The organism is Vibrio sp. 10N.261.46.E11 (genome assembly GCF_041472735.1).
Classification (GTDB): Bacteria; Pseudomonadota; Gammaproteobacteria; order Enterobacterales; family Vibrionaceae; genus Vibrio.
In genome coordinates this window covers 923-58,593 of the sequence record NZ_JBFRQW010000017.1, presented here as the reverse complement: position 1 = coordinate 58,593, position 57,671 = coordinate 923, and the positions used below count along the sequence as shown (strand labels likewise).

General features: G+C 45.8%; 39 protein-coding genes and 1 pseudogene (1 of these 40 cut by a window edge). 24 read left to right on the top strand and 16 right to left on the bottom strand.

From position 1 onward, the window contains the following. The 3 genes from AB4407_RS05485 to rnd form a co-directional block, all read left to right on the top strand. Positions 1-539, top strand: the 3' portion of a protein-coding gene (locus AB4407_RS05485; protein ID WP_372119415.1) for an alpha/beta fold hydrolase. 313 nt of this gene lie to the left of the window's left edge; the window shows 539 of its 852 coding nt (coding positions 314-852); its start codon lies beyond the left edge, outside the window; it ends in the stop codon at positions 537-539. Between the two features lie 106 nt (positions 540-645). Continuing rightward, positions 646-2,340, top strand: coding sequence for a long-chain-fatty-acid--CoA ligase FadD (gene fadD / locus AB4407_RS05480; protein WP_372119413.1), 1,695 nt, complete (start codon positions 646-648; stop codon positions 2,338-2,340). Between the two features lie 146 nt (positions 2,341-2,486). Continuing rightward, entirely contained in the window at positions 2,487-3,605 is a 1,119-nt protein-coding gene (rnd, locus tag AB4407_RS05475) for a ribonuclease D (RefSeq protein ID WP_069591626.1), read from the top strand. A gap of 94 nt (positions 3,606-3,699) precedes the next feature. On the opposite strand, the gene pfaD is transcribed toward rnd, so the two are convergent. From pfaD to AB4407_RS05450, 5 genes are read right to left on the bottom strand one after another with little or no spacing between them, the layout of a single operon-like run. Next, complete coding sequence (gene pfaD / locus AB4407_RS05470) at positions 3,700-5,337, bottom strand: eicosapentaenoate synthase subunit PfaD (RefSeq protein WP_048664270.1); 1,638 nt, start codon at positions 5,335-5,337, stop codon at positions 3,700-3,702. Positions 5,338-5,375: 38 nt separating this feature from the next. Beyond that, positions 5,376-11,294: a beta-ketoacyl synthase N-terminal-like domain-containing protein gene (locus AB4407_RS05465; RefSeq protein WP_372119411.1), complete on the bottom strand. Its 5,919-nt coding sequence runs from the start codon at positions 11,292-11,294 to the stop codon at positions 5,376-5,378. Next, positions 11,291-13,354, bottom strand: coding sequence for a PfaB family protein (locus AB4407_RS05460; protein ID WP_372119409.1), 2,064 nt, complete (start codon positions 13,352-13,354; stop codon positions 11,291-11,293). The genes AB4407_RS05465 and AB4407_RS05460 overlap by 4 nt, the downstream gene beginning before the upstream one ends. Then, positions 13,354-21,204: a phosphopantetheine-binding protein gene (locus tag AB4407_RS05455; protein ID WP_372119407.1), complete on the bottom strand. Its 7,851-nt coding sequence runs from the start codon at positions 21,202-21,204 to the stop codon at positions 13,354-13,356. The genes AB4407_RS05460 and AB4407_RS05455 overlap by 1 nt, the downstream gene beginning before the upstream one ends. Then, positions 21,204-21,395 (bottom strand): hypothetical protein, encoded by a 192-nt coding sequence (locus tag AB4407_RS05450; RefSeq protein ID WP_081090155.1) that lies wholly within the window; start codon positions 21,393-21,395, stop codon positions 21,204-21,206. Before AB4407_RS05450 ends, AB4407_RS05455 begins: the two co-directional genes overlap by 1 nt. A gap of 527 nt (positions 21,396-21,922) precedes the next feature. On the opposite strand from AB4407_RS05450, the gene AB4407_RS05445 reads away from it, so the two are divergent. Then, entirely contained in the window at positions 21,923-22,750 is an 828-nt protein-coding gene (locus AB4407_RS05445; protein WP_372119405.1) for a 4'-phosphopantetheinyl transferase superfamily protein, read from the top strand. A gap of 20 nt (positions 22,751-22,770) precedes the next feature. Here AB4407_RS05445 and AB4407_RS05440 read toward each other — a convergent pair whose 3' ends face one another. After that, a complete protein-coding gene (locus AB4407_RS05440; protein WP_372119403.1) occupies positions 22,771-23,178 on the bottom strand; it encodes a thioesterase family protein in 408 nt (135 codons plus the stop codon). A 356-nt stretch (positions 23,179-23,534) separates the two neighbouring features. Between AB4407_RS05440 and AB4407_RS05435 the strand changes: the two genes are divergently transcribed. The 3 genes from AB4407_RS05435 to AB4407_RS05425 all read left to right on the top strand — a co-directional run bounded on the left by AB4407_RS05435 (position 23,535) and on the right by AB4407_RS05425 (position 26,714). Then, positions 23,535-24,530, top strand: coding sequence for a TRAP transporter substrate-binding protein (locus AB4407_RS05435; protein ID WP_048661479.1), 996 nt, complete (start codon positions 23,535-23,537; stop codon positions 24,528-24,530). A 64-nt stretch (positions 24,531-24,594) separates the two neighbouring features. Next, on the top strand, positions 24,595-25,350 hold the full coding sequence (locus AB4407_RS05430; protein ID WP_372119400.1) for a TRAP transporter small permease: 756 nt from the start codon (positions 24,595-24,597) through the stop codon (positions 25,348-25,350). Between the two features lie 2 nt (positions 25,351-25,352). Next, positions 25,353-26,714, top strand: a complete 1,362-nt coding sequence (locus tag AB4407_RS05425) for a TRAP transporter large permease (RefSeq protein ID WP_017060625.1) — start codon at positions 25,353-25,355, stop codon at positions 26,712-26,714. 32 nt (positions 26,715-26,746) lie between these two features. Here AB4407_RS05425 and AB4407_RS05420 read toward each other — a convergent pair whose 3' ends face one another. From AB4407_RS05420 to AB4407_RS05410, 3 genes are all read right to left on the bottom strand, one after another. Next, positions 26,747-26,920 carry a hypothetical protein gene (locus tag AB4407_RS05420; RefSeq protein WP_372119398.1) on the bottom strand — a complete coding sequence of 58 codons (174 nt, stop codon included), beginning with the start codon at positions 26,918-26,920 and terminating at the stop codon, positions 26,747-26,749. Positions 26,921-26,995: 75 nt separating this feature from the next. Continuing rightward, entirely contained in the window at positions 26,996-28,345 is a 1,350-nt protein-coding gene (locus AB4407_RS05415) for a sigma-54-dependent transcriptional regulator (RefSeq protein ID WP_372119396.1), read from the bottom strand. A 60-nt stretch (positions 28,346-28,405) separates the two neighbouring features. After that, complete coding sequence (locus AB4407_RS05410) at positions 28,406-30,214, bottom strand: ATP-binding protein (protein ID WP_372119394.1); 1,809 nt, start codon at positions 30,212-30,214, stop codon at positions 28,406-28,408. Between the two features lie 162 nt (positions 30,215-30,376). Between AB4407_RS05410 and AB4407_RS05405 the strand changes: the two are divergent. From AB4407_RS05405 to AB4407_RS05370, 8 genes and pseudogenes are all read left to right on the top strand, one after another. Further along, a pseudogene (locus tag AB4407_RS05405) lies at positions 30,377-30,559 on the top strand (hypothetical protein); the annotation flags it as partial. 294 nt (positions 30,560-30,853) lie between these two features. Then, the gene (gene tig / locus AB4407_RS05400) at positions 30,854-32,152 is read left to right on the top strand and encodes a trigger factor (protein WP_017631415.1); all 1,299 of its coding nucleotides are present in this window, start codon (positions 30,854-30,856) and stop codon (positions 32,150-32,152) included. A gap of 105 nt (positions 32,153-32,257) precedes the next feature. Next, complete coding sequence (gene clpP, locus AB4407_RS05395) at positions 32,258-32,884, top strand: ATP-dependent Clp endopeptidase proteolytic subunit ClpP (protein WP_004736080.1); 627 nt, start codon at positions 32,258-32,260, stop codon at positions 32,882-32,884. A gap of 81 nt (positions 32,885-32,965) precedes the next feature. Beyond that, on the top strand, positions 32,966-34,246 hold the full coding sequence (gene clpX / locus AB4407_RS05390) for an ATP-dependent protease ATP-binding subunit ClpX (protein ID WP_009847283.1): 1,281 nt from the start codon (positions 32,966-32,968) through the stop codon (positions 34,244-34,246). A 132-nt stretch (positions 34,247-34,378) separates the two neighbouring features. Further along, positions 34,379-36,730 (top strand): endopeptidase La, encoded by a 2,352-nt coding sequence (gene lon / locus AB4407_RS05385; protein ID WP_372119392.1) that lies wholly within the window; start codon positions 34,379-34,381, stop codon positions 36,728-36,730. A gap of 170 nt (positions 36,731-36,900) precedes the next feature. Continuing rightward, positions 36,901-37,194 carry an HU family DNA-binding protein gene (locus tag AB4407_RS05380; protein ID WP_012604504.1) on the top strand — a complete coding sequence of 98 codons (294 nt, stop codon included), beginning with the start codon at positions 36,901-36,903 and terminating at the stop codon, positions 37,192-37,194. Between the two features lie 219 nt (positions 37,195-37,413). Further along, complete coding sequence (gene ppiD / locus AB4407_RS05375) at positions 37,414-39,279, top strand: peptidylprolyl isomerase (protein WP_372119390.1); 1,866 nt, start codon at positions 37,414-37,416, stop codon at positions 39,277-39,279. A gap of 246 nt (positions 39,280-39,525) precedes the next feature. Beyond that, on the top strand, positions 39,526-39,825 hold the full coding sequence (locus AB4407_RS05370) for a ComEA family DNA-binding protein (protein ID WP_372119388.1): 300 nt from the start codon (positions 39,526-39,528) through the stop codon (positions 39,823-39,825). Here AB4407_RS05370 and rrtA read toward each other — a convergent pair. Further along, the gene (gene rrtA / locus AB4407_RS05365; protein ID WP_372119386.1) at positions 39,816-40,364 is read right to left on the bottom strand and encodes a rhombosortase; all 549 of its coding nucleotides are present in this window, start codon (positions 40,362-40,364) and stop codon (positions 39,816-39,818) included. The genes AB4407_RS05370 and rrtA overlap by 10 nt on opposite strands. Before the next feature lie 9 nt (positions 40,365-40,373). Here rrtA and AB4407_RS05360 point away from each other — a divergent pair, with 9 nt between their 5' ends. Beyond that, positions 40,374-40,973, top strand: coding sequence for a tRNA-uridine aminocarboxypropyltransferase (locus tag AB4407_RS05360; protein ID WP_372119384.1), 600 nt, complete (start codon positions 40,374-40,376; stop codon positions 40,971-40,973). A gap of 26 nt (positions 40,974-40,999) precedes the next feature. Here AB4407_RS05360 and AB4407_RS05355 read toward each other — a convergent pair whose 3' ends face one another. The 3 genes from AB4407_RS05355 to AB4407_RS05345 form a co-directional block, all read right to left on the bottom strand. Then, positions 41,000-42,343: an anti-phage deoxyguanosine triphosphatase gene (locus tag AB4407_RS05355; RefSeq protein WP_372119382.1), complete on the bottom strand. Its 1,344-nt coding sequence runs from the start codon at positions 42,341-42,343 to the stop codon at positions 41,000-41,002. Positions 42,344-42,397: 54 nt separating this feature from the next. Continuing rightward, positions 42,398-42,982: a 5'-deoxynucleotidase gene (gene yfbR / locus AB4407_RS05350; RefSeq protein ID WP_372119380.1), complete on the bottom strand. Its 585-nt coding sequence runs from the start codon at positions 42,980-42,982 to the stop codon at positions 42,398-42,400. A 169-nt stretch (positions 42,983-43,151) separates the two neighbouring features. After that, complete coding sequence (locus AB4407_RS05345) at positions 43,152-44,384, bottom strand: pyridoxal phosphate-dependent aminotransferase (RefSeq protein ID WP_009847275.1); 1,233 nt, start codon at positions 44,382-44,384, stop codon at positions 43,152-43,154. A gap of 296 nt (positions 44,385-44,680) precedes the next feature. Between AB4407_RS05345 and AB4407_RS05340 the strand changes: the two genes are divergently transcribed. From AB4407_RS05340 to AB4407_RS05310, 7 genes are all read left to right on the top strand, one after another. Then, on the top strand, positions 44,681-45,988 hold the full coding sequence (locus AB4407_RS05340) for an isochorismate synthase MenF (protein ID WP_372119378.1): 1,308 nt from the start codon (positions 44,681-44,683) through the stop codon (positions 45,986-45,988). Continuing rightward, positions 45,985-47,709: a 2-succinyl-5-enolpyruvyl-6-hydroxy-3-cyclohexene-1-carboxylic-acid synthase gene (menD, locus tag AB4407_RS05335; RefSeq protein ID WP_372119376.1), complete on the top strand. Its 1,725-nt coding sequence runs from the start codon at positions 45,985-45,987 to the stop codon at positions 47,707-47,709. The genes AB4407_RS05340 and menD overlap by 4 nt, the downstream gene beginning before the upstream one ends. Positions 47,710-47,718: 9 nt before the next feature. Next, entirely contained in the window at positions 47,719-48,519 is an 801-nt protein-coding gene (menH, locus tag AB4407_RS05330; protein WP_372119374.1) for a 2-succinyl-6-hydroxy-2,4-cyclohexadiene-1-carboxylate synthase, read from the top strand. Positions 48,520-48,621: 102 nt separating this feature from the next. Next, positions 48,622-49,488 carry a 1,4-dihydroxy-2-naphthoyl-CoA synthase gene (menB, locus tag AB4407_RS05325; protein ID WP_010439547.1) on the top strand — a complete coding sequence of 289 codons (867 nt, stop codon included), beginning with the start codon at positions 48,622-48,624 and terminating at the stop codon, positions 49,486-49,488. 75 nt (positions 49,489-49,563) lie between these two features. Then, positions 49,564-50,571 (top strand): o-succinylbenzoate synthase, encoded by a 1,008-nt coding sequence (gene menC / locus AB4407_RS05320; RefSeq protein ID WP_372119372.1) that lies wholly within the window; start codon positions 49,564-49,566, stop codon positions 50,569-50,571. Between the two features lie 52 nt (positions 50,572-50,623). After that, entirely contained in the window at positions 50,624-52,057 is a 1,434-nt protein-coding gene (gene menE / locus AB4407_RS05315) for an o-succinylbenzoate--CoA ligase (RefSeq protein WP_372119370.1), read from the top strand. Between the two features lie 156 nt (positions 52,058-52,213). Beyond that, positions 52,214-52,381: a hypothetical protein gene (locus AB4407_RS05310; protein WP_181360008.1), complete on the top strand. Its 168-nt coding sequence runs from the start codon at positions 52,214-52,216 to the stop codon at positions 52,379-52,381. A gap of 151 nt (positions 52,382-52,532) precedes the next feature. Here the strand turns inward: AB4407_RS05310 and AB4407_RS05305 are convergent, their stop codons facing one another. The 3 genes from AB4407_RS05305 to AB4407_RS05295 all read right to left on the bottom strand — a co-directional run bounded on the left by AB4407_RS05305 (position 52,533) and on the right by AB4407_RS05295 (position 56,076). Further along, positions 52,533-53,453 carry a YeiH family protein gene (locus AB4407_RS05305; RefSeq protein WP_372119368.1) on the bottom strand — a complete coding sequence of 307 codons (921 nt, stop codon included), beginning with the start codon at positions 53,451-53,453 and terminating at the stop codon, positions 52,533-52,535. A gap of 140 nt (positions 53,454-53,593) precedes the next feature. Then, entirely contained in the window at positions 53,594-55,468 is a 1,875-nt protein-coding gene (locus AB4407_RS05300; RefSeq protein ID WP_372119366.1) for an MFS transporter, read from the bottom strand. A 17-nt stretch (positions 55,469-55,485) separates the two neighbouring features. After that, on the bottom strand, positions 55,486-56,076 hold the full coding sequence (locus AB4407_RS05295; RefSeq protein ID WP_372119364.1) for a TetR/AcrR family transcriptional regulator: 591 nt from the start codon (positions 56,074-56,076) through the stop codon (positions 55,486-55,488). Positions 56,077-56,273: 197 nt separating this feature from the next. Here AB4407_RS05295 and AB4407_RS05290 point away from each other — a divergent pair, with 197 nt between their 5' ends. Next, the gene (locus tag AB4407_RS05290) at positions 56,274-57,197 is read left to right on the top strand and encodes a Tim44 domain-containing protein (protein ID WP_372119362.1); all 924 of its coding nucleotides are present in this window, start codon (positions 56,274-56,276) and stop codon (positions 57,195-57,197) included. The last annotated feature ends 474 nt before the right edge of the window (positions 57,198-57,671 follow it).

Here is a 57,671-nt window from a genome sequence, read left to right as displayed (position 1 = left end):
GTGCATTGATAGCAAGTTGCTATAGTGCCGCCTTTCCTGAAAAGGTGTCAGGATTAATTCAAATTGAAGGTCACGGACCTCTTTCTGAAGCTCCCCACGAAACAGTCTCTCGCTTGAGGGATGGGGTACTTAGTCGTCTTCGACAGCGAAGAAAGCCTTCACGTCCTCTGGCAAGCCTTGAGGATGCTATTAAGCTGAGAGCTCACGCCAACCAAATTAATGCAGAATTAGTCGCTCCTATTGTTGAGCGAGGTATTGTCGAGTTTGAGAACTCTTGGCAATGGCGATGCGACCCTAATCTCAAATGTGACTCGTTATATCGAATGTCACAGGCGCACGCTGAAGCGATTATGGCGGCTATTGAATGCCCTCACTTAATAATCCTAGGGAATGATGGATTCCGACATTTGCAGCATAATCGCTACAAATCAGCGCATAGTTCTCTGAATATAGAGACGATTCCTGGCGGGCATCATTGCCATTTAGAGAGCCCAGAGCTAGTTTCAGAGCTAATTCTTGGTGTAGTTAACAAAATTTAAACAAGTGTTTGAGCCTTTTAGTGCTCATGCACTAAAGCTGTGCTGTAATACCGCAATGATAAAAAGCGGCGAAGCAGTCGTCAGCTGATAAACGAGGAGTAACATCGTGGATAAACCTTGGCTTTCACGTTATCCAAGTGACGTACCAGAAACGATCAACCCAGATCAGTACCAATCTCTCATTGAAATGTTTGAACAGTCGGTACAGAAGTTCGCCGACCAACCTGCATTCGAGAACATGGGATCGATTATGACATTCCGTAAGCTTGAAGAGCGCAGTCGTGCTTTTGCTGCTTACTTGCAGAATGATCTAAAACTGAAGAAAGGCGATCGTGTCGCGCTGATGATGCCAAACTTGCTGCAATACCCAATTGCACTGTTTGGTGTGCTGCGTGCAGGTATGATTGCAGTGAACGTCAACCCACTGTACACACCTCGCGAACTTGAACACCAACTGAATGACTCTGGCGCAAAGGCGATTGTTATCGTTTCTAACTTTGCGAGCACACTAGAGAAAGTCGTTGATAAAACTCCGGTTAAACACGTTGTACTCACTAGCCTTGGGCAAATGTTGCCACGAGCGAAAGGTACGATTGTCGACTTCGTAGTGAAATACGTGAAAGGGATGGTGCCTAAGTACGATCTACCGGGTGCCATTTCATTCAGAAAGGCACTTTACAAAGGCCGTCGTCTTCAATATGTGAAGCCGTTTATGGCGGGTGATGACATCGCATTCCTACAGTACACAGGTGGTACAACGGGTGTAGCGAAGGGCGCAATTCTAACGCACCGCAATATGATTGCGAACGTACTTCAAGCGAAAGGGGCATACAGCCCTGTGCTACAAGAAGGCCGTGAATTGGTGGTAACGGCATTGCCGCTTTACCATGTATTTGCACTGACAGTGAACTGCTTACTGTTTGTTGAGATGGGTGGCCGTAACCTTTTGATTACTAACCCTCGTGACATTCCTGGCTTTATTAAAGAACTACAAAAAGTTCCGTTTACCGCGATTACTGGCGTAAACACCTTGTTCAATGCGCTAGTCAATAACGAAGATTTCCACGAGTTGGATTTCAGTAACATGCGTCTGTCTGTTGGCGGTGGTATGGCGGTTCAACGCGCTGTTGCTGAGCAATGGAAGAAAGCGACAGGTGTCCACCTACTTGAAGGCTATGGTTTAACCGAATGTGCTCCTCTGGTCACAGGTAACCCATACGATCTAAAAGACTACACGGGTGCAATCGGCCTACCAGTACCATCGACGGAAGTTCGTATTGTTGATGACGAAGGGAAAATCGTTGGCAATGACCAAGTGGGTGAATTGCAGGTTCGTGGTCCTCAAGTGATGCAAGGCTACTGGCAGCGCCCAGAAGCGACCAAAGAAGTGATCGACCAAGACGGCTGGTTATCGACTGGTGATATCGTTAAGTTTGATGACGAAGGCTTGCTGTACATCGTAGACCGTAAGAAAGACATGATTCTTGTGTCGGGCTTCAACGTTTACCCGAACGAGATTGAAGATGTTGTGGCTCTGCATGGCAAAGTGTTAGAAGTTGCGGCTATCGGTCAACCTCATGAAGTGTCAGGTGAGTTGGTTAAGATTTACGTTGTGAAACGTGACCCGAGCCTAACCAAAGAAGACATTATCGCGCACTGTCGTGAACACCTAACGGGCTACAAGATCCCTAAATTGATTGAGTTCCGTGAAGAACTACCAAAAACCAATGTAGGCAAAATCTTGCGCCGAGTGCTTCGTGAAGAAAACGACGCAGAGCTTGCTAAACGCGCAAGCGAGTAACGAGCTGATATTTACGAGAAGATGATGCACCATCAGCCATAGCAGCGCTTAATCTAAGCGAGCGCTGAAAAATGGTGTTAGAATGCCGACAGTTAATGTCGGCATTTTTGTATCCGGCGATCAAAGTAAAATCAGTGAGAGTTTTTGTGGATTATCAAATCATTACCCAAGTGAAAGACCTTGAGCGAGTTTGCCAACAAGCACGTGAAGCCGATGTTGTTATGCTTGATACAGAGTTCGTTCGTACAAGAACCTATTACCCTCAATTAGGCTTAATTCAGTTATTTGATGGTGAAACGCTGTCACTGATTGATCCTATTGCTCTTGATGAAATGACCCCGTTTGTTGGGTTGTTGAAAGACACTTCAGTACTGAAAGTTTTGCACGCGTGTGGCGAAGATCTAGAAGTGTTCCAGAACGCATTTGGCTGTACGCCAACGCCAATGGTTGATACGCAGATCATGGCAGCCTTCTTAGGTCATGGTCTTTCAACTGGCTTTGCAGCTCTGGTTTCAGAGTTTGTAGGTGTTGACCTAGATAAGAGTGAATCTCGCACCGACTGGCTAGCGCGTCCGCTTTCTCAAAAACAACTCGACTACGCAGCAGCAGACGTTCACTACTTGATGCCAATGTACAACAAGCTTCTAGAAAAAGTGATGGAAGCGGGCTGGTGGGAAGCGGCACAGCAAGAGTCTGATTTACAAGTGGCTAAGCGCATCCGTAAAGCAAACCCAGATAACGCTTACCTTGATATTAAAGGCGCGTGGCAGCTAAAGCCTCAGCAGCTAGCTATTTTAAGACCGCTAGCAACTTGGCGTCTGAAAGAAGCAATCAAGCGTGATTTAGCGCTGAACTTTGTCTTCAAAGAGCAAGACTTATGGGCAGTTGCGCGTTTCGCGATGAAAGATCCTAAGCACATGGAGCAAGAAGGTTTTGATTACCGCTCTGTACGTCGCCATGGTGCTAAAATCAGTTCAATCGTTAAGTTAGCTGAGCATACGCCAGAAGAAGAATACCCAGCGCCAGTAGAACGTCTAATGGACTACCCAGGTTACAAACAACTCTTCAAAGTGTTGAAAGATGAAGTGAAAACAGCTTCGCAACACAGTGGTTTAGCGACTGAATTTTTGGCGTCGAAGAAGCAACTTAACCAAGTGTTAAGCTGGATATGGAAGCACGATCGTAATCCTGAAAAGCTGCCAGATGTTATGCAAGGTTGGCGTTTAGATGTGGTTGGCGAGAAGCTAAATAAAGCGATCAAATAACCAACGACTGCAATGACATTTCGATGATTCAAAGAAAAGCGACCTAATTAAGGTCGCTTTTTTATTTGGTAAAATTTAGCTAGCTACTCGGCACTTAAGCCATTCTTTGCGTCGGCTTCCAGCGTGCTAGTTCCGGATCAAGCTTGATACCTTGTGAGGTCAGCAGGTTAACACGAGCTAAGTAAGCTGCACCGTGCATCAGATGCTTAGCAAGATCAACGGCATTACGCTGCTGGTAATCATCTAGATAGCTGTCTTTTGCCCAGGCGTTGAATGCGCCAAGTGCCGGGCCGGCCCATACTTGGTAATCCATCTCACGACCTTGTTCACCTGTGTTTGACCAACGGCTAGAAAGCCCTAAGTACCAACGGAAGATCAGTGCCATTTTACGTTTAGGGTTGCCTTCAGCTCGTTCAATCTGTTTTGGATCGCGCTCGTTAAAGTGCGCCACAGTCCCTGCCCAAATGTCATCCAGTGTTGAACGGAAGACTTGCTTCTCAAGTTTCAGACGCTCTTCTACTGGAATCGCTTCAATTGAGTCGTAGCGAGTGTATAGCTCATAAAGTTTGTTGGCACGCATTGGGAACAAGGTGCCGCGCTTAACCACTTGCAGTTTCACGCCCATTTCGAACATGTCTGCCGCTGGAGCCATAGTCACGTCAGCCATTTCAGTTGTCGAAAGCAGCTTACGTGTGTGTTCGCTCGCGCCAGCCTCAACACACGCTTGGTTGATTGAACCGGTAACAATGTAAGCAGCACCCATGTTAAACGTCGCTAGAGCAGCATCAGGTGTGCCTACGCCACCACCACAACCGACACGTAGCGGTGTTTTGAATTGATACTGAGCTTGGATTTGCTCTTTCAGCGCTAGAATCGTTGGCAGTAGCGTAACCAGTGGACGGTTATCGGTGTGACCACCAGAATCTGCTTCTGCGGTAATGTCATCCGCCATAGGAACCAGCTGTGCCAGTTCCATCTGTTCTGCTGTGATTCGGCCTTCATCAACCAGAGCTTGCAGCATTTTTACAGGAGCAGGCTGCATGAATTTACTTGCGACTTCAGTACGGCTCACCTTAGCAATAACCTTGTTGCCAATCTGTATCTCGCCTTGTGCATCGCGGCTAAGACCTGCAGCACGGTAGTGAACGATTTGCGGTGTTAAACCTAAGAAGGCAGAAGCCTCAACGGTTTTTACCTTGTGCTTCAAAAACAGCTCAACACTGCCGCGTTCTAGCGCAGGTTCGCTTGGGCTGTGAATCAGGTTAAACGCGTAAGGGCCGTTTGGCAGTGCTGCTTGGATACGGTTGATCGCTTGCTCAACACGAGACGGGATTAAGCCCGCCGCGCCAAATGAACAAAGAATGCCAGCTTGACCAAGCGCAATCACCAACTCTTCAGATGAAATGCCGTTTGCCATTGCGCCTGCATAGTAAGCGTATTTAACGCCGTGACAGCGACGAAAATCTTCGTCGCCTAGGCTTTGCGTACCAAGAGCTGGAGCAAAGGCGCTAACAGGTTGGCTGTTTGCTGAGCTTGCTGAATCACCCGATGCAATCTCTGCTTGTTGGCTAACGCCTAAACCTTTTTCTGGGTGGTTCACGACGTAACAAGCAAGGCTTAAGTCTTTCAATATTGTCGACATTGCCGCGTTATCAAAGCGAGTTGTGCTCTCTTCGATCTGCCAAGGCCACGGAGATAGCTTTTCGTTATTAATAGTAGTTTGAGTTGTCATACTAAATTCTTTCCTAATTCTCTGTCTCTAATGGCGGCTTATGCTTTCTTGATACCAGGAGCTTTATCGGTAGCAGGGGCTTCTTCGATACAAATCGCGATGTCTTTCACTTCGTAAATACGCAGACCATCTTTGCTCAGGTTTGCGTCGCCAACGATGATGCGTTTGCCGTCTTCGTCTTTGATTGCAGTGATGTGTACATCCAGTGACATCTGTTTGTTCAGAGGGTTAATCTGACCACGGTATTTCCATTTCACTTCAGATTGGATTTGACCAAACTTAGGATTGCGGAAGCCAGCGCCAAGGTCTTTGTTTAGCGCGTAGGTTTGCATCAGTTCGATGATCGCTTCGACACCTAGAGAGCCTGGCATTACCGGATCTTGATGGAAGTGGAACTGGAAGAACCAATCGCTTGGGTCAATCGTACGCTCAGCGTATAGGTAACCTAGACCGTCTTTACCACCATCGCTTGTGATCTGCACAGTATCGATAAAGTTCAAACGACCGCCAGCCAGTTGGTAGTGTTCTTGCACTTCACCAGTAGCAGAAACAGGTGCATTGAAGTAACGAGTCGTTTTGTCTAGCAGGTTGATGTTTACATCCGGTGTGCGGTTGTTATCAACGTGCCAAGGGTGAGTCACTTTACCGTTGTCCAAACCAAGCTGATCTTTCAGTGCTGCGCCTTTGAAGTAACCAAATACCGCTGTACCTTGGTAGAAAGGCACGCCGTCAGTGCTCAGTTCGAAGCTAAAGCTCTGTACGATGTTAGTGCCCATCATTACGGTTGAAAGCAGGCGAGAATCGTTGGTGATCGTTTTGCCGCGTAAGTCGACGTTACGCAACATTTTGCCGCTGCCATCTAGGTTACGGAAAAACAGTTCTTCACCTGGGAAGCCAAGCGTGGTGCCCATGTAGCCTGAGATAAAGCCGTTTGGCTGCAGTGAAATCTCCATCAATACCGAGTAAGGCATTAGGGTCTGGTGGCTGTTTTCATCAAAGTACCATGCATTTTCTGGCACTTCGTACTCTGCGATACACGATGAAGGTTTCTTGAAGTCGCCACGCTTACCGTCGATCTCAACAACACGAGTAGTTAGCTGTAGGTCGCCACACGGAGTACGTGGTGGAATCATGCCACGGTAGATAGAGAAGTCAGGGCCGAAACATTTCTCGATATCGCCTGTTGCGAATTCGAACATGTGGTAAGGCGTGAACGGAACCGTATCTGGAGTGCGATTTGGGTAATCTGGAGTCACCGGCGCTTCAACGTGTTGAAGAGGAATCACGCCTTTATTTGGCGCTGTTTCTAGGTCTTCAATTTGCGCCATAAGTGGCGCATTTGCTGAAGCTTGTTGATTCACTGCTGGTGTATGGCCCAAGTTTTCGATAATAGGGGTTGCGACAGCTGTTTCTAAAGAAGGCAGGTAACGAGTACATTCGTCGTCTTCTTTGATCATTACACCTAAGTTTTGGAAATCAACAATCACTTTGCCGTTCAGCAAGATATCGATGTTAGCTTTTGCGTATGGGCGAGGGCTTAAACCAATCTCGGTCACTTCCATGCGGTAAGTCAGTTCTGCCGATTGTGGTAGAACTTGACCACGACAGCGTACTTGTTGAGGCGCATTTTCAAGCGGCTGGAAACGACCATTTTGAACAAGCGTGTGCATGCCAAGGTGCATCATGAAGAATTGCAGCAGTTGACCACAACCTTCTGCCATCAAAGATCCGGCCATTACTGAGTCATCTTTGAAATGACAAGGGAAGTACCAATGCTCAGGCTCTAGCTGTTTGTGACCTTCAATCAGCCCAAGTCCCCATGTGCCGCCTTGCGGTTCAACACGGCTGACCTTTTCGATCATCATGAATTTTTCTGAGCTGAAACATAAAGAAGGCTGGTGGCGATCAGATTGGTGAGTTGGGCCAAAACACTCTGCGATGTTGGCAGTCAGTAGGTGACGCAGTTCTTGGTGGTTAAACTGGGTTTTAGGGCAGTGCAACATAGGGTCGAAGCGTTGCTTAGTGGCAAGCTTACGAGCCTTGATCTCGTCTTCAGTGTGAATCACCCCTTTGCCGTCTGCTAGCTCTTCATCAGTGAAGAAGCCTGCACAACCGTTGTCCATTTTCAGGATCATCTTGTCGCCAACGAAACATTCGTACGAGAAGAAGAACAGTAGTGTGTCGCCATTGCGAGCAAAGCTGTTGATTGAGATGTCGTAACGCAGTGTGTCGCCACCACGAGGCAAGTCGCCAAGGAAGGTCAGTGTACAATCAAGCAGGCGATAAACACGCTCGCCTTTGTTTTCAAAATCAATACCTAGGTAGCTGATCAGCATTAGGTCACACTGACCAGATTCTACCGCTACAGCCCAAGGGATCTGACCATCGACAAGATACGGCGCATCAACTGGGATGTCGTATTCTGTGGTCATGGTGCTTGGCTTGTACTCGTTCACTGTCGCGTTGAGCTTAGTGACACGAGATACCAATAGGTAGTCGGTGGTTGGCAATCGAACGCGGCGCGAGTAGCTATCGATGATCGCGTAGCCAGGACCAAATACATTGGCGATATCACCTTCAGCGTATTCAACCAGATCATCGTAATCCCAGATACATGGCTTACGGATAGGTTTTACTGGTGCTGGCGTCGTAAGTGCGTTTACTGGCACTGACTGAACTTGAGCTGGTTGAGCTGATGTTTCGGCTGAGCTATCTAAACCAGACGTAATTGCGTTTAACTGTGCCTTTAATAATGCATCAGCCATCTGCATGCCTTGGGCACGAGTGTGCAGGAATGCTTTGTGTACTTGCTGCGCCGCCTGCTGGTTTTGAGCAAAGGCTTGGTTGTGTGGCGTTACAGATGGCTGTGATGCTGCATTCGTATTAGCGTTGATGTTTGATACGCCATTTTTAGCGGATAGGACATGAGTCATATTGCTGTGGTTACCTGTTAGCTGACTGTGGCGAGTTGGCGCCAGAGTTGGGGATACTGATGTAGGATCTTCGATGACTGGCTCTATCGCGTTTTGCGCTAATGCTTTCTTCTCTAACTCTTTTTGCACAAGAGCTGCTTGAATGCTTGCTGTCGTAGGAATCGACGCCACTCTTGCCGCTTGCTTGCCAGAAGCTTTCTGTTGAATGTGCGCTAGGTTAGCGATTGGTGTCTCTGCTATGTGTTGGTAAATATCGCGTCCACCGAGAGTCACTTGTTTAACCAATTGACGCTTAGCATCACTTGCCAGTTCACTTCTTAAACGAACAGAAAGTGATTGAGATTCAACACTCGATTGGCTTAGTAGCAGCTGTGAACATTGTCCTTCGCTGATGTTGGCAACAATCGCGTTCTTAGAACTGATGCTTGGATTCATAGGTGCAAGGTTCAGGTTAAGGAGACCGTGTAGCAGGCTTGCCATACCAGAGGCTGCAGAGCAGTGACCCACACGCTGACTCGCTTGAGTCGTCTTTGTGTTCCCTAAACTTAGAGATGAAGACTGATATGATGAAGATTCTGGTGCATGGTTAAGCTCAAGCAGAGATACATCGTTCGAGTTCATACCGACTTGAGTCAATAACTCATCAACAACGGCGTTGTTACGCTCGCTTGAGCCAAAGGCTAATGCGTTGATGCTGCCGTAAGCTGTCTCTTGGTTGCGCGCTACTCGACCTTCTTCCACAAGAACAATTGCACCTGCGCCTTCACCCACATTCCAACTGCCGTCTTGCGGTTGTCCGAATTTTGGAGAAAGTGACACTGGGCTCACGCTGTTCTTCAGAATCACATGTTCCGCACTGCCGCTTAGGTCGACGGCTGCAATCACAACGGCGTCCATGGATTCTTGCGACATCAGGTTTTGCGCGACATCGATACAACGAGCAACTGACTGCTCAGCGGCTGAAATCGTAAAGGCTGGGCCGTTAAAGTCCCACAATGAAGAGATGCGCGAAGCCATGATGTTACCGATGAAACTGGTGTATTGGTTCAGCTTAGCTGCGTCCATCACACTGTCCATCGCGATGGTTTCTAGCGCTTGGTATTCGTCTTGAGTTAGTTCGATACCCATGTTGGCAAAGCTGTCAGCCAATTGGCTATGCAGGTTTACGCGTCCACGGAATTGGTGCATCTCAAGCTCAGTTTCCATCGCGACCAGTACTGCAACCTTTTGGCCAGCCACAAGCTTGGCATCTTTGATCGCTTCGTCTGCCACTTTCATCAGTAGCAACTGCTGAGAGATCAAACGGTCATCTTCATTTGGCGGCACTTTGAAGCGAAGGAAATCGAGATCGAATTGATCGATGTACGCTCCGTTTGGAATACCGTGTAAACCAAACTGATTCAGCAGTTCTGGATGTTGGTCTAAGCCTTTCCAGCGTTTCTTAGGTAAAGCAATGAAAGCATCGTTGTTGGTTTCAATCGCAGTGCTTAGCGCGTTGATGCTTTGCAGAGAACCAAAGTGAGACGCTAGACCTGTAATGCTTAAATTAGACGGTTGTAGGCTTGGAGAAGCCGACTCTTGAGTCTGGTTTACATGACTGGTGTCTGAATACGCTTCAAGCAGTAAGTGAGCGTTACAGCCACCGAAACCAAAGACAGAAACACCCGCACAGCGCTCTGAGTTGCCCGCTTTACTTGGCCAAGATTGAACCTGCGTTGGCAGAGTCTGTGAGCCAAATAAACCTTCTGGCGACGATAGTGGCTTATCCAAGTTAATACTTGGCGGAAGCACACCTTCTTTCATCGCAAAGATCATTTTCATGATCCCTGGCATACCCGCCGCAGTCAGCAAGTGACCGAGGTTGGACTTAGCAGAGCCAATCAATGGCGGGTTCGAACCATTCAATTTGTCAGCAAAGAAACGCTCCATTGAGGTTAACTCAACCTTGTCACCTAATGGTGTGCCGGTTGCGTGACACTCAATCACTTCTATGCTGTCTGGTGTTAGGTTTGATGCCTCGTAAGCGCGTTCAAAGGCTTGTACTTGTCCTTTGCTGTTTGGGCTTAATACGAACTGGCCACGGCCATCGTTTGATAGACCAATGCCGCTGACGACTGCGTAGATGTTGTCGCCATCACGCTCTGCATCAGCTAAGCGTTTTAGGACTAAAACACCAGCACCTTCGCCAGCAAACAAACCTTTGCTGTTGCTATCAAACGGAACCGACACACCGTGGTCAGGGTAAGCGTGGAAGATGGAAAAACCCATGTTGATGAAGAATGGGTCTGCACCGGATACCGCGCCTGCCAACATCATGTCGGCTTTGCCTGTATTCAAGTAATCACACGCTAACTTCAATGAATACACTGAACTTGCACATGCCGCATCTAGGCTAAGTTGCACGTTGCCTAAACCTAGCGCATCAGCCACTAACTTAGAGGCGTTGTGTGCTGCTGCACCGTTGATCGGATTGAGGTCATGAGCCGTTTCATTGGTTGGTAGCAGTGAAAACTGATCATTAGCCAATTTAGCTTGTAGTGCTTTCTCGACCACTGAGTGATACATCGGCAGAAACAGGTCGTTCGAACGTGTGGTTGGGAACGAAAGGGCACCCATTATGACGCCTGTACGCTCTAAAACATTGGCATTTAAATCAATGCCGGCGTCTACTAAAGCCTTGCGACTGGTATCCAAAGCCCAAAGGAAACTCTGGTCGACACCTTTGAATGATTCGGCTGTTAAGCGGTAGCCATTGCTGTCGAAATTGAAGTTTTCGATGTAGCCGCCTTTATCACAGTAAAAGCGGTCTGATTCACCTTGCACGCCCTGATAGCTTTCAGGTTTAGCGCCTAATTTTTCAGCGCTTAATGTGGTTCGAGAATCTTTTTTGTTTAGCAGGTTTTGCCAAAAGTCTTTTGGCGTATCAGCTTCTGGGTATTGGTTGGCAATACCGACAATTGCGATCTTGTTGCACTTCACTTGCTGTTTGTTCTGAGCCTGATTCTGGTTTGATTGAGAACTCATACTAGCTCTCCTTGATGATTCACTGGGCTGCCTTGAGACACACCGCTTAATTGCTTAGCGGCGGTGATCTGTTGTTCTAGCCCTTGAATAAGTGGCTCGACAGACAATGGGATTTGATGAGTAATGAACTGACCAATGCACTTGATGAGCGTGACAACATCATCACCACCTTTGGCATTGGAAGCGATTGAGCAGTACTGGTCTGCTACGTTGTCGCTGCGGTTGATCTTGTCGATCAATGTGCTGGTTTGACGATCGGCACCCACTTCAACAAACAGGCGAGCACCTTGCTGACGTGCACTCTGGATCAACGCGGTGAAATCCAGCGTCGAACAGAAAGTATCGGCAATTGAAAGGGCGATGCTGTCGCGGTCGATATTGATTGGTGCACCAGTTGGCAAGCCAGCTGCGCTGATAAAGCGGATATGCTTTGGCAACTCGTCGAATAGTGGTTGCGTGTAAAACTCTCGCACTTGGCTATGCTGACTTAACGCTGGTGTGGTGTGCATTGCGGTAACACGGTTCGCGGCAATGCCACGTTTACCCAGTTTCTTGAGCAGAGCACGACAAGTGCTTTCACACCCGGCCAGTACGCAGGTGTCACCTTGGATGATAGCGAGATAAGCACGTGGAAATTCGGGTAATAGAGCCTCAATCGCTTGCGCATCACTGCGAACCACAAAGCTATTCCACTGGATGCTTTCGTCGCCGTTTAACTGCCAATCTTGACGCACCGCGGTGAGTTCGCCAGAAATAGCCGTCGTGAAAATTGGACTGGTTTGAGTCATCTCAATCAGCGCATGTGGGTTCTTCCAAACATTTAAGCTAGCCCACATGGAGGCTTCACCCTTGGAGTAACCTAAAGCGAAGTCTGGCTGCACTTTGAATTCATCACATAGCAGTTGTGTTAACAGATAACTACTGCCGACACCTGCAATTGCCGATTCACTAAGCGACATTTCTTGCGAGTCTTCAGCGTAGGTTTTGTCAGCCTGCAGCATTTCTTTCAGGTTACCTTCGCGCTCTAAACGAGCAAATAACTGTGGGAAATGGTGGTGAAATTCACGCAACATACCGGGATAAACCGTGCCAACACCTGGGTAAACAAATGCAACGCCACCTTTGCTTTGAGGCTTCGGTGAGAAACAACTGCCCGCTGGAGTCTTGTATTGGCTATTGTCAGCCATTACTTTTGGCAACGCATTTTCTAGCGCTGTGATCTCTTGTATTGCAGCCTCAGTTGAAGCTGCCTGAATCACGATGTTCGCACCAACGCCAGCATTGTGCTGAACGCTTTGGAAGTGACTTAGGTTTGAATGCATCATGGTGGCGATAGCAAGTTCACGGTCTGCCGATTCGTTAACGCATTTAAGCTCTTCTCTTAACGAGGCTAACAGAGAAACCAATTCGGCTTGTTCGTTGCCAGAAACCACAAACATCAAACGCTCGCTTGATAGCAAGGGTTTTGGTTCTTGCAAACCGGTCGCTTGAGTCAATATCAGGCTGGTGGCTTTTTGGCTATCGTCACTGAAAGTTAACGCAGCAACACGTGCTTTGTTCGGCTCAGTGAACCAGTAATTATTAGCTAGTGAATGGTTAGGTAATGAATGGCTCGGCAATGAGCGGCTCGATATTGCATTCACCATATTCAACAATTGACCAAACTGTTGCGAAGCCGATAAGTCAGAGTGTTGCTGTTGATGACTTAAATCTGTAGCGGGGCGGCGCGCAATATCCAGAGCAAGCTGAACGCTATCTCCAGTAGCTGTATCTACAAAACCCGCTAGATAAGCGTGTGGATGAATCTTGTTTTGAGCAGCGGTCAGTGCACTCAACATCACTAAGGATAGAGCGTGAGAATCCAAACAAAGCTTAACAACATTACCTTGACTGACTGCCTCAATAGCTTGAGCAAGTGCTTGATTAAAATTGCCATCAACCACAACAGTCATCATCTCAGGAAGCGAAGGTGATAAGTTGGCAGAAAGCTCAGCTGCGTTTGCTGGCTGAGCTAAAAGAGCGATGCGCAATGGCATCGCTTTATTAGTAGGAACAGTCACTATGACAATTGCTCCTTTTCTGGGTTCTTAGTCGCCTCTTTCTTTGATACTGCTGAGCTAGACTTCGGCAAAAATGCGTCGTTTAAGCTCTTGCTGATGGTGACTTTTGCACCTTTCATTACTGCGCTTAAACGACCATCTTGGTGGTAAAGCGAGATATCAGCTTGCAGCGAACGAGCCGTGCTTTTTATCACGCTCAGCTCTAGCCAACCTTGGTCACCATTGTGCATCGGTGCGTAACAAATAAACTCACCGATTGCAGACGGTAGGCTTGCCGCGCCGTATTTCAATCGAGCCCATACCAACATGGCTTGCAACAGATAATCTTCAGCAAATGGCTGGCTATCACCAAAACCTTGTTTAGGAATAAATGATCCGCAGTCGCTGTTTTCAATCTGAGGCAATTGGCACTGAGCCAGTAAGCCTAAGTCGTCAAAGCGTTCAACTGAGGTAATACCTTGCAGTCTTGGTCCGTGAAACAGAGTGCCGTCGCTGTATAGAGCTTGTGCCGTTGTTACAGGTGCTGAAGTGTTGGCTCCAAAGCGCTTTTCTGACGCTTGTTGAACATCTTCAGACACTTGCACAGAGGCAACTTGCAACTGAGCTTGATACTGTGGTCGCCCTTGGCAACTGATCACCGCTTTTAGCTGATCTTTTGATTTAGCGTCAGAAGAAAGAACCAGTTTCAGCTCTTGCACTTCATCAGTATCAAAAATCACACCCTTAAGCAGTTTGTAGTTGTGAACGCTAACGTTCACCCCTAACAGTTGCTCTGCGACTTCACGCATCCATTGGATGGCACACACTGTCGGTAACACTGGGTTACCGGCAATGCAGTGATCTTGAATGAAAGGCAATGCCTTAGGATCAAGACGACGTGTCACAGTGATGCTTGTATTCAGCGGACTCTTTGCAAGATGCACAGACTCCGCATTAAGCTTTTTTACAGCAGCTTCCTTGTTGTCAGAACCTTGCATGCTCGTACCAACCAGCAGTTGAATGCCAGTTTCGTTCAGTAGTTGAGAACTAAATAGCTCTGCACCCGCCTGAAGAGGAATCACGTACACACCACGCTCTGTAAACATACGTTTCAGTGCTGCGTTTACCATGCCGCCGTCCCACGGTCCCCAGTTGAAGCTCATTACTTTCGCTTGAGGGTTACGCGCAGACAGTTGTAGAGCCGCTTTGTTTAGGATCTCGTTAGACATTGAGTAATCGCTTTGGCCTGTGTTTCCATAGAAACCCGCCGCCGAAGAGAACATCGCAATCAGTTTTAACTTGCCGCTATCAAGACCACCAAGAACCGCTTCTAGTCCGCCCACTTTGGTGCCGTAAACCATGTTCAGTTCATCAAGTGTTTTATCTTGAATATGCTTGTCAGCCAGTACACCTGCACCGTGGATAAGACCACTGATACCGTCGAAGTTTGCCAGTGTTTTTGCTACTGACTCATGGTTCGATACATCTAGGCTTAGGTATTCAGCGCTCGCGCCAATCTCATTGAAAGCGGCTAGTGCTGTGTTGATTTCAAGGCTGCTCAATACCGGTTTTAGCAAGGCATCAACTTTCTTCGGCGTTGGTTTGTCACCTGTTGCTTGCAGGTGAGCGATAGCCGCTGGTTTTAGCTCTTTCTCTTGCTTGCCTTGTGCCCACTGAGGTAGCTCAGCTGAAGTAATATGCTTACTACGACCTGCAAGAATGAAATGAGACTTACATTGCTTAGCAAGCGTCAGTGCACATTCAAACGTCACGCCTTTAGCGCCACCAGTTACGAGAACTTTGTCGCTCTTGGTGAGTTGAGCGCCTGTGTTCTTCGTTTGTGCAGCACCCGGTGTTGCCGCAATCAATGTTGCACGACCAGATTCCCCGTTTTCTGCATGGCTAAGGCCGATTTCAACCGTGTTGGTATCGATGTCGAACAGTTCGCCTGTGATAGCTTCAGCTAGGTGGCTTGCATCAATCGAAGCTTCAGCATCCAATGCACGGCAGAACACGTTTGACCATTCATGGCTCAGTGTCTTCGTTAGACCAGACAACGCAGCTTGGTTAAGTTCTGCGTTCGCTAATTGCTTAGTATCTAGGTAACCAAAGCCACCATCAATACGGCTTAGTGTGAAGAACACACTGCGACCAGAAACGGCATTCAGTTGGCCATTTAAGTGCTTGGCGAATAAGAACGCTGTCGTCAGTGAAGCTCTTGAGTCTGCATTCAAGTTAACCGCTTGCTCGTTGCTTTGTTTAGCATCAACGATAGCTTGTAGGTGAATGAAGCCAGCAATCACTTTGTTCGACGTTTTCAGGTCTGCTTCGATGTCGTTAATAACTGCAGTCACACCCGCATCATCGACGCTGTTGAGTGTGTAGCTTGCGATTTCACTGTTTAAAGGTGACGCGGCAGAAAGAGCACTACGCACTACAGCAACTTGAATGCCGTTAGCGGTCAACTTTTCTGCTAGAACACCAGCGTTGTGACCATCATCTGTGATCACGACACAAGCGTCTTTTGAGAAACAATCGACGAGTTTATCTGCCGCTGGTAGCTTTTTTAGCGCTACCTCATTGTGTGGAGGAAGTTCCGCTGTCGCTGTTTCTGCGATAGGCGTTACTGATTCAGCTTTTGGAGTCGCTACGGGTGCAGCAGCGGATAGCTTGCTTTGCATGTAAGTAACGATTTCACCAAGCGTACGACACTCAGCTAGGTCTTCAGGGTTTAGTTCTGGCAGTGTTGGTAGCTGGTCTTGAACTGTACCTAGGATCTCAACGCGTTTGATAGAGTCGATACCAAGGTCTGCTTCCATGTCCATCGCTAGGTCGAGCATTTCTGCGGGGTAGCCAGTTTTATCGGCAACCACTTCCATCATTGTTGATTGTACATGAGCAGGATTTAGGTCATTGCTCGTGCTTTCTGCAGCGGTTGTAGCTGCTTCTGGAGCGACTGTCGCTGCTTCCGAACTAGGAGCTAACTTGCTGTTCATGTAGTCAACGATTTCGCCAAGAGTACGACACTCAGCCAAATCTTCAGGGTTCAGCTCTGGCAATGTTGGTAGCTGATCTTGAACTGTTCCAAGGATCTCAACACGTTTGATTGAGTCGATGCCAAGGTCTGCTTCCATGTCCATTGCTAGGTCTAGCATTTCTGTTGGGTAGCCCGTTTTATCAGCCACTACGCTCAGCATTGTGCCTTGAACTTGTTCTGCGTTTAAACCGTTTGATACTGCTTGCACTGGTGCAGATACTTGAGCCACTACTGGAGCAGAAGCTGGAAGCTTACTGTTCATGTAGTCAACAATCTCACCAAGAGTGCGACATTCAGCGAGGTCTTCAGGGTTTAGTTCTGGAAGAGTCGGTAGTTCATCTTGAACCGTACCAAGAATCTCAACACGCTTGATTGAATCGATACCAAGGTCAGCTTCCATATCCATTGCTAGATCTAGCATTTCAGTCGGGTAGCCCGTCTTCTCTGCTACCACCTCTAACATCGTCTTCTGAACAACAGCTGCATCTAGTCCATTGTTAGCTGCTGCTGGAGCAACTACTTCCGTTTGTGCTGCAACTGGTGCAGAAGTTGGGAGCTTGCTGTTCATGTAGGCAACGATTTCGCCAAGAGTGCGACACTCAGCTAAGTCTTCAGGGTTTAGCTCTGGAAGAGTAGGCAGTTCATCTTGAACCGTACCAAGAATCTCAACACGCTTGATTGAATCGATACCAAGGTCTGCTTCCATATCCATTTCTAGAACAAGCATTTCCGTTGGGTAACCGGTCTTCTCAGCAACCACTTCTAGCATGGTTTGTTGAACGACTTTTGCATCAAGACCGTTAGCAGCTTGAACAGGAGCAGTTGCGCTTGGTTGTGCTGCCACAGGCGCTGATGCTGGCATCTTGCTGTTCATGTAGGTAACGATTTCACCAAGAGTACGACATTCAGCTAAATCTTCAGGGTTCAGCTCTGGTAGGTTCGGCATTTCGTCTTGAACGGTACCAAGGATCTCTACGCGCTTGATTGAGTCGATACCAAGGTCTGCTTCCATGTCCATTTCTAGATCAAGCATTTCCGTTGGGTAACCCGTTTTCTCAGCGACCACTTCTAGCATCACTTTTTCAGCATCGGCTGATTGTACTGCCACTGGTGCAGCCACAGGATCCGGTTGCGCTTTAACTGGCACAGGTTGAGCTGCAACAGGCGCTGCCGCTTGAGCCGCTACTTGTGGTGTAGGAACGGCTTTCTGTACTGGAGCTTGCTGAGCTGCTGTCTTTTGAAGCGGTGCAGCTTGAACTGGCACAGCCTGTACAGGAGCAGCTTGTACTTGAGCTACAGGCTGTTGGACGATAGCTGCTGGAGTAGTTGGAGCTTGAATCACTGGTTGAGCATTTACTGGCGCAACGAAGGTTGGTTGTGCCGTTTGTACTGAACCTTGCGTCAGCATATTAAGTGCTGAGTTGTTGCTGTGCGCTTGCATTTCTAGGTAATGAGCGTGAGCTTTTAGCGTTTCAGCTTGGTGCTGGTGGAACATTTCCATAGAACGCTGTAGGTTATCAGGAATTGCTACGCCTGCTGTTGCCATTTTCGCTTGCTCAGACATTAGGGTGTTGAACGTGTCACCGTATTGCTGAGGAATCGCAAGGAACTGCTGATGTACTTCTGCTGCTTGTTGTTGAGCATTGAAGAACGACTGCAATGAAGACTCATCTACCGTTACTTGAGCTGCTGGCTGAATAGTTGCTGGGGCAGTTTGAACCACTTGTGATTGTGGAGCAGCTGTTCCTACTTGTGCACTTGGTGCTGGAGCAGTTGACTGTTGTACATTTGAAGCTTGAGGAGCAGCCACAGGTACTTCAACGATTTCTGTTTTAATCACTTCTTTTTCCACGATTTTCTCGACTTCAACTTTCACTTCAACAATCTCAGTCTTTTCGGTGACGTTGCCCGAAGCCAATGATTGATCCATTTTCTTACGAGTAGCAGGGCTGATGTAGTTGGTTGCATTCAGCTTGATGTTCATTGGTGATGCCTTCGCAGGTTCAGCAATGTCAGCTTGGTAAGGGTCAATGTTGTCTAATGAAACACCTGCCACACATAGTTGAACTGCAGCTAAACGAAGCTGTTGGTCACTGTCGCCTTTAGGGCTTGGGTTGATACTGATTGCGTAAAGCTCTTCGTTCTTATCAGCCAATGTTTTCTCAACCAGCTTTTGAAGAATGTTTTTCGGACCGAACTCAACGAATACACGCGCGCCTGCTTCATACATCGCTTCAATTTGCTCGCTGAAACGAACCGATTGCAGCATGTGCTGTTTGAATGCTTTCTTAATCGCTTTAGCGTCTTTGCTGTACAGCTTGCCCGTTGCATTTGAGTAAAGCGGCAGTGTTGGAGCGCTGAATGAAGCTTTATCAATTGCAGAAGCAAATGGTTTTTGAGCGTGAGCAACAAGCGGTGTGTGGAAAGCCCCAGAAACTGGCAGAGCAATCGCTTTGAAGCCTTGTTCAGTTAGCGCTTGTGCTGCTTGTTGAACCGTCGCAGTTGGACCTGCAATAACCAGTTGAGTCGGAGCGTTGTAGTTAGCAATACTCACGCCTTCAAATTGGCTGATGCAGCTTTCAACGGCTGGAAGTTTGTCTGCATCTAGGATGACTGCAAACATAGTACCGCTGTCGCCTTGTTCAGGTGTCGCTGCCATCGCATCGCCACGAGCGAAAGCTAGCTGGTAGTAATCTTCTTGCGAGATAACACCCGATGCACATAACGCGCTTAGCTCACCAAAGCTGTGGCCTGCGACCATATCTGCTTTGAAGCCAGCTTGAGTCATGATGTCGAACTGACCCATAGACACAGTACCAATTGCACTTTGCGCATTGGCCGTGTTGGTTAACACAGCTTCTTGAGCTTTGGTTGCTTCTGGTGTGAAAGTTGGAATTGGGAACAGAATTTGCGATAAGGCCGTCTTCTTGTGCTGACCAAATACTTGATCCGCTTGAGCAAGCTGTTGGCGCATTTCTGGGTAATGACAAGCAAGCTCGCGACCCATGTTGAGGTATTGCGAACCTTGACCTGCAAATAGTGCCGCGACTTTACCTGCACCGTTTTCAGCAATCAGTGCTGACTCACGGTAGCTAGTACCGTTCGGCATCTGCCAATGTGTTTTGGTTTGGCTCTCAAGCATAGAAATCGCTTGAGTCAGTTGCGCTTGAAGGTCTGCTTGGTCAGTCACGACTAAACCAAGACGAGCATGCTGATCGTTTACTTCACGTAGAGAGTGTTGCTCAGCAAGTGCTTCCAGTTTGAACGCAGCATCGGCAGCTTGAGTTGAAACCTGTTTTAGCTCGTCGATCAGTGCTTGGCGAGATTCTGCGCTGAACAACAGAGTTTGCGGTACTTGGCGCTGACGGTATTTGTCACCGCGAGCGTGCTCTGGCGTGTACTCTTCTAATACAACGTGGAAGTTAGTGCCACCAAAACCGAATGAGCTGATACCTGCACGGCGCGGTGTGCCGTCGACACGTTGCATCCAAGGGCGCGTTTGTGTGTTTAGGTAGAATGGTGAGTTCTCGATGTCCAGTTTAGGATTCGGGCTCGACACGTTGATCGTTGGCGGAAGTACTTTGTGGTGTAGTGCCAGTGCAGCTTTGATTAAACCTGCAGTACCGGCGGTTGATTTGGTGTGACCAATTTGAGATTTCACAGAGCCTAATGCAATGTGTTGCTTCTCTTCGTTGTTCTCACTGAATACCGAGTTTAAGCCACCAAATTCAGCCACATCACCTGCTGCGGTACCTGTGCCGTGCGCTTCTAAAAGGCCAAGCGTGTGCGGTGCGAAACCAGCATCATCGTAAGCGCGTTTTAGTGCTTTTGCTTGTCCTTCAGGGCGAGGCGCGTAGATACTCTTGAACTTACCGTCCGAAGAAGAACCGACACCTTTAATCACTGAGTAGATTCTGTCGCCATCGCGCTCTGCATCTTCAAGACGCTTAAGAGCAACCATGCCAATGCCTTCACCAATCATCATGCCTTTGGAGTCGATATCGAAAGGTTGAATGGTTTCATTAGTGGTAAATGCAGGTGTTTTCGAGAAACTCATGTACATGGTTGGTGAGTTATCAGTACACACACCACCTGTGATCATCATTTCACTGCGACCTTCAACCAGCTCACTCAGAGCCATGCGCATTGCGGCTAGAGAACCTGCACACGCAGCATCTACTACACAGTTAATGCCACCAAGGTCAAAGCGGTTAGCAATACGACCTGAAATAACGTTACCCAATGAACCAGGGAACGAGTTCTCTTCCCAGTGGATGTATTGGTCTTGGAACTTTTTGATCAGCATTTCGCTGTCTTCGTCGTTGATGCCACTGCTCTTGAAGACTTTTTTCAAAACAGGGTATTGAAGACGAGCATTTAGGCTTTGAGCGATCTTCTGACCACCACCCACACCGAGCGTAATACCGATCTTATCGCGATCGTAACCTTCAGGAAGTTTCGCATCTTCAAGTACTTCTTTTGCCACGATCAGAGAAAGCAGCTGTGACGTATCAGTCAGTTCAAGGATATTTGGCGGAAGACCGAACTCCATAGGGTTGAAGTCAACTTCTGGGATGAAACCACCGCGCTTACAGTAAGATTTGTCTGGCGTTGTACGATCTGAATCGTAGTAATCTTCTGGACGCCAGTGCGTATCAGGCACTTCGGTAATTGCATCGATCTTTTCGCTGATCAAATCCCAGAACTTGTTTAAGTAACGAGAGTTCGCAAACATGCTTGCCATTCCAACGATAGCAATAGGCATGTCTTTAAGACGTTTATTAAGTCGAGTGTCGTCGACTGATTCCGGGGTATTTTTTTCGGGTTGGCTCATTATGAGTCTCCACTTGAAATCACTGAGGGCGATGTCGTGTTTTGAGGCTGCGCTTTTAAAGCTATAGAAAGAAAATCTGAAACAGATTTAGGGAAGCGCAGCTGAAAATTCAGGTTGCTGAGTGGCGGCAACCAGATAGAAATTAGGCTTTCGAAGTGCGTTGACTTACGAGAGTAGGGGAGGTGTTTCATGCGCGACGGTGGCATTCAAATGTTGAGGCGATGTCCATTAAAATCCTGTTCAAAGTCTGACTAAACGACAAGTCGGTATCCGCAAAGAAAACGTGTGAATTTGTTTAATGGTTGAGCAGGCTACCCGAGGTGAGTGGTCGATACAATGCTCCCAGAGGCCACTATGATCTGTTCAGACCAGATGAATTTGGCATGGTTTTGATTTTTGTATTTTTAATTTAATTAACTTATTGATAATTAATGGGTAAGAGTGGTTTTTTAGTGTTTTTGCTCTATATTTTTAGTTGGTGAGATCTATGTCATATTTTTGTAAGTAACATTTAATGGATGCCTCTTGTGTAAGGCTAAGTGTGATCTGTGTTTTAATTTGTTATTATTTGAAAAATTAGTTTTAAGTCCTCATATGAAGGGGGTTTCCCTCCCGTATTCTCTAGGTTCCACTTAATTCATAGGTGAGTTAAATTTGTTCGATTGGGTTGTTCCGATCGTGTTTTGAAGAGTGATTTATAGAAGTGAGTTCGAGTTAAATGAAAACTCCCGTTGTTGATTTGTGGCTATGTTCTCTGGGTAACTTGAATGACCAGCCAGACATTGTATCTCAGCTCAAAAAGAGACTGACGGCCGACGAGATAGCCAAAGTTGAGCGCTATCGAATACCTTCATCTCAAATTCAGGCCCTGTATGTTCGCAACTACCTAAGAAAGGTGCTGTCTAGCTATTCTGATTTGATGCCTGAAGCGTGGTGCTTTGAATATGGTGAGAAAGGGAAGCCAAGATTAATTGAGAAACAACAAATAGAAACCGGCCTGAATTTCAATATCAGTCATAGCAAAGAACATTTGTTAGTCGCGGTTTGCCAGAGAGAAGGGAAGCGAGTTCAACTGGGTGTCGATATCGAACATGCAAGAAGCTCGACCAATATCGATTCGATCATGAAGCACTATTTTTCAGATAAGGAATTGGCGGATTTACTTAAACTTAGTAAAGAGCTGCAGAGAGAGCGCTTTTTCGATCTATGGGCGCTGAAGGAGTCGTATATCAAAGCGACGGGCAGGGGGCTAGCCACATCGTTGCGAAGCTTTTCGTTTGATTTCTCCAATCTGACGGAGCAAACAGTGCCAATTCACCCTTCGAATTTTCAACCAAAGTTGCAGGATGAAATTAGATTTCATGGTGAAATCAGCATATACAGTGGAGTTGGGTTGGATGTTACTGAGCAAACCGATATTTCTACAGATTGGCAATGTTGCTTAGGGCGGTTGGATGAGCAGTATCGCTTTGCGGTTACGCTCGGCGGAAATTTGCTACCGATGCAGATAGAGATGAGAACCTTTCCATCATCTCATCTCTTTTAAGCTAGCTTGGTGAGGTGAAGTTAGCTCGTTTCGCCAAGCATCGCTTTTAATACTTCAGCGGGTACAGGCTGAAGTTGCTTGTCTTTATCAAGGCAGACCATTTCAATATCACCAATCACAGCAGGCTTAGTGGCATCTTTGCGCCACACTTCTTGTCGCCATAGCGTTTTGTATTTTCCATCGAGTTCAAAAGAGGTTCTGATATCGCAAACCTCAGCGAACTCAACCCCATCTTGGAAAGTCATGTTGGCTTTATACACCGCAAAACCTAATCCGTGCTCATTCCACAAGGTCGCCAGTTTATCGCTGCCCAAGACATGTTCGCGCGCACGCTCGAAGTATTTAAGAAAGTTAGGGTGATAAACCACACCTGAGTGATCGGTATCTTCATAGTAAATCTGTACTGGGTGATGGTAGACCTGACTCATTGGTAGCAACTCTTGGTAAGTAGTGGATCAGTAAATCTGACTAAGTTGTGCAGCACTTTACAGGATAGGTCGAAATTACTTCAAGGCATCATCGACTATCGAGCTTTTGGTCAGACCTCATTCGGCCTTATTCATTACTAATACATTGGTCAGCTTCCACCCATTTACAAATATTCTATGTGTCATTTTCCACCCATTAACTCTTACCGCGAGTTCGCGACTACTGCAGATAGAACTGATGAAGCCTTATGGTTAAAGGCTTGTTAATAGTTTGTGTTAATGTGGCGCGCTAATTGCCTTAGTGAAAGCACGCAGTTCCCATTGAAGGGCTGCTTTGTTTACTAAGGAGAATAATAATGTTTAAGCCTCTTACCCTGCTGTCTGTATCTGCTCTGGCGCTCACAAGTTTTAATGCTGCTGCAAACTGTGACCCTGGTGAAATCGTGATTAAATTCAGTCACGTAACCAATACCGATAAGCACCCGAAAGGCATTGCCGCTTCTCTACTAGAAGAGCGAGTAAACACTGAAATGAATGGTAAAGCTTGTATGCAAGTTTTCCCTAACTCGACACTTTACGATGATAATAAGGTACTGGAAGCCCTGTTAAATGGTGATGTTCAAATGGCGGCACCTTCGCTGTCTAAATTTGAGAAATTCACTAAGAAATACCGCATTTTTGACCTTCCTTTCCTATTTGAAGACGTAGAAGCCGTCGACCGTTTCCAAAACTCAGAATCTGGTGAAAAACTGAAGAATGCGATGAAGCGTCGTGGTCTTCAAGGCTTAGCATTCTGGCACAACGGCATGAAACAAATGTCGGCGAACAAACCTCTTATCAGCCCTGAAGATGCAAAAGGTTTGAAATTCCGTGTGCAAGCATCAGACGTTTTGGTAGCTCAGTTTGAACAACTAGGCGCTAACCCACAGAAGATGTCTTTCAAAGAAGTGTACGGTGGCCTGCAAACCAAGGTTATCGATGGCCAAGAGAACACATGGTCAAACATCTACGGTAAGAAGTTCTTTGAAGTACAAGACGGCGTGACTGAAACCAATCACGGTATCTTGGATTACCTAGTGGTAACGTCAAACGACTTCTGGAAAGACCTACCTGAAGATGTACGCACACAGCTTGGTACTATCGTTCAGGAAGTGTCTGAGACGCGTAACGCAGAATCTTCAAAAGTTAACCTAGCGAACAAAAACAACATCATCGAAGCTGGTGGTGAGGTTCGTACACTTACGCCTGAACAGCGTGAAGCATGGGTAGTTGCGCTTCAACCTGTATGGAAGAAGTTTGAAAAAGACATCGGTTCAGATCTTATCGATGCAGCGTTAGCTTCAAACCAATAATACCGCTAAGGGAGTGGCGAGTATTCGTCACTCCTTATTAAAACAATTATAAGCGGAGTTAATTATGGAAAAGCCTCAAATGGAACAACCAAATTCTAGCGAATCAGCACTGGAAACCTCTCTTTTTTCCAAAGTCGGAAGAGTTACGGATGTGATTGAAGAGTCATTAATCGCATTTTTCCTTGGCGCAATGACGCTACTTACTTTTGCCAATGTGGTATTTCGATACGCATTCAATGACAACATATTATGGGCACTGGAATTGACGGTGTTCATGTTTGCTTGGATGGTGTTGGTCGGCGCATCTTATGGTGTTAAAAAACATTTCCACATTGGTGTTGATGTCATCATCAACCTTGCCCCTGAAAAGCTACGCAAAGTGTATGCGTTAATCGCGGTGACCAGCTGTCTAGCATTTTCAATCTTACTTCTTATCGGCTCTTGGAATTATTGGTACCCATTCGCGACCGATCGCGCATGGTATGAGACCGACGATATTCCAATGCCAGAGATGCTTCAGTTTCTTGCTGATTGGCTGAATGAAGGCGAACGATACGAGAAACTGCCACGCTTTATCCCTTACATGGCGCTGCCGATTGGTATGGCAATGCTGACGTTCCGTTTTGCTCAAGTTGCTTACCAAGTAGTAACCGGCAAACTCGACCGCATGATTGCTGGTCATGAAGCCGAAGAAGAGCTGGATGCATTGAAAGCGGACGTGCTAGCGGGTTCTGATGAAGACGCGACAGCGGTATTGGATTCGACTAAGTCCAACAAGGCGAGTGAATCGGATACAAAATCTAACGGTAAGGAAGACTAATCATGGCAATGTTATTTCTATTTTTAATGGTAATTGCTTTCATGTTGGTCGGTGTACCAATTGCGATTTCCCTAGGTTTATCGAGCGTAATATTCTTATTAATGCACTCAGATGCATCATTAGCTTCAGTCGCACAAACGCTGTTTAATGCTTTTGCAGGTCACTACACACTCTTAGCGATTCCTTTCTTTATATTGGCCTCTAGCTTCATGTCCACAGGTGGCGTGGCGAAACGTATTATCCGTTTTGCGATTGCAATGGTGGGTTGGTTCCGCGGCGGTCTGGCGATGGCATCGGTTGTGGCATGTATGATGTTCGCGGCGCTGTCTGGTTCGTCTCCGGCAACGGTAGTTGCAATAGGTAGTATTGTTATCGCGGGTATGATCAAGAACGGCTACTCAAAAGAGTTCGCTGCAGGGGTTATCTGTAACGCGGGTACTCTGGGTATCTTGATTCCGCCTTCAATCGTGATGGTGGTATACGCAGCGGCGACCGATGTATCGGTAGGTCGTATGTTCTTAGGTGGCGTTATTCCTGGCCTGTTGGCGGGTGTGATGTTGATGATTGCTATCTACATTGCGGCGCGTATTAAGAAGATTCCTGCACAGCCATTTGTTGGTTGGGGCGAGATGTTCGCAGCCGCGAAAGATGCGAGCTGGGGCTTGTTACTGATTGTCATCATTTTGGGTGGTATCTACGGCGGTATCTTTACTCCGACCGAAGCAGCGGCTGTTGCAGCGGTGTACGCCTTCTTCATTGCCAACTTCATCTACAAAGATATGGGGCCGTTTGCGGACAAGAACAACACCAAGCCGGCGCTGGTTAAGGTATTTCAAACCTTCTTCCATAAAGACACCAAAGATACACTTTACGATGCAGGCAAGCTGACGATCATGTTGTTGTTTATCATTGCCAACGCTCTGATTCTTAAGCATGTACTGACGGAAGAACGTATCCCTCAAATGATCACTGAGTCTATGCTTTCTGCAGGCTTAGGTCCGATCACCTTCTTGATTGTAGTGAACGTTCTACTCTTGATTGGCGGGCAGTTCATGGAGCCATCAGGCTTGTTGATCATCGTAGCGCCGTTGGTATTCCCAATTGCAATTGCTCTGGGTATCGACCCCATTCACCTTGGTATCATGATGGTGGTGAACATGGAGATAGGGATGATAACCCCGCCAGTTGGACTCAATTTGTTTGTGACCGCAGGGGTCGCGAAGATGTCGATGATGAACGTGGTCAAAGCGGCGCTACCTTGGGTGGGCGTGATGTTCTTGTTCTTGATTATCGTAACCTACGTGCCTTGGGTTTCTACATGGTTACCAACCACCTTGATGGGCCCGGAGATCATCACGAAATAGTGAGTGAAATCATAGCGAAGTGATGGGGAGGGCTAAACCTCCTCATCAATGATTTTTCCATATCGAGAGCCAGAATCAATCAGTCCATACAGCGCTCTTTTCGCCTCTAACTCTGGTGTGTCTAAGTTGACATGATTATCAGTGTAAAAAATACCATCTATCTCGAAAGTATCGGTGATCGAGGGAACTTTTGTTTTCTCACCCATAATGACCCCTACTAAGTTGGTTGCATATCATCCTGTTGAGAGATAAGTATAGGTGATCTTGCTCGCAAACCTAATTTAGTTTGGTTCTACCTTATAAGACTCTTTCGTTAGCTGGTGTTTTTGCATCTTATCGTAGAGGGTTTTCCTCGGTAATTGCAGCCTCTCCATGGTCTCTTTAATGCTGCCATTACACTCAATAAGCGCTTGCTTTAACGTGTTTTTCTCAAAGTCAGACACTAGTTCTGCCAAAGACAGTTCTTGACTGATTTGATTGGTGTTGTCTGATAAGTGAGAAAGCTTACCTAAAAGTACAAACCGCTCTGCAGTATTACGTAATTCTCGTACATTTCCCGGCCAATCGTGGGCTAAAAGTGCGTGCAGTTCCTGTTGGGGGAGTGCTGGTGCTGTCTTGCCATAACGTGCAGCAGCGACCAGTAAGAAGTGATGGAAAAGTGCAGGGATATCTTCTTGGCGACTTCTTAACGGTGGTAAATCCAAGGTGACGACATTAAGTCGGTAGTAGAGGTCTTGGCGAAAAATGCCTTTTTCAGCCGCCTTCTTTAGGTCGACTTTGGTTGCAGCGATTACTCTAATATCGAGAGGCACTAAACCGTTTGAGCCAACCCTTTCAATGACGCGCTCTTGCAAGACGCGCAACAGTCGAATTTGTGCCTGCATCGGCATGGATTCGATCTCATCTAAGAATAGGGTTCCACCTTGAGCAAACTCGAACTTGCCAATGCGTTTATTCTCTGCACCTGTGAATGCGCCTTTTTCATGGCCGTACAACTCACTTTCAATCAGATTTTCAGGTACCGCACCGCAATTGACCGCAACAAAGTTCTGTTCGCGTCGACTGCTCTGTTCATGCAGAGAGCGTGCGACTAATTCTTTGCCTGTGCCTGTCTCACCAAACAACAAAATATCGGCGTTAGTGTCGGCAACGTGAGTGATGATAGAGCGAAGTTCAGTCATTGATTGCGTGTCACCAATGATTCTCGGTCCTAGTGCTTTACTCGCCTTTAAAGAGCGCTTTAATTCAAGATTCTCGAGTGTGAGTTGACGTTTTTCTATTGCTCGCTTGGTCGTCTCTATTAGGCGCTCATTGGCGAACGGTTTCTCAATGAAATCATAGGCGCCATCTTGGATCGCTTGTACAGCCATCGAAATATCGCCGTGACCAGTAATCATAATCACGGGGATCTCTTTGTCTTTGTGCACCACAGTGTTGAGTAGGTCATGCCCGGAAAGGCCTGGTAGACAGATATCAGTGATGATGACGTGAGGTAAGCCGTTCTCTTGAATCGCGAGCAGAGCAGACTCCGCATCGGGAAAGAATTCGGCATCAATATCGGCGAGTTCAAAGCTTTGTTCAATCGCCATTCTTAGATCGGGTTCATCATCAATGAAATAGACGTGACACATAATTATTCCTTTAATCTTTTATTTTTATTATTGGTGAAGGTGTACTGGTTTGCTTGGCGACTAATCTGATTCTTTTGTTGGAACTATGGGTAACTCTATACTAAATCGAGCACCACCTTGTGGGCTGCTACCGGTAACGAGTTTGCCGTTTATTCCGCTGATTATTTGTTGAGAAATCGATAGCCCAAGTCCGAGCCCATTTTTCTTGGTGGTATGGAAGGGTTCAAAAAAATTGCCGTTCGAAGGGGAGGTGAAGCCTGGGCCATTATCATCGACATGAATCAGCAAGGCCTTGACTTGTTGATGGTCGGATTCCCTAACCTCTAACAGAATAGCTAATTGTTTATCATCTTGTTGTTCCATCGCCTGAATCGCATTAGTCAGCAGGTTAATAATCACTTGCTCCAGTTGAATGGCGTTAGCAAGCACGCAAGCATCAAAGGTTTCAGGGAGTTCGTTGACCTTAACTCGTTCACTCTTGAGTTGTGGCTTCATCAGTTCTTTTGACGAGTGCAATACCGGCAGTATCTGTAACGTGTGCAGTTCTTCCGCGGTGGATTTTTTTGCAAAGGAACGAAGCTGGTGGCTGATTTTCGCCATACGGTCAGTGAGCGCCGAGATTCGCGATAGGTTGTCATCGACACGCTCGGTCTTTTCTTTGGCAAGAAACAGTCGGCCATTGTCTGCATAGCTGCGAATTGCAGCGAGCGGGTTATTCAGTTCGTGACTGATGCTCGCTGACATTTGGCCCAACACGGCCAGTTTGGCGGCTTGGATGAGTTCGTCTTGGGTTTGCCTCAATACATGTTCGGTTTCGATACGGTGTTTAATCTCGACATGCAGTTCTGATGTACGCTCAAGCACTTGAAATTCAAGCTTTTGCTTGGCTTCGGATTGCAGCCTATCTATCTGAGCACGTCTTTGTTGTCGATGATGGTTGAGCTGCATCGTTAGATAAATGATCGCAAAGATAAGGCTCAGAACCACAAGGTAAGCCACCAAGTCCCACCAAACTAAATGAGTTGGAGAAAATACTCGGATTGTAAGTTTTGGCTCAGCTAAGAAGCGTGAAGAGCTAAAGAATTGCTCTTGGACGAGCTTGTGTGGAGACTCAATATTGCTAGTCGCGCTCTCGAAATCACCAGAGAAGTGCAGGCTTTCTATTTTTGTATCGAGATACTGTCTGCTTTCTTGAATTCGAGTTTGTTGTTCTTCGCTTAGTGGCTGAAGGCTTTTGAACAGCCACTCAGGATTGCTCGACATAAATACGATCTGGTCTTTATCGTCAGCAACAAAAAAACTCTGTTTGCCTTTCCAGCTTGCTTCAATCAGCGATAAATCCATCTTTACGACAATGACGCCAATAATCTCGGCGGCATAGGAGACGGGGTAAGAATAATAATAGCCTCGTTTCCCTGAGGTTGAACCTAGCGCAAAATATTGATTTTCATTGCCAAGAATCGCTTCTTGAAAGTAGGGACGGAAAGCGAAATTTCGACGAATAAAAGAACGTGGTAGATTCCAGTTACTGGCTGCTATGGTGGTGCCAATGCTGTCTAACAGATAGGTGTCCGATGCTTGAATCACCGAGTTTACGTGTTCTAGATAGCGATTGGTGAGTTCGATTTGCGCTGAGTTACTTGGAGAGTGAAGAGCATCGACCAACTCTTTGTCTTTTGAAAGCAGCTCGGGAATGTGCGCGAACTTGTCGAGTTGGCTTGAAATATGAACAGAAAACCGGTCTAGCTTGGATTGATGATCATTTAACAAACTTTCATAGCTTGTGTTCCATACCCAGTGGCCGCCAACGATCATCAGCAAGCTGTAGGTGACCAACAACAGGATACGAATTCTCAAAGCTTGAAACATGGTGGTTCTCCGCTAAATCGGGCTAACAATACAAAGCCTGCTTTCTCTCATTCATAACAGTAATTAGCGGTAGTTTTTACAGAAAATAGAGAGCCAGCAGATAGGTTTAGGTTAAGGCTTTGTAACGGAGATTGTTGAAAAAGTTATCGACTCTGAGGGGTAAAACAAGAGCAAGATCTCTTTTTAAGGTTTTTAGGAAAAAAAGCCCTCGATTCCCTTGAAAAAGTCGCTATTGTCCCCATTTCTGTTGTGCTAAGTGATGTTTTGATCGTTTTTGTATCATTTAGTTGGACGAATTTAGAGCATTCATCATCAAGCAGAGGTGAACGGCTCGACAGAGATTAAACAGATCGCTAGAATGTCGCGTCTAAAATTTCTGTCCTGAGGCTAATCGGAGATACCTTTCTTGTTTTCGAAAACAAGCTTTATTGCGTTTTAATCGACGCGTGAAGAACGAAGATATCGCTGATTAGTCTGGTGTTTGGTTGAATAATCAATTCAGACATCAATGCTCGATTTTAAATTAGGTGTTCGGATAGAGCACTACACAAGGATGCAGCCAACAACGTCGGCTTTTGAATTAAAGCTAAGTTACGGCTCATATGCTCAGATTACTGAGCCAGTTTTGAGGTTTATATAATGCAAGTTACTGTTGAAACGCTAGAAGGCCTAGAGCGCCGTCTTAATATTACTGTTCCTGCTGCTAACATCGAAGATGCAGTTACAGCTGAACTACGCAACATCGCGAAAAACCGTCGTTTCGATGGTTTCCGTAAAGGCAAAGTGCCAATGAAGATGGTTGCTAAAATGTACGGCAAAGCAGTACGTCAAGACGTGATGGGCGAAGTAATGCAACGTCACTTCATCGAAGCGATCGTTAAAGAGAAAATCAACCCAGCTGGCGCACCAACTTTCGCACCAGTTGAAAACAACGAAGGCGCTGACCTAGTATTCAACGCAACTTTTGAAGTTTACCCAGAAGTTGAGCTGAAAGGTCTAGAAAACATCACTGTTGAGAAACCAGCAGTAGAAGTTAAAGACGCAGACGTTGAAGAGATGATCGAAACTCTACGTAAGCAACAAGCGACTTGGACTGAAGTTGAAGCTGCAGCTGACGCTGGTTCTCGTGCAACTATCGACTTCGTTGGTTCTATCGACGGTGAAGAGTTCGAAGGCGGTAAAGCTGAGAACTTCCCACTAGAGATGGGCGCTGGTCGCATGATCCCTGGCTTCGAAGACGGTATCGTTGGTAAAACAGCAGGTATGGAATTCGAAATCGACGTAAACTTCCCAGAAGATTACCACGCTGAAAACCTGAAAGGTAAAGCAGCTAAGTTCTCTATCAAGCTGAACAAAGTTGAAGCTCGTGAACTTCCAGAACTAAACGAAGAATTCGTTTCTAAGTTCGGCGCTGCTGACGGTGTTGAAGGTCTTAAAGCTGAAGTTCGTAAGAACATGGAGCGTGAGCTTAAGCAAGCTGTTAAGAACCGCATCAAAGAGCAAGCTATCGACGGTCTAGTTAACGAAAACAACATCGACGTACCTTCTGCTCTTATCGATCAAGAGATCGGTGTTCTACGTCAACAAGCTGCTCAACGTTTCGGTGGCAACACTGAAGCTGCTGACCAACTTCCACGTGAGCTGTTCGAAGAGCAAGCTAAACGTCGCGTAGTTGTAGGTCTTCTTCTTGGTGAAGTAATCAAGACTGAAGAACTAAAAGCTGACGACGAGAAAGTTAAAGCTATCATCGAAGAGATGGCTACAGCATACGAAGATCCAACAGAAGTTATTGCTTACTACGAGCAAAACGAGCAAATGATGAACAACATGCGCAATGTTGCTCTAGAAGAGCAAGCTATTGATGCAATCATCGCTAAAGCTCAAGTTTCTGATAAAGAAGTTAGCTTCAACGAGCTAATGAATCAGCAACCTGCTTAATATAGTAATATCTGACGTAGAAGGTTGACGTACGGTCAACAATTCTGCTAACAATGGTCCGTATGATTTAATCATTCGGGCCATTTATTTTAGGGACATAAGAATATGAGCTACCAAGAAAAAAATACAATGCCATCGATTATGGACGCACTAGTTCCTATGGTGGTTGAACAGACTTCCCGTGGTGAACGTTCTTACGATATTTATTCTCGTCTATTAAAAGAACGTATCATTTTCTTAACAGGTCAAGTGGAAGACCACATGGCAAATCTTGTCGTGGCTCAACTGCTTTTCTTGGAATCAGAAAACCCAGATAAAGATATCTATCTTTACATCAACTCACCTGGCGGTAGCGTAACAGCAGGCATGTCTATCTACGACACAATGCAGTTCATCAAGCCAAACGTGAGCACAGTATGTATGGGTCAAGCTTGCTCTATGGGTGCATTCTTACTAGCGGGTGGTACTCCGGGTAAGCGTCACGTGCTTCCAAACTCACGTGTAATGATTCACCAGCCACTTGGCGGCTTCCAAGGCCAAGCGTCTGATATTCAAATTCACGCGCAAGAGATCCTAACGATCAAGCAAAAGCTAAACAAACTATTGGCAGAGCACACAGGTCAGCCTCTAGAGGTTGTTGAACGTGATACAGATCGTGATAATTTCATGTCTGCTGATCAGGCTGTAGAATACGGTTTGGTGGATTCAGTTCTTAATCACCGCGGTCAATAATTGCAGGGCAATTGTTTAACGCAAAGTGATTCAAATTGATATACACTCAAACATAGAGAGTAAAGGCTAAGAGGTTAGCGAATGACAGATAAAAGCAAAGAGGGTGGTAGCGGTAAATTGCTTTACTGCTCTTTCTGTGGCAAAAGCCAGCACGAAGTTCGCAAGTTAATCGCAGGTCCTTCTGTTTACATTTGTGATGAATGTGTCGATCTTTGTAACGACATTATTCGTGAAGAAATTAAAGATGTTCTTCCAAAGAAAGAATCGGAATCGCTGCCAACGCCGCGTGAGATTCGTGAGCATCTTGACGACTATGTAATCGGTCAAGAATACGCGAAAAAAGTGCTAGCAGTTGCAGTATATAACCACTACAAGCGTTTACGTAATGGTGATACGACGGCTGAAGGCGTAGAGCTAGGTAAGAGTAACATTCTTCTTATCGGTCCTACTGGTAGTGGTAAAACACTACTGGCTGAAACACTGGCTCGTTTCCTAGACGTTCCTTTCACAATGGCAGATGCAACAACACTAACCGAAGCGGGTTATGTGGGAGAAGATGTTGAAAACATCATCCAGAAGTTGCTTCAGAAGTGTGATTACGACGTAGCGAAAGCGGAACGCGGCATTGTTTACATCGATGAAATCGATAAGATTTCTCGTAAAGCTGAAAACCCATCGATCACGCGTGACGTGTCTGGTGAAGGTGTACAGCAAGCTCTATTAAAACTTGTCGAAGGTACAGTGGCTTCAGTTCCACCTCAAGGTGGTCGTAAGCATCCACAGCAAGAGTTCTTGCAAGTGGACACGTCTAAGATCCTATTTATCTGTGGTGGTGCATTTGCCGGCCTAGATAAAGTGATTGAGCAACGTGTAGAAACAGGTTCAGGTATCGGCTTTGGCGCAGAAGTGCGTTCAAAAGACGAAACCAAAACTATCGGTGAACTGTTCACTCAAGTAGAACCTGAAGATCTAGTGAAGTATGGTTTGATTCCAGAATTCATTGGTCGTCTACCTGTTACAACTACATTGACAGAGCTTGATGAAGAAGCGCTAATCCAAATCCTTTGTGAGCCAAAGAATGCACTGACAAAACAGTACGCTGCATTATTTGAGCTTGAGGATACAGAGTTAGAATTCCGTGAAGACGCCCTACGCGCAATTGCGAAGAAAGCAATGAACCGTAAAACAGGTGCTCGTGGTCTACGCTCTATCTTGGAGGGTGTTCTACTAGAAACTATGTACGAACTGCCATCTTCAACTGATGTAAGCAAGGTTGTGATTGATGAGTCGGTAATTAATGGTGAGTCAGAACCACTATTGATTTACAGTAACTCAGATAATCAAGCAGCGGTTGCAGAGTAGGTCTTTTTAAGACTACACACTCAAATTGAAAAAGGAGGTAAGCAATTACCTCCTTTTTTTTATTCTTCCATTGAATCCAGTCGTTTAAGCCCCATATACTGCTTTATAAGTTAAAGCGGAAGAGAGAAATATATGAACTTGGAACGTTCCGAGCGTATCGAAATCCCCGTGCTACCTCTACGTGATGTAGTGGTTTACCCACACATGGTTATTCCATTGTTTGTTGGTCGTGAAAAATCGATTACTTGCCTTGAATCGGCAATGGAAGCTAACAAACAAGTACTACTTGTAGCACAGAAAGAAGCGGACACTGATGAGCCTTCAATTGAAGACCTATTTAACGTAGGTACAGTCGCTACTATTCTTCAGTTGCTAAAGCTGCCAGATGGTACTGTAAAAGTACTTGTCGAAGGTCAGCAGCGTGCAAAAATTCACCAGTTCAAAGAGAGTGAGTTTTTCTTAGCGGATGCCGAATACGTTGTAACCTCAGAACTTGACGAAAAAGAACAAGAAGTGGTTGTTCGCAGCGCGATCAATCAATTCGAAGGCTTTATTAAGCTAAACAAAAAAATCCCACCAGAAGTTCTAACATCGCTGAACGGTATTGATGAGGCTGCTCGCCTTGCTGATACTATTGCTGCGCACATGCCACTTAAACTGGTCGATAAGCAGCACGTTCTAGAAATTGCAGATGTGACGGAACGTCTGGAATTCTTAATGGGCCAAATGGAGTCAGAAATTGACATCCTGCAAGTTGAAAAACGCATTCGTGGCCGCGTTAAGAAACAGATGGAAAAGTCTCAGCGTGAGTACTATCTGAATGAGCAAATGAAAGCGATTCAGAAAGAACTTGGTGAGATGGACGACGCACCTGATGAATTCGAGACTTTAAAGAAGAAGATCGAAGATTCTAAGATGCCTCAAGAAGCTCGTGAAAAAACTGAGCAAGAACTGCAGAAACTGAAAATGATGTCGCCAATGTCTGCTGAAGCAACAGTAGTACGTAGCTACATTGATTGGATGGTAGGCGTTCCTTGGGCTAAGCGTTCAAAAGTTAAAAAGAATTTAGCGAAAGCAGAAGAGGTCTTAAACGAAGATCACTACGGCTTAGAGCGTGTTAAAGAACGTATTCTCGAGTACTTGGCAGTACAAAACCGCATCAACAAGCTAAAAGGTCCAATCCTTTGTCTTGTAGGTCCTCCTGGTGTAGGTAAAACCTCGCTAGGTCGTTCGATTGCTGCGGCAACGGGTCGTAAGTACACACGTATGGCACTAGGTGGCGTTCGTGATGAAGCTGAGATTCGTGGTCACCGTCGTACGTACATCGGTTCACTTCCGGGTAAATTAATCCAGAAGATGTCTAAAGTTGGCGTTAAGAACCCACTGTTCCTATTAGATGAAATCGATAAGATGTCTTCTGATATGCGTGGCGACCCATCTTCAGCACTTCTAGAAGTACTCGACCCTGAGCAGAACAATGCATTTAACGATCACTATCTAGAAGTCGATTACGATCTATCTGATGTGATGTTTGTTGCAACGTCTAACTCGATGGACATTCCTGGCCCACTATTGGACCGTATGGAAGTGATTCGCCTGTCTGGTTATACAGAAGATGAAAAGCTGAACATTGCTAAGAGCCACTTACTTGATAAGCAAGTTCAACGTAACGGTCTTAAGCCTCATGAAATTGAGATTGAAGACTCTGCAATCATCGGCATTATCCGTTACTACACGCGTGAAGCGGGTGTACGTAGCCTAGAGCGTGAAATCTCTAAGATTTGTCGTAAAGCAGTGAAGAACATTTTGCTAGACAGCGACCTTAAGTCTGTAACCGTTAACATGGATAACCTGAAAGAGTACTTAGGCGTTCAACGTCATGACTTCGGTAAAGCGGACGAAAGCAACCGTATTGGTCAAGTGACTGGTTTAGCTTGGACTCAAGTGGGTGGTGATCTTCTGACTATCGAAACTGAAGCAATGCCGGGTAAAGGTAAGCTAACGCAAACCGGTTCACTTGGTGATGTGATGAAAGAATCGATTCAAGCGGCAATGACCGTAGTTCGTTCTCGCGCAGAAAAACTGGGTATTAACTCAGATTTCTACGAAAAGCGCGATATTCACGTTCACGTACCGGAAGGTGCGACACCGAAAGATGGCCCGAGTGCGGGTATCGCAATGTGTACTGCATTAGTGTCTAGTTTGACGGGTAACCCTGTAAAAGCTGAGGTCGGTATGACGGGTGAAATTACCCTTCGTGGTGAAGTTTTACCTATCGGTGGCTTGAAAGAAAAACTGCTTGCAGCACACCGTGGTGGCATCAAAACAGTCTTGATTCCTAAAGACAATGAACGTGATTTGGAAGAGATTCCGGACAACGTAATCGCTGACTTGAAGGTGATCCCGGTTCAATGGATTGATGAAGTACTGAAAGTCGCACTAGAACGAGATCCGTCAGGGGTCGAGTTTGACGTGAAAAAATAGTGATGCATAGCAAAAATAAGTAAAGAATTACGCTGATAGACCCGAAAAGGCTTGTCAGCGTTTTTTTTGGACGCTAAGTTATTCGACTAAAGCGGCAGCCCTTTTGTAATAAGGCTTGCAGCTAAATTAAAACCAAAATGGAACGTACAGTCATCGAGAAGTAGTCACAGATGACACATAGGGGAAAAACAGTGAATAAAACACAACTAGTAGAATCAATCGCAGAAAACGCAGACATCTCTAAAGCTTCAGCTGGTCGCGCTCTAGACGCTTTCATCGAAGCAGTTGGCACAACGCTACAATCAGGCGACCAAGTTGCACTTGTTGGCTTTGGTACTTTCAGTGTTCGTACTCGTGCTGCTCGTACAGGTCGTAACCCAAAAACTGGTGAAGAGATCCAAATCGCAGAAGCTAAAGTACCTGGCTTCAAAGCGGGTAAAGCACTTAAAGACGCATGTAACTAATTCTTGTTGCTGAAACCTCGAATTTTTGGAGGGGAAGGCAGTAATATGCGTTTACTGTTTGAACAATGATGTTTCATTCTTAAACAGTATATGTGCAAAGCACATTGAACTTATTTAAATTATGCGCATCCTACTGATGCGCATTTCTTTTTCTGATAATATCGCGTGAATAGATTTTTATTTGAAGCCAATGCTTCATATCCGGAGAGCACTTAAATTATGATGGATCGATTACGCGAAGGCGTGAATAGCATCGCGGTAAAAATTATCCTTGGGTTGATTATCCTGTCATTCGTATTCGCAGGTGTAGGCAGCTACATCACCGGTGGCGGTAACAACGCAGCAGCTAAAGTCGGCAACACAGAAATTGCTCGTGGTGAGTTCGAACAAGCTTACCAAAACGAACGTAATCGCATGCAGTCTCAACTTGGCGATTACTTCGCTCAAATGCTTGCAGACCCTGCATACGTAGAGTCTTTCCGTAAATCAGTACTTGATCGCATGATCAACGATGTTCTACTTGAGCAGCAAGCTGAGTCACTAGGCCTACGAATCAGTGATTCTCAAATCCGTACCATGATTCTGGAAATGCCTCAGTTCCAAACAGCCGGTCAATTCGACCAAGAAGTTTACCAATCGGCGTTACGTCGTGCAGGTTTCAGTGCAGAGAGCTTCGCTGAATACATGCGTCGTGACCTAATGCGTAACCAGCTTGTGACTGCGCTTCAAGGCAGTGAATTTGTTCTTCAAGGCGAAATCGATACTCAGAGCAAGCTTATTGCTCAAACTCGTGATATTCGCACTGTGACACTGTCTGTTGCTGATCTAGCAAAAGACATTGAGCTAACTGATGAGCAAATCGAACAGTACTACCAAGAGAACCCTCAAGCTTACACTCGTCCAGAGCAAGCTAAGGTGTCTTACATCGAACTTTCTGCTGAAGCGCTTAAGGCTCAGCTTGAAATCAGCGATGAAGAAGCTCAGAAATATTACCAAGAGCATCTAGACAAGTACTCAACTGAAGAGCAACGTAAAGTTAGCCACATCCTAGTTCAAGGCGATGACGAAGCGAAAGCTCAGACAATCCTAGACGAGCTAAATGCAGGTGCTGATTTTGCTACGCTAGCGGAAGAGAAATCTGACGACTTCGGTAGTGCAGATGTTGGCGGTGACCTAGGTTGGATTGAACGCGATGTTATGGACCCAGCATTCGAAGACGCGGCTTTCGCTCTTGAGAATATTGGCGATACGACTGGCCTAGTTAAATCTGATTTCGGCTACCACATCATCAAGCTAGACGAATTAAAAGCGTCTCAAGCTCAGCCTTACACTGAAGTAGCGGCAGAGATTAAGCAAGAGCTTCTAGACCAGCACGCTGTAGACCAGTTCTACGAGCTACAAACTGAGCTAGAAAAAGTAGCGTTTGAATTCCCAGATTCTCTAGACGATTCAGCAGAAGCGATCAACGCGAAGATCACAACAACAGATTTCATCTCTCAAATTGACGCTCCAGAAGTTCTGATGACGCCTGCAGTTATGCAAGCTATCTTGAGCCCTGAAGTGAAAGAAGACGGTCTAAACTCTGAAGTTATCGAAGTGGCTCCTGAGCACGTGATAGTTGTTCGTGTAGAAGAGACTCGCGACGAGACAGTTCTTCCTCTAGCTGAAGTGAAAGATCAAGTTGTAGCTGCATTGTCTGCTGTACAAGCTGAGCAACAAGCGGTTGAACTAGGTGTTTCTCTAGTGAACGAACTTGAGCAAGGCAATGAAGCAGTGCTAGCGGACAATAATCTTGAGTTCACTGAACTTGAAACGATTGACCGTAACTCTCCATTAGCGGCATCTGTATTCGCTCTAGCGAAACCAGAAGCCGGTCAAGCGGTGTTCGGTCAATCTAAAGACCAAGACGGTAACATCGTGGTTGTTGAGCTTTCTAAAGTGACGGCTGAAATCAACCCAGCTTACAGTACTCAAATTGGTGCTCAACTGGAACGAGTTGGCAACCAACAAGACCTGACTAACGTATTAAACGTACTTCGTAAAAACGCAGACGTTGAATACTACGTAGTAGGCCAAGGTCAGTAAGCATCGATTAGCTCGGTAGTTAAGCCTATTTGGTTACTGACTACCGAGAGTCAACATGCGATGGTTGTTGTTTTGCAAATTAGGTTTATTCGATAAATCAGATTTGTGAGCCAACAAACAAGCTGATGAAAATAAGATGTATAACGAAGCGGGTCACTTAGGTGACCCGCTTTATTTTTGTCTGGTGATTGTGTTATCTAGTGCGGCAAATGCATAAGTTATCTTTTTTGTACAAAGGAACGATTTATGCGCACGATATACTCAAAACTACTTCTTTCATTTCTGATGCTTTTAAGTCCAGCAGTGTTTGCAGACAGCCCGACCAAGGCTGAGCTTTACGATGGCATTGAAATTACGGTAAACATTAATACAGCAACAGCAGAAGAACTCTCAGCGCTATTAGTTGGGGTAGGGGACAAGAAAGCCCAAGAGATCGTCGATTACAGAGATCAAAACGGTGCGTTTAAGACTGCTGATGATTTGGTGAGTGTGAAAGGGATAGGTGAAGCGACGGTTAAAAAGAACCGCGAAAGAATTCAACTTTGATCCGTTTTTCTACTTGTTAGAAATGAAGCGATAGATATGAAGCCTCCGGCCAATGCACCGGCTAGGTGGGCTTCAATCGCGACACGAGCATTAATCAGTTCGCCAGTCGTGCTAGAAGGGCCAAAAAGCTGCTCCCAAGCGATTTTAGCGATTAATCCCAATACTAACAGCCAACTTGATTTCCTACCGTTTAAAGCCTCGTTGAGCGCGAATAAGCCGAACAATCCATGCAAAGTACCAGACAGGCCAACGTAGATCTGAATACTCGAAAACAACAGCGCGATCCCAGTCACTAGACTAATCACAAGCAGAGCAAGAACAAGCTGTTTTTTACTCGGTTGAAACAGATAGCTGATGATCCATAAGCCTGATAGATTCATCAGAAGGTGCGAGTAGTTGGTATGTGAAAAGTTTCCTGTTAGGATTCGCCACCATTGCCCCTCGGCAATCGCATTACTATCCCAAACGACCCAAGCTTGTATTGGCTCAAATTGGAATAAGACGCATAAAAGTGAAGTAAAAATTAAAACAGGGTACACATTAAATCCATGTCTCGTTATTGCCCCCAATGCAGCAAGGCTTTGAAAGCTTGTATTTGTCAGTGGGTTACACCACTCGAATCGAATGTTGAGCTTATCATTCTTCAGCACCCATCAGAAGAGCATCGCCCGATGGGAACTGCGCGCATCCTCTCGTTATCTCTAAAAAACAGCGTGACGTTTGTTGGCGAAGACTTTTCAGACAACGAACAATTGAACGCATTGCTGGCTGATGAACAGTATCAACACGTGATTTTATACCCAAGCGAAAACTCTGTTTCAGTTGAGTCTGCAACATGTCCAAGTAAGAAGTTGCGTGTAATTTTATTGGATGGAACGTGGAAGAAGGCGTTCAAGATGTGGCAAGTATCGAGCAATTTGCATGCGCTGAACACGGTTCATTTGCCGAAAGATCTCAAGGGTAATTACCGCATTCGCAAAGCACCTAGTGAAAACAGTCTTTCAACCGTTGAAGCTGGCTATCATTTGCTTAGCTTGTTAGAGAGTGATGGCGATTTTAGCCCTTTGCTAACGGCATTTGACCAAATGATTCAGTTTCAAATCAATCAAATGCCGCCGGGTGTGTTTGAGAAAAACTACTTAGATTAAGCCGCCTCTGTAGAGTGAGTCAGGAATTAAAACTCGGTATGAGCCGAGAACAATTGCTGATGCATTTTCTGAGCAAGATCATCAGTCATTGATGAGATGTAATCTGCTATCACGCGCATTTTTCTTGATTCATCTTGATGCTGTAACCACAGCTTCTTGATGGGCAGTGGCAGCAAGCGTTCAGGATCAGCGCTAAATGCTTCAAACATATCCATGATGATCTGTTGGCCTTTGTATTCGATGACTTGAACCTGAGGCACCTGAATCACAAACTCGCTGACAAAGTGTTTCAGTTTATCGAGTGTGGCGTCCATGCTTGGCTCAAGCACAGCATTGTAGGCAAGCAGTACATTCTCAAAATTTTCATCAACTGGCTTAATCGAGATACTGGTCAGCAGTGCATTGACTATCCCACCGATCGCATCCTTTCGACGATACTGCTCACCAGAGAAGAGCATTTCTGTGATTGAATCTAGGTGCTCACAAACCCAAGGGTCGGCCATCTCTTTGAGTTGAGGGTAAGCCGATTCGACCCATTGAGCTTTGGTGACAGAGCCAAGCACAATCGCATCTTCCAAGTCATGTACGCCATAAGCGATGTCATCAGCAAGCTCCATGATGGAACAATCAAGCGATTTGTATTTGGTCTTGTTATGCTCAAGTGGCTCAGTGTGCGTTTTTCTTTTCTGTTTTAAAAGTTGTTGATCGTTGCTTGAAAGCGGCTCAAGCACCCAGTTAAACAGTTCTTCATCATGATCGTAGATGCCTTTTGCTGGCATCCAATCTTTAGCACGAAGCTGTCGTTGGTGTTTAACGGGCTCAGATTGTTCTCTTGCCTCAACTTCGCTCAATAGTGAAGGGTATTTAATCAGTCCCAGTAGTGTGCGTCGAGATAGGTTCATCCCGTGATGTTCGGTGTAAGGTTCGAGTTGCGTGACAATGCGAAACGTTTGGGCGTTGCCTTCAAAGCCACCGTGGTCGCGCATCATATAGTTCAACGCGACTTCACCGCCATGCCCATAGGGTGGGTGGCCAATATCGTGAGCCAGACACAATGAATCAATCAAGCTATCTGAGGGCAGTAGGTCTCGAAAATCGGGCTGCTTTTTTTTCAGCTGGGCAACGATACCGGTACCAAGCTGAGCGGCTTCTAGCGAATGGGTAAGGCGAGTACGATGAAAGTCATTCACTGTGGTGCCATGTACTTGGGTTTTTGCTTGGAGGCGGCGAAAAGCTGCAGAGTGAAGCACCCGCGCACGATCGCGTTGATACGGGCTGCGGTGATCATCACGCCTTATTTTATGTTCATCGTCATTTCGATGTTGCCATTCTTGTTCGAGTACAAAGGGTGGTTTGAGTTGAGAATTCAAAATAGCACCTATCAAATTGATTTATTTAGCTAATTACACTCAAGTTATACCCAGCTAGCTTATCTCGTCTAGCGATAATTCAAAGCTCGGTGCAAATGTGGTGAGAAAGTAGTCCATTTCTGGGCTTTTACGCTGTTCGAGCGTTTCTTCCAGTCGGCGCTTAGCTTGTTCGTATTCATGATTGCCCGCGCTGAGTTCCTCCAAACATTTGAGGTAAGCACAGATGGTGTCAGCTTGCTTGACGATGCTTTGTTCTTCTTTGCTTGCTGTGCCTGAAATTAGGAAAGGTGCGAAGTCGTCTCGGAATTCTTCTGGCAGCATTGAAAGCAGTCTTTGCTCTGCTGCCGCTTCTATCTTTTTATACTCTTGTGCGATGTCTGGGTTGTAGTATTTAACCGGAGTTGGCAAGTCACCGGTCAGTACTTCACTGGTGTCATGGTACATGCCAAGCAGCGCAATGTGCTCTGGGTTGAGCTGACCATTAAACTTCTTATTTTTGATAAGCGCCAAGGCATGGGCGACGAAAGCAACCTGTAGGCTATGCTCTGAAATGTTTTCGCTTGAGACTGAGCGCATGAGCGGCCAACGTTGAATTAGCTTCATACGTGCGAGATGGGCAAAGAAGTGGCTCTGTTTCATACGCGTCCTTTCTAAATAGTGTTCCACTCGTATTTTGTGTTTACACAGGCATACGAGACAGCGGATACAAAAAAGGCTCCCAAACAGGAGCCCTTTAAGCATAGAAGTGATTGATTACAAGTTAAAGTCTTTTAAAACAGCAAATTGTAGTCATCTTTCTTTGTGCTAGTTAACCTTCGATGAGGTCGTCTTGGCTGTAGGTCTGTAAGAAGCGCTCTAGGCGACCAATCGCGATTTCTAGATCCTCGATGTGCGGCAGAGTCACGATGCGGAAGTGATCCGGTTTCGGCCAGTTGAAGCCCGTACCTTGAACCAATAGCACCTTCTCTTGCTTAAGGAAGTCGAGCACAAACTTCTGATCGTCTTTGATGTTGTACATCTTGGTGTCGATCTTAGGGAACAAGTACATTGCGCCTTTTGGTTTCACACAAGAAACGCCAGGGATCTTGTTAATCAGTTCCCATGCACGGTCACGCTGCTCAAGCAGTCGACCGCCGGGAAGAATCAGCTCATTGATACTCTGATAGCCGCCGAGCGCGGTTTGGATCGCGTGTTGCATTGGCACGTTGGCACACAAACGCATCGAGGCCAGCATTTCTAGCCCTTCAACGTAGCCTTTCGCTATGTGTTTTGGACCCGTTAAGAACATCCAGCCACCACGGAAACCACACACGCGGTAAGCCTTAGACAGACCGTTGAATGTGACCATTAATACGTCTTCGGCAAGCGTTGCAACTGAAGTGTGTACTGCACCGTCGTAAAGCACTTTGTCGTAGATTTCATCAGCGAAGATAATTAACCCGTGCTCACGAGCAATTTCAACAACTTGTAATAGGAAATCACGGCTGTATACCGCACCCGTTGGGTTGTTCGGGTTGATAAGAACGATGCCGCGAGTCTTTGGTGAGATCTTCGCACGCATGTCATCAAGGTCTGGGTACCAATCGGCATCTTCATCACACATGTAATGAACAGGTGTACCACCAGAAAGCGCAACAGACGCTGTCCATAGTGGGTAGTCCGGAGCGGGAACTAATATTTCATCACCATTATCCAGTAGCGCCTGCATAGACATAACGATAAGCTCTGATGCGCCGTTACCAATGTAAACGTCTTCTACATCAAGGTTACGTAGGCCTTTCTTCTGGTAGTGCTGAACAACCGCTTTGCGGGCTGAATAGATGCCTTTTGAGTCGCAGTAACCTTGAGATGTCGGTAGGTTACGGATTACGTCAACAAGGATTTCATCAGGGGCGTCAAAACCAAATGGGGCGGGGTTACCAATATTAAGCTTCAGTATTTTATGCCCTTCTTCTTCCATGCGCTTAGCATGTTTGAGTACAGGCCCCCTGATTTCGTAGCATACGCTGTTGAGTTTTGACGACATCCCGATATTTTGCATTGCCGATTTCCTGAAATTAATTTAAATACTTTATTAAAGTACCGCAAAATGACGTTTGATAGAATAAAAATCTGATGAATGTCGAATTTCAGTGTCACGTTTGGTCTTTTTGTTGTCACTCATTTCTAAATTTTAATTAATCGCTTTTGTGGTTGCACGTTAAGATGAATAAAGGGATGGGATCGCTTAAAATCACAGGAATGTTCAAAAGATATAGTACATTCTTGATCTAAATGGGTACTGCCCATAAAGTATCAAACTAATATAATAATAATTTAGATGTGAACGAGGTCGATTTGTCACATTTCCAGCAAACTATCTCCGCTTTGATTGAGCGAGTACAAAATGCCCAAGCAAGTGAAGTTCGTTGTGTTGAAGTTCTAACGCAAAAACCATCGTTTGCATTTATTGAATGGCTTCATGCTCAACCGCTCTTTCCTAAGTTCTACTGGCAGTCTCGCGACACTCGTGAAGAGGTTGTTGCGCTCGGTCAACTGCATACTTTCTCCGATCCCGCTCCGGCGTACGCTATTCTTGGCGAAGACCAACGAATTTGGGGCGGACGTTCGTTTGATGGACATACAGCAAAGAACCATCGTTGTATGGAATCGTTTTTTTTCCTTCCTCAGGTTGAATTGATCCGCTTTGACAATACATGGTCACTAGCCGTTAATTTGTCTCCTGATCGTGTTGCTTCTATTAATACTTTGAACAAGCTTTCTGTTGAAGCGGCGATATTGGCCCCTTTGTCGGCGCACATTGAGCAGATTAACCACGTTCCAGAACGAGAGCAGTGGGGCAACCTTGTCGATAAAGTGCTGAAAGGCATTAGCGACGAAGAGTACAAAAAAGTCGTTTTAGCGCGTAGAACCACATTGCAACTCGATGCGCCAATCTGCGCGGCTCAGTTGCTTAAGGCCAGTTACCTGCAAAACCATCACAGCTTTCACTTTATGTTGGTATTGGATTCCAAACACAGCTTTATCGGCTCAACGCCAGAGCGTTTGTACAGTCGATATGGCACTGAGCTTGATACTGAAGCGCTTGCTGGAACCATTGGTCGAGGAGAAAACGCGACAGAAGATATGGAGTTAGCCAACTGGCTTTCTCAAGACAGTAAAAACCTCAATGAAAACCAATATGTGGTTGACGATATCATTGAGCGTCTCACTCCTCATTCTCAAACGGTCCATGTTGAAAAGGATACACGTCTTGTACGCTTGCGTAAGGTGCAGCATCTTAAGCGTAATATTCATGCTCAACTCAATACTGGTGTTAATGGTGTCCAGCTACTGGCTTCATTACAGCCAACAGCTGCCGTTGCGGGACTGCCTCGTAAAGAAGCGATGGATTTCATACTTGAACATGAACCGTTTGCGAGAGGTTGGTATGCAGGCTCTGTTGGCTATATTAGCCATCAACGCGCTGAATTCTGTGTCGCGATTCGAAGTGCCTTGATTGTAAACGATCAAGTACAACTGTTTGCGGGTGCCGGGATCGTACCGGGATCGGTTGCTGAACATGAGTGGCAAGAGTTGAATAAGAAAATGTCGACTCTGCTCAGCTTAATTTCAGATCACCCACCATTGGGTGTGGCGTCATGAACCACGACCAAGCCGTATTAAATAGAGTTTGGTGTCACACATTACTTGAAGAGTTAGCCCGCAGTGGTGTTGAACATGTTTGTGTTGCACCGGGTTCTCGCTCAACACCATTAACACTGGAAGCCGAAGCTAACTCTAAGCTCACCTTACACACGCACTTTGATGAGCGCGGGCTTGGCTTTCTTGCTTTAGGTTTAGCGAAGGCGAGCAACAAACCCGTAGTGGTGATTGTGACTTCAGGGACTGCTGTCGCAAACCTTCTGCCAGCGACCGCTGAGTCTGGTTTAACACGAGAGAAGCTAATCTTGCTGACCTCAGATCGACCTATCGATTTAGTCGACTGTGGTGCTAACCAAGCGATTCAGCAACAGGGTATCTTTTCTTCCCATGTTGAAAGTGCTTTAAATCTACCAAGTCCAACCACACAGATTTCATTGAATTGGCTTCTGACATCCGTTGATAACGCGTTGGCGAAACAACGCAATGTTGGTGGTGCGATTCATATCAACTGTCCGTTCCCAGAGCCTCTATATTCTGTGAATAGTGCGGAAATGTATGCAGAATACACATCCAGTATCTCTGGGTGGAAGTCGGGAACAGGTTGTTACAGCCAAACGTTTTTACCTAATCAAGTGAATACACAACCGATTGCTCTAGGTGAGTATCTTGGACGTAAGGGTGTGGTTATTCTCGGTTCGCTAGATATTGAACAAGCGAAAAAAGCTCAGCAGTTTGCTACTGCATTAGGGTGGCCAGTTTTTTGCGACCCTCAATCAGGTGTCACAAGTGATTGGAAGCATTATGATCTTTGGATGCAGAGTGACGTAGCTAAAGCGCAACTCAATCAATGTGATTTCATACTTCAGTTCGGTGAGCGTATTGTTTCTAAGCGCCTTAATCATTGGATAAAGTCGCAAGCTTCATCATTCTGCTCATCACAATACATTGTTGTGTCACCAGATACGCACCGTATCAACCAAGATCATCTGCCTCAAACCCATATCGTTGCTGATATCGAGTCATGGATCACCGAGCAACACTTGCCAATTTTGTTAGGCGAACATTCTGGTTGGGCGACGCCTTTAATCGAGGTCGCAAATACTGTTCAACAATTGGCGTTGGCGCAAATATCCAATAATGACCAGCTGACCGAGTTGAGCGTTGCAGTTGATTTGTCGACTAGACTTAAAGACAGAGAGTTGTTTGTGGGAAACAGCTTGATGGTAAGGCTGGTGGATATGCTGTCATCAATATCTGCGAATCAAGTTTACAGTAATCGTGGCGCATCGGGCATTGATGGCTTGGTGGCGACGGCAGCGGGCGTGATGAAAGCCAACCAGAATCCTTTGATGATGTTAATCGGTGATACTTCTCTACTGTACGACCTCAACTCGCTGGCTCTGCTGACTCACAATGTAACGCCGATGGTTATTGTTGTGACCAACAATGATGGCGGTGCGATCTTTGACTTGTTGCCGGTTCCTGAGCAACAAAAACGGTCACTTTATCAAATGCCTCATGGTTTCAGCTTTGAACATGCTGCAGCGCAATTCCAGCTGGGATACGCTGCGCCAGAAACCTTGAACGGCTACCAAACCATTGTCGAACAACATTTCGAACAGGGTCAGGGTACCTTGCTCGTGGAAGTTAAGACGCCTCCCGAACAAGCGTCGACCCTGCTAAAACAATTCAGTTCAATGCTCATCGAGGCATTAGCCTAAGGACTTTACATGCTTTACTCCAATTATTACCCAGCTGTACAAGAATCTTCTGACAAACCTTTGCTTGTTTTTTTACATGGTTTACTCGGAAGCGGGGATGATTGGAGTGCATGTCATCCATTCCTCGAGGATTTTCCTCGTCTTTGCATAGATTTGCCCGGACACGGACAAAGCCGCTTTACTGATCCGGTAGGCTTTGACCATTGCTGCAATAAAATTGTCCAGTGCATCACTTCTCAACTGGCGTTCAACAACCTTCCTGATGATTATCCTATTGTGGTGATCGGCTACTCTATGGGGGGGAGGCTTGCTATGTATGGGGTGACAAGCTCTTGCTTCGAGACGCTTAACCTAGAGAAAGTCATCATTGAAGGTGGTAACTTTGGTTTGGAGTGCGATGAAGAGAGAGCACAAAGGTTAGTACATGATACGCAGTGGGCAGTTCGCTTTGCACAGCAGTCGATTGAAGATGTTTTAGGCGATTGGTATCAACAAAGCATCTTTTCTTCACTAAATCATGAGCAAAGACAAACTTTGGTCATAAAGCGTAGTGGTAACCTTGGAGTATCCGTAGCAAATATGTTGTTATCTACTTCGTTAGCTAAGCAACCAGATTTACGTGCCACATTGAAATCTCATGAGCATTTATTGCATTATGTATGTGGAGAAAAAGATCGTAAATTCATGGAGCTAGCTGAGAATAGTGGTTTTGAATATAGTCAGGTCGATCACGCTGGTCATAATGTTCATTTCGAGCAACCAGAGCTGTTTTCCAACCTGATAATTCAATGTATCGCCAGTCGTCGTTAATCTGACTGAGCGATTCTTTCGTATCAAGCACTATCAAAAGCAGAGCAACACCGTCACGACTATTCGTTAGTCGTGGTATCTAATAGAACAATGGGAATCACCATGGCTAAAACAGTAGGCATCACAGAAGAAGAACTTTACGCAGCCGTTAACTGGCGCGATGAAAGCAGTCAATTTGAAGATATTCAATACCATAAGTCTGACGATGGTATTGCGAAAATCACGATTGCGCGTCCTCAAGTGCACAATGCGTTCCGTCCACAAACTGTAAAAGAGATGATCAATGCACTGGCTGACGCTCGTTACGACGAGAAAGTAGGCGTGATCATTTTGACGGGTCTTGGTGAGAAGGCGTTCTGTTCTGGTGGTGACCAAAGTATCCGTGGTGACTACGGCGGCTATCAAGATGATTCAGGTACTCACCACTTGAACGTACTTGATTTCCAACGCCAAATTCGTACTTGTCCAAAACCGGTTATCGCAGCGGTATCTGGCTGGGCAGTGGGTGGCGGTCATGTACTTCACATGATGGCAGACCTGACTATTGCCGCTGAAAACGCGCAGTTCGGTCAGACGGGTCCTAAAGTGGGTTCATTCGATGGCGGTTGGGGGGCTTCTTACATGGCTCGTATCGTTGGTCAAAAGAAAGCACGTGAAATTTGGTTCCTGTGTCGTTTCTACGATGCTCAAGAAGCATTGGACATGGGGCTAGTAAACACAGTCGTGCCTGTTGCTGACCTAGAAAAAGAAACGGTTCGTTGGTGTCGTGAAGTTCTTCAACATAGCCCAATGGCGCTGCGTTGCTTGAAAGCCGCATTAAACGCAGACTGTGACGGCCAAGCTGGTCTTCAAGAGTTGGCGGGTAATGCAACCATGATGTTCTACATGACAGAGGAAGGCCAAGAAGGCCGCAACGCATTCAACGAGAAACGTCGACCGGACTTCGACAAGTTCCCGCGTAACCCATAGCCTTTCTCTTCTTTAAAATGAGTCGCTAATAGCGGCTCGTTTTGTTTTGATGTTCCCCGTTTTTTAGGAAACTTTATGAACTCAGTGAATTCTCAGCGTCACGCTAAACTCTACCGTTATCAATTACCTATGGATAGCGGTGTGGTGCTACGTGACAATAAGTTGAACGAACGCGTTGGCTATATCATCCAACTTGAGTGTGATGGTAAAACTGGTTTTGGCGAAGTTGCGCCTTTGCCGGGTTTTAGCCAAGAAGATGCCGAACAAGCGGGCATTCAGCTGCAACACGAATTAGAGCTTTGGAGCCACAATAACCCTCAAACGTCTTTTGATGAGTTATATCCTTCTGTCGCATTTGGTTTTTCGATGGCGATGATGGAATTACGAGGTGAACTCAACGCTGAAGGTAACTATCAAGCTGCGCCTTTGTGTACTGGCGATCCAGATGAGTTGATCCCTGTGCTCAATGAGATGGAAGGCGAGAAGGTTGCTAAGGTAAAAGTTGGCCTTTATGAAGCGATCCGTGATGGCATGCTGGTAAGCTTATTCCTTGAGTCGATTCCGGATTTGACCCTAAGACTTGATGCTAACCGTGCGTGGAAACTAGAAAAAGCCAAGCAGTTCATTAAGTACATTTCGCCGTCACTGCGTCAGCGCATTAGCTTTATTGAAGAGCCTTGCCAAAAGCCAGAAGATAGCTTGGCATTCGCAATTGACCACGGTGTAGCGATTGCGTGGGATGAAACCCTGCAAGAGGCAGTGCGTAATCCAGAGTTTGATTTAAGCGACTTAACAGGTGTTAAAGCGGTAGTGATTAAACCTACCTTGATTGGCTCGGTAGAACGTTGTGTTGCTATCATTGAGCGTGCACAGCAACTTGGTATTAAGCCTGTTTTAAGCTCAAGTATTGAGTCGAGCCTTGGCTTAACTCAGATTGCGCGATTGGCACAACAATACTTACCTAATGAAGTTCCAGGGCTGGATACGATTGGCTTGTATCAGCAACAGTTGGAAGTTTCATGGCCGGGTTGTCAGCTTCCGGTTTCTACCCTTGAACAGCAGCAATTGATTTGGTCTTCTTAGGCTGTTCGTTTGATTGGCTTAGACACTTTTCAATCTTTAACTTGGTTATCTTATGATGCGCCCACAATCTAATTATCACCCACTTTGGGAACAGTGGGCGCAGCAAAACCCACATCAAACAGCGTTAGTCACTCCTAATCGCGCTTATACTTGGCTGCAAGTTGTGGCGTTAGTGAGTGATTACCAACAACAGCTATCTCATCAAGGCCTATCTGAAGGTGATGTACTGACGATTGTTGGTAAGAATCAAGCTGAAGTGATCCCTGTTTACCTTGCCGCACTCAATTTGGGTGTGGTTTGTGCGTTTACGATGCCTCAGCCGAAAGCTCGTTTAACGCAAAAGCTTGAATCGCTTTATAGACCGTCGGATAGACGCTATCTATGGTCGTTAGAAAGTAGCGGTTTAGATCTGTCTGACGTTGCAGAGCCAAACACTCAGTTACTTACATTGCCTCGCTTGAACGAATTTAAGGTCGATGCTGGTGGCAAACCAATAGCAACATCAGAATCTTCTAGTTTCAATCCTCAAAACCTCGCAAGCATCGTCTTCACTTCGGGCTCCACCGGAAACCCAAAAGCGGTGGCGCACACGTTGCAACAACACTTATGTTCAGCTCAGGGCTTACTTGATGCTTTTCGCTTTGAACAAGCGGATACATGGCTACTTAGCTTGCCGATGTACCACGTATCGGGATTAGCGATTGTCCATCGTTGGTTAGCTGCTGGTGGTTGTATCAAAATAGGTCAAGGTAAGCTCGAAACCGATATCGAAGGTTGCAGTCATGCCTCGTTGGTTGCTACTCAGTTGCAGCGGTTATTAAAGAGTAAGCATGCACTTACTTTAACTCATGTGCTGCTTGGTGGTAGTCATATCCCTGAAGCGCTAGGGCTTGAAGCTCAGAAAATGGGTATTGAAACTTGGCTCGGCTACGGCATGACAGAAGCCGCTTCGACTGTGACTGCCAAGCCCGTCGATAGTACCAAAACGGCAGGCTTTGTTCTCGACCAACGCCAGTTAAAAATTGAAGAACAACGTATCTTTATTGGCGGCAATACGCTTGCTTCTGGTTACTATTATCAAGGTACTTTAACCCCATTAGTGGATGAGAATGACTGGTTTGATAGTAAAGATCTTGGGCAATGGGATGGCGAACAAGTGTCGATTATTGGCCGAGCGGATAACCAGTTTATTTCTGGCGGTGAGAATATCCACTGTGAAGAAATTGAGCGTGCACTCAATCAGCTGCCCGAGGTTAAGCAAGCCTTTATCGTACCCGTTGAAGACAGCGAATTTGGTTTTAGGCCAGTTGCTATTGTGGACTGTGCTGATCTGCCTACCAAAGAGTGGTTTGCAGAACAGTTACAAGGGAGCCTAGAGCGATTCAAACTTCCTATCGAATATTATCAGATGCCAGAGCAAGAACAATTGGGCATCAAGGTATCGAGAGCAGGCTTAGCATCTTGGCTGTTTCATCATAGGAGCTAGAAAGTCGTACTGTTCTGGAAGTTGTTCGTCGCTTGCTAGATTGGAAGACGGTTAGTTAATTTAGCAATTAGATAGTTCAAAACAGAATTTATTATCTTTATAACCATCCATCATAATAAGCCCAATAAACAACGGATTGTAGAATAAGGTTTTATAATGAAAATTGCCCTTATCATTGCGGTTTTGCTGCAGATAGGCCAAGCGCTCGTTTCGTCAGGACTGACTCGTTCATTGGCTGAACTTACTGCATTTGTGCTGGTTGTGGTACTTGTTTTAATGAAAAGAGAGAGCAAGAAGAGTGATAAGCCCCTGTTTGATTCGTGATTGTTGCAACAAAGAATACCCTTACCACAAACGATAAAGGCAAAGTCCATTAGAGCTTTGCCTTTTTGTTTTGTTGCTCGTTAATCTGAGTGTCTAGGTAACCAAACACCACCTAAAGCGTTTCTTTACGTATTAGGTGTAATTAGGCGGATTAAGCGAGAGTTAACCACGCTAATGAGCCTGTCGAAATCATCGTCCACATTGTAATACCAAACATCAATGGCTTCGGCCCTGCGGCTTTAAGCTTCTCTACTGAAATGCCGCAACCAATCAAGAATAGACACACCACCAATGCACGCTTAGACACATCAAAGATACCTTGATAGACCATCTCAAATTGTGGCAATAAGTCACTAACAGCAATAGCAGCGCAGTAGAAGAAAATGAAGTAAGGAATCGTAATCTTCTTTTGATCGTTCTTGAAGATCATTGCGCTGACTAACGCGATTGGGATAATCCAAAGTGCGCGAGCGAGCTTCAATGTGGTTGCTGTGGTCAGTGCTTCTTCGCCATATGCTGATGCTGCGCCGACTACAGAGGAGGTATCATGAATCGCGATGGCAGCCCATGTTCCGAAAGTTTGTTGGCTTAACTCTAGTGCATGGCCAATCATTGGGAACAAGAAAAGGGCGACCGAGTTCAACACAAATACAGTGGCTAACGCCAAGCCAATCTGTTCATCATCAGCTTTGATGGCCGGTGCAACGGCGGCAATGGCGCTACCACCACAAATTGCGGTACCAGAAGAGATAAGGTAACCCGTGGTGCGATCTAATCCCATGCGTTTAGCTAAGAACCAACCAATGATTAAAGTACCAATAATCGTCGTTACAATGAGGCCAATACCATCGCCTGTTACCGCTAATGCTTTCTCAAACTGAATGCCAAAACCTAAGCCGACAATAGAATAGGCCAGTAGCTTTTTGGTGAGTTTGCCCACTTCTAGATGCTCAGGGACTAAACCTAAGCTCGCAAGAAGGAAGCCGATCACGAGTGCCGTCGGTGAACTCACCCATGGGGTTAAGCAAAACAGAGCAGCAAGATAAAATGGAACAGACTTTTTTAGATTCATTGTTTTTAGAGTCTTGTTTGACGTTATTGTAATGAGAGCACTATACGTTTAATTAGATGGTAAGTAAGTCTAAATGAATTGAACAAACGTTAAGTAAAATTAAACGTTTGTTCAGCTGATATGAATAAAGGCTTGGTTATTTAGCGTAGTGAGCCGCGAAGATCAGAGACTGACTGTCGAAGAGTGTCGCACGAAGCTTCTTTGGCAAGCATAGGTTCGGCAGCTTCTATCTCTAACTTGGCCCTGAAACGGGTGGGTAGTCCCTTGAAAGCTTGACCTTTATAACGACTGAAGTAACTGCCCCATAACCCTTTAAGTGCCATTGGAATCACAGGTACAGGAGATCGTTTGATAATCAGCTCCATGCCACGCATGAATTCGGCTACTTCGCCATCAGCGGTTAGCTTGCCTTCAGGGAAAATACACACGATGTGCCCTTCATCTAGGGCACGTTCAACTTCTTTGAAAGCGTTTCTAATCGAGTTTCGGTTGGTTGCGGAGATTGGAATAACTCCTGCTCTTTTTAAGAATCGACGTAGTGGAGGAAGTTTGGCGTAATCCTCTTCCATCACAAACCGAATCAAGCGAGGGCAAACAGCACTCAGAAGCAGTGCATCCATATAACTCACATGGTTGCAAACGATCAATGCGCCGCCATTCTCTGGAAGATGGTGTAAGTTCTTGTGCTTAACTCGGTACATGGTGTGAGTGACCACCCATGTAAAGAAACGAAAAGCGTAGATAGGCACCTGATAAAACAGGTACAGCATAACTAAAGTATTCCCTATCGCGAGTAACACAAACAGCTGTGGAATAGAAAGATCGAGAACACTCAGGCAAACAATACCTAAAACTGCGCTTCCCACCATGAATAGTGAATTGTAAATGTTGAGCCCGGCAATCACTTGAGCGCGTTCATCTGGTTTCGCTCGAAACTGCATCATAGAATACAGAGGAACAATGAAAATACCGCCAGAGATACCCAACAGCAGAAGATAAGCAAACAGCGGCCACAGCTCTGAATACGTCACGAATTGGTGGAAAGAGGTAAATTCAGGCAAGGACACAGGAATGGATATCGCCATCAATAGCCCAAAAATCGACATACCTAGGCTACCCATTGGTACGATGCCGATTTCAATTCTGTGATTTGACAACTTATCACAAGCCAAAGAACCTATCGCAATACCGACCGAGAAAAGAGCTAACAAAAAGGCAACCGAGCTTTCAGTGCCGTTCAAGTGGAGCTTTGTGAAGTTTGGAAACTGAGTTAGATAAGCAGCGCCAAGGAACCAGAACCAGCTGATAGACATCAGTGCTTGAAACGTTGGGCGATCTTTTTTGGCAATCGCCAGTGTCGCGCGGGTTAGCTTTACTGGCTGCCACTTCACTTTCAGATCTGGTGCGTTACTTGGCGCTTGTGGAATAAAGCAGCTTGATACATAGCCAAGCACGGCGAAAGAAACAATACATACCGCAGCAATGAGCTTCGCGCTTTCTTCAGATGCAATGATGCCTGCGCCTAGAGTACCAATCAGGATGGCTAAGAATGTACCTGTCTCAACAAGAGCATTACCAGATACCAGTTCTTTTGTTTCTAATTGTTGTGGAAGCAGTGCGTATTTCACCGGGCCAAAGAAGGCACTTTGCGTTCCCATTAGGAACAGAAGTAGCAGTAGTATCCCGTAGCTTTCGTAGATAAACCCGATCGCGCCCAGTGACATAATCGCCACTTCAAGGAGCTTAACTTTACGTATAAACCAAGACTTTTCGTATTTATCAGCTAGTACGCCGGCCAAAGCAGAAAACAGGAAGAAGGGCAGGATAAAGAGGCCAGCGGCCAAGTTAATGAATAGATTACTGGAAATAGGCAGCGTGTCTAAGCTTGCGAAAGCAACAAACAGTAACAGAACATTTTTGAATATGTTGTCATTAAAGGCGCCTAGAAATTGAGTAATAAAGTAGGGTAGGAACCTTTTTTGCGTTAACAGCGAAGATTGGCTGCTGTTGTTCATTGTCTTTCCTTGGATGATTACCAGTTGGTTAAGTAGTTTGAGATTAGGTTATTGATCAACTCTTTACCATCGATAGGTTCAGAGGCGAAAAATTTATCATCAACGCTAAGTAGAGTAATTCCATGTACTCCAGACCATAATACACGGCTGGCTTTAATGACTTCGCTTTCTGTGTGTTCAGGCGCAATAGCTACCAGCAATTGCTCTAACATACCTGTCATTCTATCAATACGGTTCGATTGCCATTCGGGAAGGTTTTCACCATTCATGTTGTGCTCAAAGATAAGCTGCCAACGGTGAGGGTGTTTTTGTGCAAAATCGTGATAGCAGTATGCAAGATTGAAAAGAGCCTGTTGAGGGTTGCTCGATTGTTCAACCGCAGAAGCAGATAGGGACGACAGTTCATCTAATGTTTGAGCAACAACGTGTAAAAGGAGTAGGTTGTAGTTACCAAATACATTCACCAAGGTGCTAGGGACATAACCAATCATATTGGCAATTTTACGTAGACTTAGCTCGTGATAAGAGTGCTCTTCTAAGAAGTCGGTTACCGTCTTTAAGGTTAATTGCACTAATTGTTCGCGAGTATGATCGTTTCGTCTTGCCATGAGTACTTTCTATTAAATGAACATCGTTCGATATTTTAATGCTGCCCCAGAGTGCCGTCAATCCCTTCGCTAGTTTAGTAATCAATTAATAGCCGCAATATTATGATACATGTGTAAACGTCGTGAATATTTCATTGTTCTTTGTTAACGAGTATGATTAAGGTGTCGAAAGATAAAAAAACCTATAAAGGATAATAATGAAACGATTTTTCTCACTAGTCGCGATCCTGTTGGTAACAGTCGCGGTGACGCCAATCGCGGAAGCGAAAAAGTTTGGTGGTGGTAAGTCATTTGGCAAAAGCTTTAAAACGGCTCCAGCACCAAAACAACAAAACACAAATTCGATCCGACAAGAGCAAACTGGCAAGAAAACAGCAGCAGCTAACTCTAGCAAGAAAGGCCTTATGGGCGGTCTGCTAGGTGGTTTACTTGCTGGTGGTCTTTTAGCTGCATTCTTTGGTGGCGCATTTGAAGGTATCCAGTTCATGGATATTTTAATCATGGGTCTGATTGCTTTCCTAGCATTTAAATTCCTACGCGGAATGTTGGGCGCGAAGCAGGGCTCAATGAATCAGCAGAATGCACGTGGCCAACAGCCAGCATTCGGCGGCATGGGTCAGAACAAGTTTGAACAACCTAAGCAACAACCAAATGTTCATAACTTCGAGCAAGCACAGCCTCAATCACAACCTCATTCGCAAAATAGCGCTGGTGGTTTCGGTTTTGGTGCACAAAGCGATGTTCCACATAACTACCCACCAGGTTTTGATCAAGCGGCATTCATCAACGGTTCTCGTGAGCACTACCGTACACTGCAAGGTGCATGGAATCACAACGAGCTAAATACGATTGAAGAATACGTATCTCCAAGCCTATTTGAAGACCTAAAAGCTGAGCGTAACAAGCTAGACGGTGATCAGCACACAGACGTAATGTACGTTGATGCTGAAATCGTTCGCGCAGATCACGATGGTAGTAAAGCACAGCTAAGCCTTCAGTTTAGCGGTCGCTACCGTGACACCGCAGACGGCATTGAAGAAGATATCACTGATATCTGGCACTTAGAGCGTGACCTAACGACTCAAAATGCACCTTGGTTAATTGTTGGTATTCAAGGTTAATTCCAGGATTTAACTAAACATCAATATGATGTAGTTATTCGGAATGACACCAAATAATATAAAGCCCCTGCTGAGAAATCAGCAGGGGCTTTTTTGCGTCTAATGATATGTATCTATAAGTCGCAGCAGGGAAATTGGCTTTGAGCTTTTTTTTTGTGGGGGGGGAGGGGAGAAGAGTTTTAGATTCACGGAGCAATGCCAATATGACTAACACGTGGTGAACCGACAAAGAACTTGTATCGACCAATTGCTTAGGCTGCGCTGTTTATCTGGCTTGTGAGCGTCATGCAGAAGTATGGGAACACTGATGTTTGAATGGGCTAGATCGCTTAGCCTTTCTTGGGTTGTAACGGGTTAGTGTTTAGGAAGTTGAGGACCGTGTTTAGAAAGATATAAAGCTCAGAAACGAAAAAAGCCAACTCAATGAGTTGGCTTTTCGATTTTCCAATTAAGGAGAATATGGTGGAGGGAGAC

Excerpts from the sequence above, each read along its gene's own strand:
- clpX (WP_009847283.1), top strand. The coding sequence starts at position 32,966 with ATGACAGATAAAAGCAAAGAGGGTGGTAGCGGTAAATTGCTTTACTGC.
- AB4407_RS05445 (WP_372119405.1), top strand. The coding sequence starts at position 21,923 with ATGAAAACTCCCGTTGTTGATTTGTGGCTATGTTCTCTGGGTAACTTG.
- AB4407_RS05345 (WP_009847275.1), bottom strand. The coding sequence starts at position 44,384 with ATGCAAAATATCGGGATGTCGTCAAAACTCAACAGCGTATGCTACGAA.
- menD (WP_372119376.1), top strand. The coding sequence starts at position 45,985 with ATGAACCACGACCAAGCCGTATTAAATAGAGTTTGGTGTCACACATTA.
- menE (WP_372119370.1), top strand. The coding sequence starts at position 50,624 with ATGATGCGCCCACAATCTAATTATCACCCACTTTGGGAACAGTGGGCG.
- menH (WP_372119374.1), top strand. The coding sequence starts at position 47,719 with ATGCTTTACTCCAATTATTACCCAGCTGTACAAGAATCTTCTGACAAA.
- AB4407_RS05415 (WP_372119396.1), bottom strand. The coding sequence starts at position 28,345 with ATGTGTCACGTCTATTTCATTGATGATGAACCCGATCTAAGAATGGCG.
- AB4407_RS05450 (WP_081090155.1), bottom strand. The coding sequence starts at position 21,395 with ATGAAACACCTCCCCTACTCTCGTAAGTCAACGCACTTCGAAAGCCTA.
- AB4407_RS05410 (WP_372119394.1), bottom strand. The coding sequence starts at position 30,214 with ATGTTTCAAGCTTTGAGAATTCGTATCCTGTTGTTGGTCACCTACAGC.
- AB4407_RS05455 (WP_372119407.1), bottom strand. The coding sequence starts at position 21,204 with ATGAGCCAACCCGAAAAAAATACCCCGGAATCAGTCGACGACACTCGA.
- AB4407_RS05465 (WP_372119411.1), bottom strand. The coding sequence starts at position 11,294 with ATGAGTTCTCAATCAAACCAGAATCAGGCTCAGAACAAACAGCAAGTG.
- AB4407_RS05420 (WP_372119398.1), bottom strand. The coding sequence starts at position 26,920 with ATGGGTGAGAAAACAAAAGTTCCCTCGATCACCGATACTTTCGAGATA.
- pfaD (WP_048664270.1), bottom strand. The coding sequence starts at position 5,337 with ATGACAACTCAAACTACTATTAATAACGAAAAGCTATCTCCGTGGCCT.
- menB (WP_010439547.1), top strand. The coding sequence starts at position 48,622 with ATGGCTAAAACAGTAGGCATCACAGAAGAAGAACTTTACGCAGCCGTT.
- AB4407_RS05425 (WP_017060625.1), top strand. The coding sequence starts at position 25,353 with ATGGCAATGTTATTTCTATTTTTAATGGTAATTGCTTTCATGTTGGTC.
- AB4407_RS05430 (WP_372119400.1), top strand. The coding sequence starts at position 24,595 with ATGGAAAAGCCTCAAATGGAACAACCAAATTCTAGCGAATCAGCACTG.
- AB4407_RS05295 (WP_372119364.1), bottom strand. The coding sequence starts at position 56,076 with ATGGCAAGACGAAACGATCATACTCGCGAACAATTAGTGCAATTAACC.
- clpP (WP_004736080.1), top strand. The coding sequence starts at position 32,258 with ATGAGCTACCAAGAAAAAAATACAATGCCATCGATTATGGACGCACTA.
- AB4407_RS05290 (WP_372119362.1), top strand. The coding sequence starts at position 56,274 with ATGAAACGATTTTTCTCACTAGTCGCGATCCTGTTGGTAACAGTCGCG.
- AB4407_RS05435 (WP_048661479.1), top strand. The coding sequence starts at position 23,535 with ATGTTTAAGCCTCTTACCCTGCTGTCTGTATCTGCTCTGGCGCTCACA.
- tig (WP_017631415.1), top strand. The coding sequence starts at position 30,854 with ATGCAAGTTACTGTTGAAACGCTAGAAGGCCTAGAGCGCCGTCTTAAT.
- AB4407_RS05305 (WP_372119368.1), bottom strand. The coding sequence starts at position 53,453 with ATGAATCTAAAAAAGTCTGTTCCATTTTATCTTGCTGCTCTGTTTTGC.
- menC (WP_372119372.1), top strand. The coding sequence starts at position 49,564 with ATGAACTCAGTGAATTCTCAGCGTCACGCTAAACTCTACCGTTATCAA.
- yfbR (WP_372119380.1), bottom strand. The coding sequence starts at position 42,982 with ATGAAACAGAGCCACTTCTTTGCCCATCTCGCACGTATGAAGCTAATT.
- AB4407_RS05370 (WP_372119388.1), top strand. The coding sequence starts at position 39,526 with ATGCGCACGATATACTCAAAACTACTTCTTTCATTTCTGATGCTTTTA.
- AB4407_RS05380 (WP_012604504.1), top strand. The coding sequence starts at position 36,901 with ATGACACATAGGGGAAAAACAGTGAATAAAACACAACTAGTAGAATCA.
- lon (WP_372119392.1), top strand. The coding sequence starts at position 34,379 with ATGAACTTGGAACGTTCCGAGCGTATCGAAATCCCCGTGCTACCTCTA.
- AB4407_RS05360 (WP_372119384.1), top strand. The coding sequence starts at position 40,374 with ATGTCTCGTTATTGCCCCCAATGCAGCAAGGCTTTGAAAGCTTGTATT.
- AB4407_RS05440 (WP_372119403.1), bottom strand. The coding sequence starts at position 23,178 with ATGAGTCAGGTCTACCATCACCCAGTACAGATTTACTATGAAGATACC.
- ppiD (WP_372119390.1), top strand. The coding sequence starts at position 37,414 with ATGATGGATCGATTACGCGAAGGCGTGAATAGCATCGCGGTAAAAATT.
- AB4407_RS05300 (WP_372119366.1), bottom strand. The coding sequence starts at position 55,468 with ATGAACAACAGCAGCCAATCTTCGCTGTTAACGCAAAAAAGGTTCCTA.
- AB4407_RS05310 (WP_181360008.1), top strand. The coding sequence starts at position 52,214 with ATGAAAATTGCCCTTATCATTGCGGTTTTGCTGCAGATAGGCCAAGCG.